Source organism: Streptomyces sp. NPDC002868, from assembly GCF_055563295.1.
Window position 1 is genome coordinate 168818 of record NZ_JBVHDR010000006.1, and the last position, 55398, is coordinate 224215.

The 55398-nt window shown below is 66.0% G+C and carries 55 protein-coding genes, 1 tRNA gene and 5 pseudogenes (2 of these 61 only partly in view); 30 read left to right on the forward strand and 31 right to left on the reverse strand.

All coding sequences use genetic code 11. The features are described 5' to 3' along the window. The 4 genes in view from ACZ3H8_RS19965 to ACZ3H8_RS19980 are tightly spaced (at most 31 nt apart) and all read right to left on the reverse strand, a layout consistent with a single transcriptional unit that may run on beyond the window. A protein-coding gene (locus ACZ3H8_RS19965) for a 4'-phosphopantetheinyl transferase family protein (protein WP_467403582.1) crosses the window boundary here: on the reverse strand, positions 1–12 show its 5' end (the start). It extends 819 nt beyond the left edge of the window; only the first 12 of its 831 coding nucleotides appear in the window; it begins with the start codon at positions 10–12; the stop codon falls past the left edge of the window. Continuing rightward, positions 6–857: an NAD(P)-dependent oxidoreductase gene (locus ACZ3H8_RS19970; RefSeq protein ID WP_467403584.1), complete on the reverse strand. Its 852-nt coding sequence runs from the start codon at positions 855–857 to the stop codon at positions 6–8. Before ACZ3H8_RS19970 ends, ACZ3H8_RS19965 begins: the two co-directional genes overlap by 7 nt. Positions 858–888: 31 nt before the next feature. Further along, positions 889–1131 (reverse strand): phosphopantetheine-binding protein, encoded by a 243-nt coding sequence (locus ACZ3H8_RS19975; RefSeq protein ID WP_467403585.1) that lies wholly within the window; start codon positions 1129–1131, stop codon positions 889–891. After that, the gene (locus tag ACZ3H8_RS19980; RefSeq protein WP_467403587.1) at positions 1121–2167 is read right to left on the reverse strand and encodes an alpha/beta hydrolase; all 1047 of its coding nucleotides are present in this window, start codon (positions 2165–2167) and stop codon (positions 1121–1123) included. The genes ACZ3H8_RS19975 and ACZ3H8_RS19980 overlap by 11 nt, the downstream gene beginning before the upstream one ends. Before the next feature lie 51 nt (positions 2168–2218). On the opposite strand from ACZ3H8_RS19980, the gene ACZ3H8_RS19985 reads away from it, so the two are divergent. Then, on the forward strand, positions 2219–2380 hold the full coding sequence (locus ACZ3H8_RS19985; protein WP_467403589.1) for a hypothetical protein: 162 nt from the start codon (positions 2219–2221) through the stop codon (positions 2378–2380). A 157-nt stretch (positions 2381–2537) separates the two neighbouring features. Here the strand turns inward: ACZ3H8_RS19985 and ACZ3H8_RS19990 are convergent, their stop codons facing one another. From ACZ3H8_RS19990 to ACZ3H8_RS20000, 3 genes are read right to left on the reverse strand one after another with little or no spacing between them, the layout of a single operon-like run. Then, on the reverse strand, positions 2538–3620 hold the full coding sequence (locus ACZ3H8_RS19990) for a glycine cleavage T C-terminal barrel domain-containing protein (RefSeq protein ID WP_467403591.1): 1083 nt from the start codon (positions 3618–3620) through the stop codon (positions 2538–2540). Beyond that, positions 3617–4699, reverse strand: coding sequence for a thioester reductase domain-containing protein (locus ACZ3H8_RS19995; RefSeq protein WP_467403593.1), 1083 nt, complete (start codon positions 4697–4699; stop codon positions 3617–3619). Before ACZ3H8_RS19995 ends, ACZ3H8_RS19990 begins: the two co-directional genes overlap by 4 nt. A 14-nt stretch (positions 4700–4713) precedes the next feature. Beyond that, a complete protein-coding gene (locus tag ACZ3H8_RS20000) occupies positions 4714–6747 on the reverse strand; it encodes an amino acid adenylation domain-containing protein (RefSeq protein WP_467404081.1) in 2034 nt (677 codons plus the stop codon). 542 nt (positions 6748–7289) lie between these two features. On the opposite strand from ACZ3H8_RS20000, the gene ACZ3H8_RS20005 reads away from it, so the two are divergent. The 7 genes and pseudogenes from ACZ3H8_RS20005 to ACZ3H8_RS20035 all read left to right on the forward strand — a co-directional run bounded on the left by ACZ3H8_RS20005 (position 7290) and on the right by ACZ3H8_RS20035 (position 13803). Further along, complete coding sequence (locus ACZ3H8_RS20005; protein ID WP_467404084.1) at positions 7290–7403, forward strand: DUF3050 domain-containing protein; 114 nt, start codon at positions 7290–7292, stop codon at positions 7401–7403. After that, positions 7379–7917 (forward strand): annotated as a pseudogene (locus ACZ3H8_RS20010) (DUF3050 domain-containing protein). The gene ACZ3H8_RS20005 and the pseudogene ACZ3H8_RS20010 overlap by 25 nt, the downstream one beginning before the upstream one ends. Then, positions 7859–8329 carry a GNAT family N-acetyltransferase gene (locus tag ACZ3H8_RS20015; RefSeq protein WP_467403594.1) on the forward strand — a complete coding sequence of 157 codons (471 nt, stop codon included), beginning with the start codon at positions 7859–7861 and terminating at the stop codon, positions 8327–8329. Before ACZ3H8_RS20010 ends, ACZ3H8_RS20015 begins: the two are co-directional and overlap by 59 nt. Continuing rightward, positions 8326–9852: a class I adenylate-forming enzyme family protein gene (locus tag ACZ3H8_RS20020; RefSeq protein ID WP_467403597.1), complete on the forward strand. Its 1527-nt coding sequence runs from the start codon at positions 8326–8328 to the stop codon at positions 9850–9852. Before ACZ3H8_RS20015 ends, ACZ3H8_RS20020 begins: the two co-directional genes overlap by 4 nt. Then, entirely contained in the window at positions 9849–10745 is an 897-nt protein-coding gene (locus ACZ3H8_RS20025) for a hypothetical protein (protein WP_467403598.1), read from the forward strand. The genes ACZ3H8_RS20020 and ACZ3H8_RS20025 overlap by 4 nt, the downstream gene beginning before the upstream one ends. Before the next feature lie 171 nt (positions 10746–10916). Then, the gene (locus ACZ3H8_RS20030) at positions 10917–12116 is read left to right on the forward strand and encodes an MFS transporter (RefSeq protein ID WP_467403600.1); all 1200 of its coding nucleotides are present in this window, start codon (positions 10917–10919) and stop codon (positions 12114–12116) included. A gap of 136 nt (positions 12117–12252) precedes the next feature. Next, positions 12253–13803, forward strand: a complete 1551-nt coding sequence (locus ACZ3H8_RS20035; RefSeq protein ID WP_467403602.1) for a condensation domain-containing protein — start codon at positions 12253–12255, stop codon at positions 13801–13803. A 51-nt stretch (positions 13804–13854) separates the two neighbouring features. On the opposite strand, the gene ACZ3H8_RS20040 is transcribed toward ACZ3H8_RS20035, so the two are convergent. Further along, positions 13855–14061: a hypothetical protein gene (locus ACZ3H8_RS20040; RefSeq protein WP_467403605.1), complete on the reverse strand. Its 207-nt coding sequence runs from the start codon at positions 14059–14061 to the stop codon at positions 13855–13857. 78 nt (positions 14062–14139) lie between these two features. Between ACZ3H8_RS20040 and ACZ3H8_RS20045 the strand changes: the two genes are divergently transcribed. Then, the gene (locus ACZ3H8_RS20045) at positions 14140–14988 is read left to right on the forward strand and encodes a hypothetical protein (protein ID WP_467403607.1); all 849 of its coding nucleotides are present in this window, start codon (positions 14140–14142) and stop codon (positions 14986–14988) included. A gap of 665 nt (positions 14989–15653) precedes the next feature. Here the strand turns inward: ACZ3H8_RS20045 and ACZ3H8_RS20050 are convergent. From ACZ3H8_RS20050 to ACZ3H8_RS20060, 3 genes are read right to left on the reverse strand one after another with little or no spacing between them, the layout of a single operon-like run. Next, positions 15654–16421: a tetratricopeptide repeat protein gene (locus tag ACZ3H8_RS20050; protein ID WP_467403610.1), complete on the reverse strand. Its 768-nt coding sequence runs from the start codon at positions 16419–16421 to the stop codon at positions 15654–15656. Further along, entirely contained in the window at positions 16360–18261 is a 1902-nt protein-coding gene (locus ACZ3H8_RS20055; RefSeq protein WP_467403611.1) for a S1 family peptidase, read from the reverse strand. The genes ACZ3H8_RS20050 and ACZ3H8_RS20055 overlap by 62 nt, the downstream gene beginning before the upstream one ends. A gap of 57 nt (positions 18262–18318) precedes the next feature. Then, entirely contained in the window at positions 18319–18546 is a 228-nt protein-coding gene (locus ACZ3H8_RS20060; RefSeq protein ID WP_467403614.1) for a trypco2 family protein, read from the reverse strand. 334 nt (positions 18547–18880) lie between these two features. Here ACZ3H8_RS20060 and ACZ3H8_RS20065 point away from each other — a divergent pair, with 334 nt between their 5' ends. Next, a complete protein-coding gene (locus tag ACZ3H8_RS20065) occupies positions 18881–19057 on the forward strand; it encodes a transposase (RefSeq protein WP_467403616.1) in 177 nt (58 codons plus the stop codon). 122 nt (positions 19058–19179) lie between these two features. On the opposite strand, the gene ACZ3H8_RS20070 is transcribed toward ACZ3H8_RS20065, so the two are convergent. Both ACZ3H8_RS20070 and ACZ3H8_RS20075 read right to left on the reverse strand, forming a co-directional pair. Further along, positions 19180–19761 carry a hypothetical protein gene (locus ACZ3H8_RS20070; protein WP_467403618.1) on the reverse strand — a complete coding sequence of 194 codons (582 nt, stop codon included), beginning with the start codon at positions 19759–19761 and terminating at the stop codon, positions 19180–19182. 72 nt (positions 19762–19833) lie between these two features. Further along, a complete protein-coding gene (locus ACZ3H8_RS20075; RefSeq protein ID WP_467403620.1) occupies positions 19834–20292 on the reverse strand; it encodes a hypothetical protein in 459 nt (152 codons plus the stop codon). Between the two features lie 87 nt (positions 20293–20379). On the opposite strand from ACZ3H8_RS20075, the gene ACZ3H8_RS20080 reads away from it, so the two are divergent. Then, entirely contained in the window at positions 20380–21087 is a 708-nt protein-coding gene (locus ACZ3H8_RS20080; protein WP_467403621.1) for a hypothetical protein, read from the forward strand. A 5-nt stretch (positions 21088–21092) separates the two neighbouring features. On the opposite strand, the gene ACZ3H8_RS20085 is transcribed toward ACZ3H8_RS20080, so the two are convergent. The 5 genes from ACZ3H8_RS20085 to mptB all read right to left on the reverse strand — a co-directional run bounded on the left by ACZ3H8_RS20085 (position 21093) and on the right by mptB (position 25774). After that, positions 21093–21680 (reverse strand): hypothetical protein, encoded by a 588-nt coding sequence (locus ACZ3H8_RS20085; protein WP_467403624.1) that lies wholly within the window; start codon positions 21678–21680, stop codon positions 21093–21095. A gap of 206 nt (positions 21681–21886) precedes the next feature. Then, positions 21887–21960 (reverse strand) — tRNA-Pro (locus ACZ3H8_RS20090). 134 nt (positions 21961–22094) lie between these two features. After that, positions 22095–23021, reverse strand: a complete 927-nt coding sequence (locus ACZ3H8_RS20095) for a metallophosphoesterase (RefSeq protein ID WP_467403625.1) — start codon at positions 23019–23021, stop codon at positions 22095–22097. Next, a complete protein-coding gene (locus ACZ3H8_RS20100) occupies positions 22916–24238 on the reverse strand; it encodes a glycosyltransferase 87 family protein (RefSeq protein WP_467403627.1) in 1323 nt (440 codons plus the stop codon). The genes ACZ3H8_RS20095 and ACZ3H8_RS20100 overlap by 106 nt, the downstream gene beginning before the upstream one ends. An 87-nt stretch (positions 24239–24325) precedes the next feature. Beyond that, positions 24326–25774 (reverse strand): polyprenol phosphomannose-dependent alpha 1,6 mannosyltransferase MptB, encoded by a 1449-nt coding sequence (gene mptB / locus ACZ3H8_RS20105; protein ID WP_467403630.1) that lies wholly within the window; start codon positions 25772–25774, stop codon positions 24326–24328. Positions 25775–26074: 300 nt separating this feature from the next. On the opposite strand from mptB, the gene cutA reads away from it, so the two are divergent. Continuing rightward, on the forward strand, positions 26075–26395 hold the full coding sequence (cutA, locus tag ACZ3H8_RS20110) for a divalent-cation tolerance protein CutA (RefSeq protein ID WP_389187564.1): 321 nt from the start codon (positions 26075–26077) through the stop codon (positions 26393–26395). Here the strand turns inward: cutA and ACZ3H8_RS20115 are convergent, their stop codons facing one another. After that, positions 26396–27778 carry an XRE family transcriptional regulator gene (locus ACZ3H8_RS20115; RefSeq protein WP_467403632.1) on the reverse strand — a complete coding sequence of 461 codons (1383 nt, stop codon included), beginning with the start codon at positions 27776–27778 and terminating at the stop codon, positions 26396–26398. A gap of 122 nt (positions 27779–27900) precedes the next feature. On the opposite strand from ACZ3H8_RS20115, the gene ACZ3H8_RS20120 reads away from it, so the two are divergent. The 4 genes and pseudogenes from ACZ3H8_RS20120 to ACZ3H8_RS20135 form a co-directional block, all read left to right on the forward strand. Beyond that, a complete protein-coding gene (locus ACZ3H8_RS20120; protein WP_467403634.1) occupies positions 27901–28332 on the forward strand; it encodes an ATP-binding protein in 432 nt (143 codons plus the stop codon). Then, complete coding sequence (locus ACZ3H8_RS20125; protein WP_467403636.1) at positions 28332–28634, forward strand: DUF7848 domain-containing protein; 303 nt, start codon at positions 28332–28334, stop codon at positions 28632–28634. The genes ACZ3H8_RS20120 and ACZ3H8_RS20125 overlap by 1 nt, the downstream gene beginning before the upstream one ends. 283 nt (positions 28635–28917) lie before the next feature. Next, positions 28918–29205 (forward strand): hypothetical protein, encoded by a 288-nt coding sequence (locus tag ACZ3H8_RS20130; RefSeq protein ID WP_467403638.1) that lies wholly within the window; start codon positions 28918–28920, stop codon positions 29203–29205. A 287-nt stretch (positions 29206–29492) separates the two neighbouring features. Further along, positions 29493–29681, forward strand: a pseudogene (locus tag ACZ3H8_RS20135) (TerD family protein); the annotation flags it as partial. Between the two features lie 188 nt (positions 29682–29869). Here the strand turns inward: ACZ3H8_RS20135 and ACZ3H8_RS20140 are convergent. Together ACZ3H8_RS20140 and ACZ3H8_RS20145 are read right to left on the reverse strand one after the other, a co-directional pair. Then, positions 29870–30196: a DUF7701 domain-containing protein gene (locus ACZ3H8_RS20140; RefSeq protein WP_467403640.1), complete on the reverse strand. Its 327-nt coding sequence runs from the start codon at positions 30194–30196 to the stop codon at positions 29870–29872. Then, positions 30193–30660 carry a RipA family octameric membrane protein gene (locus tag ACZ3H8_RS20145; protein WP_467403642.1) on the reverse strand — a complete coding sequence of 156 codons (468 nt, stop codon included), beginning with the start codon at positions 30658–30660 and terminating at the stop codon, positions 30193–30195. Before ACZ3H8_RS20145 ends, ACZ3H8_RS20140 begins: the two co-directional genes overlap by 4 nt. A 156-nt stretch (positions 30661–30816) precedes the next feature. Between ACZ3H8_RS20145 and ACZ3H8_RS20150 the strand changes: the two are divergent. Next, a pseudogene (locus ACZ3H8_RS20150) lies at positions 30817–31213 on the forward strand (transposase); the annotation flags it as partial. Here the strand turns inward: ACZ3H8_RS20150 and ACZ3H8_RS20155 are convergent. Then, positions 31210–31746, reverse strand: a complete 537-nt coding sequence (locus ACZ3H8_RS20155; RefSeq protein WP_467403644.1) for an AAA family ATPase — start codon at positions 31744–31746, stop codon at positions 31210–31212. The pseudogene ACZ3H8_RS20150 and the gene ACZ3H8_RS20155 sit on opposite strands and share 4 nt — an antisense overlap. Positions 31747–32126: 380 nt before the next feature. Here ACZ3H8_RS20155 and ACZ3H8_RS20160 point away from each other — a divergent pair, with 380 nt between their 5' ends. Further along, positions 32127–34559, forward strand: coding sequence for an NB-ARC domain-containing protein (locus ACZ3H8_RS20160; RefSeq protein WP_467403647.1), 2433 nt, complete (start codon positions 32127–32129; stop codon positions 34557–34559). A 236-nt stretch (positions 34560–34795) separates the two neighbouring features. Here ACZ3H8_RS20160 and ACZ3H8_RS20165 read toward each other — a convergent pair. Beyond that, positions 34796–35064: pseudogene (locus tag ACZ3H8_RS20165) on the reverse strand (transposase); the annotation flags it as partial. A gap of 77 nt (positions 35065–35141) precedes the next feature. Between ACZ3H8_RS20165 and ACZ3H8_RS20170 the strand changes: the two are divergent. From ACZ3H8_RS20170 to ACZ3H8_RS20195, 6 genes and pseudogenes are all read left to right on the forward strand, one after another. Beyond that, positions 35142–35432 (forward strand): annotated as a pseudogene (locus tag ACZ3H8_RS20170) (tyrosine-type recombinase/integrase); the annotation flags it as partial. 321 nt (positions 35433–35753) lie between these two features. Continuing rightward, positions 35754–36107 carry a hypothetical protein gene (locus ACZ3H8_RS20175; protein ID WP_467403649.1) on the forward strand — a complete coding sequence of 118 codons (354 nt, stop codon included), beginning with the start codon at positions 35754–35756 and terminating at the stop codon, positions 36105–36107. Between the two features lie 537 nt (positions 36108–36644). Beyond that, positions 36645–37067, forward strand: coding sequence for a hypothetical protein (locus tag ACZ3H8_RS20180; RefSeq protein WP_467403651.1), 423 nt, complete (start codon positions 36645–36647; stop codon positions 37065–37067). 27 nt (positions 37068–37094) lie between these two features. Further along, positions 37095–37901, forward strand: a complete 807-nt coding sequence (locus ACZ3H8_RS20185; RefSeq protein WP_467403653.1) for an ATP-binding cassette domain-containing protein — start codon at positions 37095–37097, stop codon at positions 37899–37901. A 69-nt stretch (positions 37902–37970) separates the two neighbouring features. Next, complete coding sequence (locus ACZ3H8_RS20190) at positions 37971–39161, forward strand: DUF7224 domain-containing protein (RefSeq protein WP_467403654.1); 1191 nt, start codon at positions 37971–37973, stop codon at positions 39159–39161. Then, on the forward strand, positions 39158–39748 hold the full coding sequence (locus ACZ3H8_RS20195; RefSeq protein ID WP_467403656.1) for a hypothetical protein: 591 nt from the start codon (positions 39158–39160) through the stop codon (positions 39746–39748). The genes ACZ3H8_RS20190 and ACZ3H8_RS20195 overlap by 4 nt, the downstream gene beginning before the upstream one ends. A gap of 551 nt (positions 39749–40299) precedes the next feature. Here the strand turns inward: ACZ3H8_RS20195 and ACZ3H8_RS20200 are convergent. From ACZ3H8_RS20200 to ACZ3H8_RS20220, 5 genes are all read right to left on the reverse strand, one after another. Next, positions 40300–40593: a hypothetical protein gene (locus ACZ3H8_RS20200; protein WP_467403658.1), complete on the reverse strand. Its 294-nt coding sequence runs from the start codon at positions 40591–40593 to the stop codon at positions 40300–40302. 383 nt (positions 40594–40976) lie between these two features. Next, a complete protein-coding gene (locus ACZ3H8_RS20205; RefSeq protein WP_389230011.1) occupies positions 40977–41222 on the reverse strand; it encodes a hypothetical protein in 246 nt (81 codons plus the stop codon). A 1953-nt stretch (positions 41223–43175) separates the two neighbouring features. Next, on the reverse strand, positions 43176–43799 hold the full coding sequence (locus ACZ3H8_RS20210) for a hypothetical protein (RefSeq protein WP_467403660.1): 624 nt from the start codon (positions 43797–43799) through the stop codon (positions 43176–43178). 365 nt (positions 43800–44164) lie between these two features. Further along, positions 44165–44302, reverse strand: a complete 138-nt coding sequence (locus ACZ3H8_RS20215; protein ID WP_467403662.1) for a hypothetical protein — start codon at positions 44300–44302, stop codon at positions 44165–44167. Between the two features lie 598 nt (positions 44303–44900). Then, positions 44901–45677, reverse strand: a complete 777-nt coding sequence (locus tag ACZ3H8_RS20220) for a GntR family transcriptional regulator (protein ID WP_467403664.1) — start codon at positions 45675–45677, stop codon at positions 44901–44903. Positions 45678–45861: 184 nt separating this feature from the next. Here ACZ3H8_RS20220 and ACZ3H8_RS20225 point away from each other — a divergent pair, with 184 nt between their 5' ends. From ACZ3H8_RS20225 to ACZ3H8_RS20240, 4 genes are all read left to right on the forward strand, one after another. Continuing rightward, positions 45862–46224: an SCO3933 family regulatory protein gene (locus tag ACZ3H8_RS20225; RefSeq protein WP_467403666.1), complete on the forward strand. Its 363-nt coding sequence runs from the start codon at positions 45862–45864 to the stop codon at positions 46222–46224. Then, on the forward strand, positions 46224–47525 hold the full coding sequence (locus ACZ3H8_RS20230; RefSeq protein WP_467404085.1) for an FtsK/SpoIIIE domain-containing protein: 1302 nt from the start codon (positions 46224–46226) through the stop codon (positions 47523–47525). The genes ACZ3H8_RS20225 and ACZ3H8_RS20230 overlap by 1 nt, the downstream gene beginning before the upstream one ends. Further along, positions 47525–47719 (forward strand): hypothetical protein, encoded by a 195-nt coding sequence (locus tag ACZ3H8_RS20235; protein ID WP_467403668.1) that lies wholly within the window; start codon positions 47525–47527, stop codon positions 47717–47719. The genes ACZ3H8_RS20230 and ACZ3H8_RS20235 overlap by 1 nt, the downstream gene beginning before the upstream one ends. A gap of 270 nt (positions 47720–47989) precedes the next feature. Beyond that, complete coding sequence (locus ACZ3H8_RS20240) at positions 47990–49555, forward strand: replication initiator (protein WP_467403670.1); 1566 nt, start codon at positions 47990–47992, stop codon at positions 49553–49555. Positions 49556–49606: 51 nt separating this feature from the next. Here the strand turns inward: ACZ3H8_RS20240 and ACZ3H8_RS20245 are convergent, their stop codons facing one another. Then, on the reverse strand, positions 49607–51109 hold the full coding sequence (locus ACZ3H8_RS20245; protein ID WP_467403672.1) for a recombinase family protein: 1503 nt from the start codon (positions 51107–51109) through the stop codon (positions 49607–49609). A 22-nt stretch (positions 51110–51131) separates the two neighbouring features. Between ACZ3H8_RS20245 and ACZ3H8_RS20250 the strand changes: the two genes are divergently transcribed. Continuing rightward, positions 51132–51596, forward strand: a complete 465-nt coding sequence (locus ACZ3H8_RS20250; protein ID WP_356227441.1) for a GatB/YqeY domain-containing protein — start codon at positions 51132–51134, stop codon at positions 51594–51596. 84 nt (positions 51597–51680) lie between these two features. Here the strand turns inward: ACZ3H8_RS20250 and ACZ3H8_RS20255 are convergent, their stop codons facing one another. Further along, positions 51681–53915 (reverse strand): transglycosylase domain-containing protein, encoded by a 2235-nt coding sequence (locus ACZ3H8_RS20255; protein WP_467403674.1) that lies wholly within the window; start codon positions 53913–53915, stop codon positions 51681–51683. Between the two features lie 395 nt (positions 53916–54310). On the opposite strand from ACZ3H8_RS20255, the gene ACZ3H8_RS20260 reads away from it, so the two are divergent. After that, entirely contained in the window at positions 54311–54655 is a 345-nt protein-coding gene (locus tag ACZ3H8_RS20260; RefSeq protein WP_177149633.1) for a WhiB family transcriptional regulator, read from the forward strand. Between the two features lie 14 nt (positions 54656–54669). On the opposite strand, the gene bagB is transcribed toward ACZ3H8_RS20260, so the two are convergent. Beyond that, positions 54670–55398 carry the 3' portion of an ATPase BagB gene (bagB, locus tag ACZ3H8_RS20265; RefSeq protein ID WP_467403678.1) on the reverse strand. Its footprint extends 573 nt past the window's final position, so 729 of the gene's 1302 nt are visible here — the last part of the coding sequence; the start codon falls outside the window, past its right edge; it ends in the stop codon at positions 54670–54672.

Genomic DNA, 55398 nt, shown 5'->3' on the forward strand with positions numbered 1-55398 from the left:
GGCGATCACCATTCGTTGAGGTGGGACACCGAGCCGAAATCGACCTCGCCACCGTACTGATCGAGTGCCTCGGACATTCGGTCCCCGGCGGCGCGCCCGACCGGGGAGGCGACGCCCAGTTCCGCCGCCAGATCGAAGGCGTGCCCCAGGTCCTTGACCATGTAGTCCAGCTTGAAGCCCGCAGTGAAGTCGCCCACCATGACCCGCTTCGGATACAGGTTCGCCAGCTGGGCGTTGGCGCCCCCACCGCCGGATGTGATGGCGTCGATGGCCACGGACACATCGAGACCGGCTTCGCGCACCATCGCCAGGGCCTCACCGGATGCCACTGCGTTCACCGCCACCAGGTAGTTGTTGATCAGCTTGACGGTGAGGCCGGAGCCGACGGGTCCGCAGTGCCGCAGACGTTCCCTGTCGCCCATCGCGGTGAGGACGGGACGGGCCCGCTCCAGCGCCTCCTGCGGTCCGCCGACCCAGAACGCCAACGTCCCGTCGCGTACCGCGGCGATACCGCCTCCGGCCGGGCTGTCCAGGTAGCTCACGCCGTGCCGCTCGGCCCGGGCGGCGAGTTGGCGGGCCACCCTGGGCGAATGCGTCGTCATCTCCAGGAGGACCGCACCCGGGTCGGCCACGGTCAGCACTGCGTCCACCACCGACTCGACCTCGCCGGAGTCCGGCAGAATCGAGCAGATCACCTCCGCGCCTTCAGCCGCCGCTTCGGGCTTGTCGACGACGTTCCAGGCGTCCGGCAGTCGGCCAGGGTCCCGCGAAGAGACCACGACGTCGTGCTCCGCGGCGAGGAGCCGCTCCACCATGGGTGCCCCCATCAGGCCGGGGCCGATGAATCCAACCTTCATGAAGAAATCCCTTCCGTCGGACCGAGTGGCGTCAACGAGTGAAGACGAACGTGTAGGTGCTGCGTAGCGTCGCGATCGCGTTGAAGTCGAGTGAGTCGATCTCGACCTCCCCACCGCGCTGCTGCTCGAGGAAGTCGAGGAAGGCGAGCGTCCCCAGGGAGTCCAGCAGCCCTGACTGGAAGAGATGGGTGTCGGGAGTCACCAGCGATGTGTCGGCGCCGATCTCTTGCAGGAACTCAAGGGCGTTCTGGACGAATTCGTCCTCAGACGACATGGACATCCTCCTCAGGTGGTGGCTGGTGCCTGTCGCTCTCACTTCGGCGAGCCCGGATGGGGTTTTGGCCCAGCCTGGTACGCAACACTTCGTGGTGCTCACGGCGGGCCCGGAGCGAGAGCGGCGCCGAGGACAGCGTGTCGAAGGCGTGGAACGCCCCGGCGAGGCAGTGCAGTTCGGTGGAGGCACCGGCGTCTGCGAGCGCCCGCGCGTAGTGCGCGCCCTCGTCCCTCAACGGGTCGAGCTCCGCGGTCATCACGTAGGCGTCCGGCAGTCCCGACAGGTCGGTGGCGCGACCAGGGGCGGCATACGGGGACACGTTGCCCCGCCGCTCCACCGGCCCCAGGTAGTGGTTCCACATGTGCACGCAGTTGGGGGCATCCCATGCGGGCGTGTCGGTGAACGCCCGCATGGAAGCCGTCCGGAGGCGGTCGTCCGTCACGGGATACAACAGCATCTGCAGCGCGGGTGCCGGGAGTCCGCCGTCCCGGGCGCGCATGCACAATGCCGCCGTGAGAGCCCCGCCTGCGCTGGCCCCGGCGATCGCGATCCGCGCTGTCTCCACGCCGATCGATGCACCCTTGGCGCACAGCCACCGGTAGGCGGCAACGCAGTCGTCGAGGCCGGCAGGGTAAGGGTGCTCGGGGGCCAGCCGGTAGTCCACGGCCACCACGGTGCACCCCGTCTCCCGGCAGGTTTCCAGGCAGCGGGGATGTTCGAAGTCGAGGTCGCCTGAGATGAAAGCACCACCATGCAGGTACACCACGGCGGGTCGAGGACCTGACTCGGCCTTGGAGCGGTAGATCCGCACTGCCACCTCGTGCCCCGTACCGTCGTGCACGACGCGGTCCTCGACGTGTACGGCGGGATCGGCGGCCACCCACAGGCCCGCGAACTGCGACACTTTGATGCGGCGGGCGGCTTCGCGACGTACGGCCTCCGCATCGGCATGGTCGACGCGCCGGTAGAGCCGGGCGACCCGGTACAGGTCGGGGTCGATGCGATACGCCGTCGTGCTGTGTGAAGCAGTGCTCATGAACTCTTCCCCGATGCCGAGTCCGTTCGAGATTCGTGTCGCCGGTACGCCGTGGAGGGCGTCTTGGCCAACAGCGGCTTCGCGCGCAAAGGGCTGCACCTGCGCTCGGTGCCGGCCTGTGAGGTCGCCGCCGGCCTTGAGGACGACGGGCTCGGCGAGGTGCCCCACTGCGTCGAACTCGTCGTGGTGGTTCTCAGGCGAGCCCCCACGTAGTGCGGGTAGGTAGGCACCGCCCGGCATCGCACCGGCGACAGATACGCGATCGGGACGGGGTCCCGCAGCCGGCGGTAGGCCGCGTGTGGGTTCTTCAGGACCCAGGCGTCCGCCGGTTCGAAGAATCCCATGGCGTCGATGCCTTGCTCCCGCGTACTCACAGCGCCGCCTTCAGATCGACGGGGACCGCCCTGACCTTGCCCTCGAGTTCTCCGTGCGGGCCGCGCACGGTCACCGGGGTCCCCACGTCGATGTGTGAGCGTACGAACGCGAATCCGAGGCCGCGGTGTAACCGAGGCGCATAGTTCCCACTGGTGATACGGCCCACCACGTTGCCGCGATGGAGCAGTACGCCGCCTGCGGGCGGGGCCTGGCGGGTGCCCATCACCACGGCGCGCAAGACACGGTCGAGCCCGCGGCGGGTTCGCGCGATCAGAGCCGCGCGGCCCACGAACTCGGTGTCGAGCGCGACCGACCGTGAACTGCCCGCCTCCATGGGGGAAATGGAGATGCCGAGTTCGAATCCGTATCTGGGGATGCCGGCTTCCAGACGGTGCGTCTCGCGCATCGCCAGGCCCGCCGGCGCGACCCCCGCGTCGACCAGTCGTCGGTACACGGAGCGTGCGATGGCCACCGGCAGGTCCAGCTCGAAGCCGATCTGCCGCCCGAATCCGGTAGTGGCGACGCGCACGGGATGCCCGTCCAGCACCGCCTCGCGCACCGTGAAAAGGGGCAGCTCGGCTGGGTCCACCTCCAGTGCGGCCAACTCGTTAGCCGCGCGTGCCCCTTGCAGTGCGAGCAGTACGCGACCGGCAGCGACGTCCTCGATGCTGCATGGTCCTGTGGTCCCCTCGGCGTGCGTGCCGCGCAGCGCGCCGAGCACGGCCTCGGGGCGGCTCGGTGTGAGGATGAACTCCTCGTCGCTCACCCACCACACCATCAGGTCGTCGACCACGTCGGCGGTGTCCGGTGACAGCAGGAACGTGTACTGGCTATGGCCCGGGCGCGAGCGCCGTAGGTCATTGGTGAAGGTGCGCTGGACGACCTCGAAGGCACCGGGGCCCGCTACCCGAACGCGCCCCAGGTTGGACGAGTCCCATACCACGCAGCGTCTGCGGTGGGCCTGGTACTCCCTGAAGGCGCCGCCGAATTCGAGCGGGAGCAGCCAGCCCTCGGACTCGACCATGCGTGCACCGAGTCGCGTGTGCTCGTCGTGCAGCTGCAGCCGGCGCGGGCTCATCGCGCTCCCTGCGGGTCAGGGCCGCGGACAGCGGCTCGGGAGGGGAGTTCGCCGTGCTCACGCCATGTCTCGACGGTCTTGGCCAGCAAGGCTGCCGCAGGCGGCAGCATGGGGTACTCCTGGTCGAGTTGTGTCCGTGCACGGGTGGCCCGCAGCGCAGGACGGTTGTCGAAGACGAGCGGTTCCTCGGGCAGGGACGTGGCAAGTCGAGCGATCGACGTGTCCTCGCGCCCCGCGCGGTACACCAATGAACGCCACTTCACGTAAGGGATCTCGGCGAGTTCGTACCCGGCCGCGCGCAGCACGTCGACCGCGCCACGCCAGGGCAGTGTCTCTTCGGACACCAAGTGGTACGCGCGGCCGTGGGAGTCCGTGCGGCCGGACAGCGTCACGATGAGCGAGGCGACCCAGTCGACAGGACTGAGCCGGATGGAACCAGTCAGATCAGGCACCACGCCGAGGTGCACACAGCAGCGGAGGATCTGCTCCAGCAGATCGCTGGGGTTGGAACGGCCCGTGCGGGAGTCCGCCGTGACCCGGCCCGGCCGGAAGATGGTTGCGCTGAGGCGCATTTCCTGATGGGCGGTGCTGACGAGGCGGTCGGCCGCCCATTTCGACTGTGCGTACCCGCCCACGACCGGATCGATGAGTTCAAAGGGCTCACCGGTCACGGTGTGCGCCACTGACGCGAGACTGCCGATGTGGCAGAAGAAGGCGCCACGGGATTCGGCAAGAGCCAGCAGGCTTTCCGTGGAGGCGACGTTGGACGGATGGAGCGAGGCGTAAGGGAGAGACATGTTGACCCGGGCACCGCAGTGCACGACACGTGTCACGTCCTGCCCGAGGCGTTCGAACTCTCCTTTCGACAGCCCCAGCTCCGGCTGTTCGAGATCACCGGAAGCAACTTCCAGTCTCTCGCGGGCGCCGGGTGGCGGGTAGTCGCAAGCGGAGCGCAGCCTCCCGGTTCGCTCGGTGTGCGTCGCGCCCCGCACGACGCAGCGCACTCTGTCGCCGAGTGCCATGAAGCGTCCCGCCAGTGCCGCGCCGAGAAACCCGGTCGCCCCGGTGAGTAGCGTCACAGATGGAGTGCCTGTCATATGGAGCGCCTCGGGGCCGTGGTCGAGCCGAGCTTCTCGGCGTACGCCCGTACGGTCGCGGCGTCCGAGGTCGGGACCGGAACCTCGTAGCCCAATTCCTTACCTATGCGCACGGCGACATTGACGGCGGCCAAGGAGTCACCGCCCAGCTCGTAGAAGCTGTCGTGCAGGCCGATCTCGTCGATGTCCAGGACGTCGCCGTACGCACCGGCGACGATACGGTCCGTCCGGCTCCAGCGGTCCGGCTCGCCCAGTGCACGGGGCGAGCCGGCGCTCAGTGGCAACGGCTCGGGAAGGGCGTGAGTGTCCACCTTGCCGTTGGCGTTCACAGGGAAGTCGGACAGGACCGCCCAGTGCGTGGGCACCCACTGCGGCGGATACAGGGCCTCCAGCGCGGACTTCGCCGCATGTGGCTCGAGAGCGGCTTGCGGCCCGTGGAGCAAGAACGCCTCCAACGTCACCTGGCCGTCCCGCGTCCGCGGCAGCACCAGTGCCTCCCTGACCCCTGGCACGCCCCGCAAGGCCTGCTCCACGGCGCTGGGCTCGACGCGGTGGCCGCGGATCTTGACCTGCCGGTCGGCCCGCCCGAGGACCGTGATCACTCCATCGGCGTCCATGCGTGCGAGATCACCAGTCCGCAGGAGGCGGGAGCCGTCCGTGCCCCACGGGTCGGGTATCCACCGCTGAGCCGTCATCCCGGGCCGGTTACGGTAGCCACGCCCCAACGACGGGCCACCAACGAGAAGTTCACCTGTCTCGTCGATGCCGACCGGCTCGCCGTTGCTGTCGACGATGTAAGCGTCCACGTTGTCGATCGGCCGCCCGATGGGCACCCTGCTGCCGACCCTCTCGCTGCCGCTGAGCCAGTGACAGAAGCAACCGTGTGTCTCGGTGAGCCCGTAGTGGTTGACGACCACTCGCTCCGGCGATCCGGCCATCCATTCCTTGAGCTCGCGGGTGCAGGTCAATGCCTCGCTGCCCACCATGAGTTGGCGTGCCAGCCCGGAGCTGGGGACCGCGCGCGCCGTCATCATGCGGATGTGCGTCGGAGTGAGCTTGAGCAGCCCGCCCTGCGTCGTCGTCGAGAGTTCCAGCAGGGCGTCGGTAGTTGCACCGTCGGGGACGACTGTGATGGGCCAGCCCTTCAGGAGGGGCGTGAAGATCGTGGTCAGGGAGCCCAGGAAGAAGAGGGACGCGCTCAGGAACGTCGTTTCGTGAGATCGGTGGTCGAATGCGTCTCCGCACCACAGCGCGTAGTTGACCAGCTGCCGATGGGTGCCTTCGACGCCCTTGGGCTCGCCGGTCGTGCCTGAGGTGTAGAAGACAAAGGCCAGATCGTCCGCGCCGGCCGCGGTTAACGGGGATACGGAGGACGGCGGCGCGGCGCGCAGTTGTCGGATCGTCAGCGTCGTGCGGCCCGGAGCTGCGAGCCGATCCGCAAGCTCCTCCGTGGCGATGACGATACGGGTGCCGGAGTCCCGCAGAATCGACTCGATTCGTTCCAGGGGCAGTTCGCACGACAGGGGCAGGTAGGCACCCCCGGAATCCAGGACGGCGAGGATGGCGGTCAGCGTGTCCAGGCCGCGGGGCAGCAGAACCGCGACTGGTACCTCACGGCTGCACCCCACTTCAGCCAGCGCGTGAGCCCATGCGGCGGCGGTGTTCAGGAGCTCCCCGCGGGTGACGCGGTCCGGGCCGTGCGTCGCGGCTAGCCGGCCGGCGGAAATGTCCTGCGCCCTTACCAGTGAGGTGATGGAGGTCTCGGGCACCGAGCGGCGTGTCCCGAACGCGACCGCCGTGCTGTCGGGCGGCTCGGTGCGGGGTGAGCCGGCAGGGGCGGGGAGGGCGGGCGGTGGGGTCGCGGTGCTCGTCCTGTCGATGTGCTCGAGGCACGCCTCGCGGGGCCCTGAGAAGCCCGCCGGCCGCCAGCCGCCGGGGAGTTGGCGCTCGGTCGGCCAAAGTGATCGCTGTCCCGCAGAGTTGACCACGACATTGAAAACGGCGTCGTTGAGATTGTCCCAAAGGACCATGCTCACCTCGACTCACGATGGTGCCACCACGGTGACGAGCACGCGCCCAGCCACGTGGATGGCTTCGGAGGGCCTGCAACGGCGATCACGGTACACGTGCAACCGGACGGTCGGTATGTCGGGCAGGCAGCACAGAGTTAGAACGCATTTTTCTTCGAATCCAGTCGAGTTGATGGGCAACAAGATGTTGCGGCTGGTGGCTCCGAAGACAGAAAGATGCGTTCACGCAGCCTACCCGAGGGGTCACTGACCGTGTATTCCATATTTCGAGATGCGGATTGACGGAGGTTGGGATGTTCTGCATGATCTACCGGGCCTCCACTGTGAGTGAATCTATGGCGCCAAGGCCGCTGAGTCGTGTACGGCCTGTTTTGGAAAACCTTCGGTCAAGGTCACCAGGAGTTCGGCATGTCAATTTCGCGATATCGCGGGGATCGTACGCATGTAGGTCTCAAGACTGTGCAGTATGCAATCGACCGTCGGCGCGCCGAAGTTCTGGAGCACCCATCTATATTTCCCTGTCCAGCTTGGCGGACGTCAGGATGTTCCTGCGCAGCCATGTCTTCGGGGTGTGGGACTTCATGTCTCTTCTGAAAACCCTTCAGCAGAAGCTGACGTGCGTCACGGTGCCATGGACGCCGCAGGTCCCACCGTGAGCCGGCGGCTCATCAACGAGATCGTGCTTGTCGAGGGGAGCGACGCGTACGGCGACGGCTTCATCAGCCACTTCGAGCTCTGCCTTGACGGCATGGAGCAGGCCGGATCGGACCGTACGGGCATCGACGGGTTCCTGGCGCAGCTGCGCGCGGGCGCCGATGTGCCGACGGCGCTGAAGGGGCGTCGATCCCGTATCCGGCAGCCGAGTTCGTCGCGAGGACCTGGGACATTCTGTCCACGGCGCCAGTGCACTGCCAGGCGGCCGCTTTCGCCTTCGGCCGGGAGGACCTCATCCCGGAGATGTTCGAGCAGGTCGTCCGGATCGACGATCACGGTGGTCGGCCGGCGTTGTTCAAGGACTATCTGGCGCGGCACATCGAGGTGGACGCGGAAGCTCTGGGACGGGATCCACGCCGAACTTGCATGACTCATCACGCAGGAGGGTCGAAACCTGATGACCGGGACGGGAGAGGCCGCGGAACGCGGAAGAGAGTGCCGTATCGCCGAGGCTGAAACGGAGCAGGACATCCGCAGATGTTGGCCTGTATTCCGTGAACTGCGCCGGAATATTCCGGATGAAGAGATGTACGTGGGCCGGTGGAGACGGCAGCGAGCCGAGGGGTACAGAATCTCCTTCTTGGAGAGGGACGGCGAGATTCTGGGAATCGCTGGGTACCGTTTGGTGAACTCCATGGCGTGGGGTCGCATCATATATCTGGACGACCTTGGAGTCTTGGAGGAGGAACACGGGGAAGGGCTGGGAGCTGCACTTCTGGGGCATGTACAGAAAGCGGCCGCCGAGCTGGGGTGTGAAGCAGTTCACTTGGATACCGGGTATCACAGGAAACGGGCGCATAAAACCTATCTCCGCAATGGGTTCGAACTGGAGAGTCACCACCTCAAATGGGAGGTCGTCGGAACGTGAGGGAATTGCTCAAGCGTCACGAGTACCTTGCCGAGACCCGCCCTGACGACCCGGCCATCAGCTACCGGAACGAGTCGCATGCCGGGACAACCCTCACCTGGGCCGACTTGTGTGTGCGGGCCGAGAAGCTGCGGCAACTCCTGCTCGAGAACGGTATGCGCCGGCACCAGGTATGTGCCCTCGTCCTGCACGACCATCCGGATCTCGTCCCCGTCCTGCTGGCTCTGTGGCAGCTCGACTCCCCTCCGGTGCTGCTCGACCCCAAGTGGGGCTTCCGGCTCACCGAAGCCGTCCTTGCCCATAGCACGCCGAGCTTCCTCATCGAGACCGATCCCGAGCCGCGCATACGCCGCATCGGCCCGGACTCCGATGAACATCCCCCGGTCGACGCGATGTTCATCGGCTACACGTCAGGCAGCACAGGCGATCCGAAGGCCATCGTGTTCACGCACGAACGCCTTCACGAAGGCACGCTCGGCAACGCCTCGGCGTCGGAGCGTCTGCACGGCTCCCGTCCACGACGCATCGCCCGGTCGATGCGGATGTCCGGCTCCGGAGTCATCAACCTGCACCACACGTGGAGCGCCGTGCTGGGGGCGTGCGTGGTGGTGCTGCCGGAACTCACCGTGACGAACGCGAGCGACTACTGGGCCCGGATCGCGGCTCACGGCATCGATCAGACCTTCCTCGTCCCGCAGTTGATCGACGTGGTCAACCGATTCGCCGCCGACCGGGACACATCCGGTGCCGGTCCGCTCTGTTTCACGGGCAGCGCACCGCTGTCCGCGCGGATCCAGGACCGCTTCCAGCAACGGTTCGCCCTCCCCCTGTTTAACGCGTACGGGCTCTCCGAGACTTCGTCGGCCGCCTTCTTCGGCCAGCGGGGACGGGACGGACTCGCGACCAACAGCATCGGGATTCCCGAGCGGGCCGAAGCGCGGCTGCGTGACGTGACGGGACGGGTCGTCGAGAGAGCGGGAGAAGGTGAGATCGAACTGCGCGGTGCTCAGATCTTCGACGGCTACTACCGCAACGAGTCGGCTACGCGGGAGACGCTTGTCGACGGTTGGTTGCGCACCGGTGACATCGCACGTCGTGACACGGACGGCTTCTACCACCTGGTGGGGCGGAGCAAGGACGTGGTGATGAAGGGCAGTTACGCCATCTACCTGAACGAGGTGGAGGAGGTGGCGCTGGCTCACCCTGACGTCCTGGAGGCTGCGGGAGTGCCCCTGCGCCTTGCTGACAGCAGTGAGGACATCGGAGTCCTGGTCCGGCTCGTGGATGGCAGCGAGGCGAGTGCTGCTTCCTTGCTGACCTGGCTCCGAGAGGCCCTGGGGGTGCAACGGGCGCCCTGCCGCGTGGTGCTGACCGCCGAGCCGCTGCCCCGGGGCGGTCAGGACAAACTGGAGCGCCCGCAAGTCGTCGCGCGCTGGGACGCCCTGCCCAACGTGCCGCACAGTTGGCGGAGTTCATGGCAGGGGCCGAGCGACGCCGGTGCATCCGGCGAAGGGCAGCGGTGATCGCCGGGATCACGCACCTGACGATGGAGGCGAACCTGGAGCGGGGTGTCGATGCCGGTACGACATGGGGGTTGGGACTCCAGTTCCGTGACGAAGTCGCGCTTCCGGCTTCCTTCGAGCGGGTCGAAGACGACGACCACATGCTGCCGCTCGCCCTGCTGACCGGCGCCGGCATCAAGCTGGAGGTCGTCCAACACCGGCGGACGTCCGGTGTTCCGGGCGCGTACACCGGCGTCTTCGCGTGCCGCCCCTCGGATGGCCTGTCCGTACGGGACCGGACTCCTACCCGTGAACTGCTTCGCCGAGCAGGCGTGGTGGAGGACCCGGTGTGCGTGGCTCTACCCGTGCCGGGCAGCGAGGCATGGTTCGACGCTTCGGCGGCATCCGACGGGCTCGCGGGCATCGTGTGTTCGGTGCGGGACGTGCCGCGCGAGGCGGAGTTCTGGACTGACTTCGCGAAGGCCAAGTGGGGTCGTGTCGCGGCCGATGGAGCGTGGGGGCACCTTCCTTCGCCGCTTCCCGAGGCCTTCGGCGCGCTCGTTCTCGATCCGCAGACCGTCGGTGTGCCCACCCGAGCAGGTGTGGGTCACGCGATGAACGATCAAGGTTTCCCCTCGATGGGTGTGCTGAGCACCGCCGTCGATGTCGACTGCGCCAGAGCGGTCGACGCAGGCGCCGTGCTGCGCGCTGCGCCGATCACCACCACCGTTGACGGTCGACCGTTGCGCATGGCGCTGATCGAAACACCGGGAGGTGCACCAGTCGAACTCCTCTCCGTGGCAGCCGGTACCCGTCGGCTGAGGAGCCCTGGCCGCACTGCGCCGCGCGTGGAGCGGAAGCCTGCTCCCGTGCTGCCGGAATCCTTGGGGGCTCCGACGAGGAGGCAACACTGAACTGCGCGTCCGGCCGCGGCGGGAGTCCACCTCTCCTGCTCCGGCTATGAACTCGGCGATGCCGCTGCCCATCGGCAAAGGGCCGTCCCTGACGTGTAGCGCCGTCCTGTTGAGCCACCATTGACTGGATCGTCCATGGTTCATGCTTTGCGCACCAGAGATCCTCAGGCTGTGACGGGCTTGTGGACTCGAGATTTCCTGCTGTTCTTCATTGCCCGCATCACATCGCTGCTCGGCGACGTGATGCTGCCCGTCGCCATCACGGCCGCCGTGATCGAGTCGGGGTACGGCGCAGAAGGCGTCGGCTATGCACTCGCCGCACACGTAGCACCGTTTGCTGCCCTCCTGATCTTCGGCGGGGTGCTTTCGGACAGGTTCGGCGCCCGCAGGCTGATGGTGGCCGCGGACGCCGGCCGACTGGTGCTCCAGGTGGCACTTGCTCTGCTGTTCCTCCGGGGTCGACCGGAACTCTGGCAGATCCTCACGCTGTTGGCCCTCACCGGAGCCGGCGGAGCGGTCTTCCAGCCCGGTGTCGCAAGCGTCACGCCGCGGATCGCCCGGGATGTGCAGAGGGCGAACGCCACCCTCGGCGTCGCGCAGTCGGTTGCTACGGTGGGCGGCCCTTCGCTTGCCGGGTTGCTGCTTGCGTTCGCATCGCCTGGGTGGGTGGTCGCCTGCGACGGAGTGACCTTTGCGGTGAGTGGGATATGCCTGCTCTTGGTCCGCTCGGTGTCGATGACCGGTGCGGGCAGCGGGGCGAGGAAGTCGTTGCGTCAGGACTTGAGCGAGGGGTGGCACGAGTTCCGTGCCAGGACGTGGCTATGGAGCGTCATCGCGCTCTGGATGGCCTTGCAAGTGAGCTCCTGGGGGCCCACGCTTACCCTCGGGTACAGCACGCTGGTGACCGACCACGGGGCTTCGGTCTTCGGTTTGATCATGTCGGCGTTCGGGGTCGGCAATGTGCTCGGTGGCCTAGTGGCGTTGAGGCTTCGCCCCAAGTACCCGCTCAGGGCGGGCACGCTTGCTGTGAGTGTGTACATCCTCATGCCGCTGGGAGTCGCCCTCGGCCTCTCCGAATCGCTCGTCGCGGTCTGCTTCGCCATCGGCGGCGCCGGCCTGGCGTTCTGGGGCGTGATGTTCCACACGAGCGTGCAGACCCTTATCCCTCAGCATGTCCTGGGACGGGTCCACGCCTACGACGCCGCGGGGTCACTGGTCATGTTGCCGGTCGGGCAGGCGATAGCAGCCCCGGTCGCGGTGGCCCTGGGCACGGTCCCTGTGCTGTTCACGGCCGCGTGCATGGGGCTGTTCGTCTGCGCGCTCCTGCTGGCTGTCCCGGCTGTGCGCAACCTCCGAAGAGCCGATGGCTGAGGCCGGCGTATGAGTATCGATGGGGCGCGCGGGCTCGCTCCTGGGGCCCGACGGCGCAACGGCTGTCCGCCTCGCACTCTCCGACGACAGCGATTCCTGGAAGGAGATGAGGAGGATCGTGGGTGACGATCGGACCTTGCTGGAGCTCAATCCGTCGCAGCTGCGCAACCTGCGGAACTGGTCCAGCAGTGAACTGCCGGACCAGACTCTGAACTTGGTGCTGCCGGTGCGTCACAGCGTGACTGCGGCTGAAGCCCGGGAGGTGCTCGGGGAACTGATACGAGCCCACGAGGGGCTCCGTAGCCGGCTCGCCCGGGATGAGGCAGGCAGGCTACTCCAAGAGGTCCTGCCGCCTGAGGTGGCCGCGGCAGCGGTGCGTTTCCCAGACCTGGTGGAGACGGTTGAGCACCGGGACGACGGCGCAGACACCTGGGATGCCATCCCGGTGCCGCCCGAGCAAGGCGCTCTGAAAGCCGTGCTCTTCACCCGGGCCGCCCACGTCGTCGCGATCAAGGTCAGCCTCTCGCATGTGTTCGTGGATGCACTGGGGGCGCAGGTTGCCGCACGCCATTTGCGGCAGCTCCTCGCCGGAGACATCGACCGCGGGTTCCGGGCTCCGCGGCAGGCCAGTGCATTCGCCAGATCGCCCGAAGACCCAGTGATCAAGAGCAATACGGAGCATTGGCGGGAAACTCTCGCAAATGCGCCGAGATCATGTACGTACAGCGCAGTGAAACGGGAGAAGGAAGAGCTCTGCCAGGTGGCGCAGGAGCCTCTCGACCCCGAAGAGGCGGACGGAATGGAACGTTCTTGCAGGGAGCTGGGTATCAGCCCGCACACTGCATGGGTAACTGCCATGAGCGCCGTGGCGAGCCGACTCTCCGGAAGCCATCGCCAGGTATTCAAAGCCACCTATGCAAACCGCCTCTGGCCCGCCGACTTCCGCGCCGTCGCGCAGCTCGCCCAGCCGGTCTTCGCCGTCATCGACGGGAACGAGGACGACTCCGTGCGGGCGAGGGCCGAGAAGACTGCTCGCAGCTTGGCGTCGGCGTTTCGGCACGGCATGTACGATGCGAATTCACTCTTGGACTGGCTGAACTCAGAAGCGATGTTCAACGGCGCTGTTTTCCAGCCGGCCTTCGAGGTCAACTACCTTCCTGCCCTGGGTCGCGAGGAAGCCGAATCCCTCCGTCTGCCAGAGACCGATGAGGTCCAACTGGCCACCATTGGTATCGACCCCTATTCGGCAAAGCCGGAACTCGGCCTGGTGGTGCGTCATCTGCCGGATCCGCACCTGTGGCTCACCGCACGCCGGCCGGTAATCGCGGAGCGAGATGCCCCCATCGTCCTGCAGCACTGCTTGGCGGTCATCCGTGCACTCCGCGATCGCCCGGACGCTGCAATCTCCGAACTCCCCATCCCTGCCTTTCCTGAGTCCGGAGACCTGTTGCGAGGCCACCGCAGTCAGGTGGCGGTCGATCTGCGGATGACCCGGTCACTGGTGGAATCTGCTCCGGGGGTCGATGCCTGCGAGCTGGACCCCGTGCGTGATGCCGATGGGACAGTGCGGATTCGGGCGCGGCTCCGCATGGCGGGACGGCAGGAGCCAGCCCGGCTTCTGCCATGGCTGCGCCGCGAACAACCTTGGTTCGCAGGCTCCGTGATACCGGACGACCTGGTGATCTGAGTACGTCTCGTTGCTGTTGACAGGGAGGGCGAATGCGGGCACGCATAATGATCACTGGTGGTAGCGGATACGCCGGATCAACCCTGGTGAAGAGGCTTGCCGAGGACGGTGGATCCAGGCGCCCTTGCTCTCGATGCCGCAGAGGTCAACGAGGCGGCCCTCTTCGCCGTCGACGCCCTGCCGAAGGACATGTTCATCCAGGAACGCCGCATCCTTGCTCGCCTCCTCCCCTCCTCGGCAGCTGAAGTTGTCGATCATTGATACGTCCTCGCTGGTTTTTGACGCGGGGACTCTGCGCCCGACAGGCGCCCATCGCCGCCAGGAAGGAGTGGAGCCATGCGCATCGAACTGGCCTGTGTGCCCGGGGAGTCGGATGTCCCCAACGAAGACTTGGCCGCCGTCTCTCTCCCCTCCTCCGGTGGCGGCGGCTCACTCGTCGTGTTGGACGGCGTGACCCCGCCGGCCGACGGTGACACAGGGTGCGTGCACGCGGTGCCCTGGTTCACCGCCCGCTTCGGCGCCGCGCTGCACGGGCTGGTGGGGGTGCGGCGTGAGCTCACCCTGGCCGAGTGCCTGGCCGAGGCGATCGAGCGGACCGCGGACGCGCACCGTACGAGCTGCGACCTCAGGCACGTACACACCCCGCAGACCACCGTTGTCGCCGTGCGCTGGGACCAGGATCGAGTGGAGCACCTGGTCCTCTCCGACTCGACGCTGCTGCTCAAGGCGCCCGGCGGGCCGCTGCGCGTGGTGTTCGACCGGCCCGTGCTCGAACTGCCGGCGCCGCTGCGGGCGCTGCGCGATCGGGAACAGGAGCTGCCGCCCGGTTCGCCGGAGCAGGAGACGGCGAGGCGGGAGTACGGGCGGGCGGTGGAGGAGCTGCGCAACGTCGAGGGCGGGTTCTTCACCGCCGCGGCCGACCCGGACGTCGCCCGGCGCGCAGTGACCGGGAGCACGTCGCGTGCCGAGGTTGCGACGCTGGCGGCACTCACCGACGGCGCGACTCGCTGGACGGAGGTCTTCGGGATCGGCGACTGGGAGGCCTTACTCAGCCTGCTGCGCAAAGAGGGCCCGCAGGCGCTTGTCGACCAGGTGAGGGCGGCGGAGTCGGCCGACCCGCTGGGGCGTGAACATCGGCGCGGCAAGACGCATGACGACGCTTCGGCGATCTATGTGGAGCTGTAGCGACGAGCCCACTGCCGGTGTGGGTGCCGGTGTCGGCAGGTGCTGTTTTGGGGGGTCTTCGAACTTGATGGGGGTGCGGCGGTGACGGGCGGGCTCGGCTGTCACGCTGTGTGAGGAAGTTGGTGTGTGGGCGCCGCAGACGTAAGAAGCCCGGCCGAGGTTGACGGGTCTGTGCCCCACCCACCAGCCCGGTCGTGGGTGCCCGTAGGGGTCGGGGAGCGGCTCGGTCAGGCGTACCAGGTACTCGAGGACGCCCTTGATCTCTGTTCCGTTGGGGGCTCGGCGCAGGAGGAAGGCGCCGAGGCCGGTGAGGCCGCGCAGTACGTCGTATTCGGCGAAGCTGGTGGGGCGGCCCTGGTCGATACGGGCTTGGGCGGCCTCCAGTCGGCGGCGGGTGTGCGTGGCCACGATCTGGTCGAGGGTGTCGCTGAGGTCTGCTGGGCTGGTCAGTCGGCCGCTGGGGGTTGGTGTGGGTCGGCTGCGGTCGCGGTGGTTGCAGTACTTCGCTGCTGTACTGCAACGGCTCCAGAGGGCCCATGCCATCCTTCGGGCAACGTGCAGGTGTACGGCGTGGTTGCGAGGACGCCTGCGCCGCCTTGTCGGTGATCTCGTACCGTCCGAGCCCATGGCGATCGCGAGCGGAGGGACGATGTCCGGCTTCAGCCTCATCGACGCAGGGCCTTTTGGATTTGAAGAGAGTGCGCCAGCTCTTCTCCGAATATCCCGGGGTGCCGTGAGTTCAGGGCCTGGTAGGTCTGAACGGCGCGGGTGATGGCTGTCAGGGCGTCCTCCCGCCGCCCCAGATCCGCCAGACGGTTGGACTGGTTGTTCAGGGCCGTGGCGAGGTCGGGGAGGAACGCGTCGGGACGGGCCTCGGCCAGGGTCTGGTAGGTCTGAACGGCGCGGGTGATGGCCGTCAGGGCGTCCTCCCGCCGCCCCAGATCCGCCAGAAAGGCGGACTGGTTGTTCAGGGCCGTGGCGAGGTCGGGGAGGAACGCGTCGGGACGGGCCTCGGCCAGGGCTTCGTGAATTTCGACGGCGCGGGTGATGGCCGTCAGGGCGTCCTCCCGCCGCCCCAGATGCGCCAGACGGTTGGACTGGTTGTTCAGGGCCGTGGCGAGGTCGGCTTGCGTGCTGTCGTCGCCTTGACGGTGCAATTGCTCCACGATGGTAGTGATCAGTGCGGCGGCCCACTCGGCCAGTTCCAGAGTGGATTCTGGGAGACGGTCGTGGAGGGCTGTGAGAAGCCTGGTGTCGTTGGCGGTGGCGGTGAGTTGGGTGAGGGCGGCGGTCAGCGGCGCTGGGTAGCGGCTTTGGGTGGCGGTGTCGATGGCGGCGGGGCCGAGGGTGGCGGGAGCCGCCGCAATGCCATCAGTCAGGACAGCGGCGATGGCGGTGTGGTGGTGGGGGTGCTCGGCGGTGCGGGTCAGCATGGAAAGGGCGTAAGCAGCCTGTCTGTCCTGCAAGGTCGCCAGGATGCGGGTGAACAGACCCCTTTCTAGCGCCGAGGTGGTGTTCGCCGATGCGGTCGGGTTGCAGGCTGCCCCAGTAGGTGCCGCTGGCAGCCGGATACAAGTCCTCCAGCCAGGTCGCCAGGGATCCGCGGATGCCCGCGGCATCGTCTCCGCCAAGTCCGGGGAGGTGCATCAGAAGAGTGCGGGCGTGATCGCGGTCGGTGGCGGGGACCATGCAGGCCAGGGCGACGGCGAGGGCTCTGGTCTCGGTGCCCGTACGCTCGCCGGTCAGCCCACGAGCTGTGGCCGTCTCATCCCAGTAGTTCCGTTCGTGCCCCAACAGCCGTGCCTCTAGCGAAGCGGCTGCCCCAACAGCCGGGTGTGTGCCGTCGGCAGCAGCAGTGTCGAGCAATGTGTTCAGAGCGTACATCTGCACTGACAGCGGCAGGTCGTATGTCGAGCCGGTCAATGCGGGGCCGGCTGCTTGAGCGGTGAGGCCGGGGACACGGGCGGCCCAGTCGATGCGGGGGTAGATCTGCCGCAGGCCCCTGCTGAGGTGCTGTAGAGCCTGTTGGTAGGCGTCGGCGCGGTCCTCGCTGCTGTGGTGCAGGGGTGGAACACTCCTGACGGGAGCGGTGGACAGCAAGGTCCCGTTGTGGTTGCCGGCGGCGCGGGTCCACCAGTCCCCGGCCGCGCGAGCCAATGCCAGGATTCGCACCGGCCTGGTGACCTCCGGCCGGTCCACCGCCCGCAGCAAGGCATGCAGCTGCCCGACGCGGGTCTCGGCATAGTCAACTACCACGAGCAGCGGACGCCGCACCAAAGAGAATCCGGTCAGGGATGCGCTTGCATCGGTCGTGAGGCGGACGGTGGTCCATCCCTCGACGGCCAGGCGCGCCGCTAACTCCGTCGACAGTCGGGTTTTGCCTGCCCCGCCCGGACCGGTCAGCAACCGTACCCGCACCGCACCCAGATCCTCACCCCAGCCCTCGTGCGACTCCTCCCCGGGGACCGTCGAGGATTGGCACCAGTCGATCAGCTCCTCCAAGAGCTCCGCCCGCCCCTGGAACGCCACCACCGCGTGTTCCGGGCGCAGGAGGTCTGCAGGTGAGCGCGGCGGGCGGGGAGCAGAAGTGGAGTCGGTGATGTGCTGCAGGTCCGCCGGTTCCAGCAGCATCGGCCGCCCGGTATGCCGCGTGATCAAGTCACGGAAAGCGGGGTCGCTGGCCAGGACGTAGACGGGGACAGCCTCGAGGTGGGTGTGGGACCAGCCGGGTGGATCACCGACCACGATTCCGGTCAGCAGCGGGGGCAGCTCGGGGTCACTGCCGCAAAACAGTGCGGCCCCCGACATCCCACGCCACGGGGATTCAGATCCCCGCTTCTGTGCCCCGCCGGGACCGTCCAGGACGTAGCGGTCCCGCTCGGCCAGGCTGCCCGGATTCACCATCCCGGTGCGCTGCACCGCCGCTAGAGCTTCGTCCCTGGTGCGGCCGACCAGGGGGTAGCCCATCGCCTGCGCCTCACACGGGCGCGGCGTCACCAGGCGCCCCCAGCGCACCGGAGCGACCGGTCCCGGCATCAGGTCTTCGTCGGCCTCCAGCAGCGCGGCGTCCCACACCCCACGCGGGCTGTCCTCAAACCGCCCCCACACCCGCCGGCATCGCACCCGCCCCGCACGGCCCACCAGCTGAACCGACACATCGCCTGGGTCCTTCACCACATGCTCAGCCGTCAGTACCAACCGCGACCCCAACACATAGCCCGACCCCTGCGACGCCTCACCCAAACGCACCACGGCTACACGCCGGCTATCCACCCTGCCCCCTCCCAGCCTTGCGGCCCGCTCAGCCCGGCTGCCGCAGCCAGGGAACGCTCAATTGTCGAACTGCGACTCCATCAGCTTCTCGGTGGTATCCGCCCGGTCAGTGTTCACGTGATACGGATCCCCCGTCGTGGTGTCCTTCGGGGTGAGGACCAGTTTCACGCGGTGCACGGACGCTTTCGACATCGAAGCCTCAGCTCCCGCCGACACCACCCACGCCTTCAACCCGGCCTTGCCTTTGCCCTCCTTGCGCATCTCCACAGAGAACTCCAGCTCCACCGGCCCTACTTCAAGCGTGGCCCTACGCCCGCCCCGGCAGCCGCAGCCACCAACTCCGCCCGCAGATGCTCCACGGCCTCCGCGATCCCGATCTCTTCACCCATACCCGACTCAACCCCCTTCGCCCCCGAACACCACGATGCGGATCGTCAACGTACCGTCACAGACACCCCTCACCACCGACCAGTTCCGCGCCGACTTCCGATGACAGCAATTGACCATTTACGGGCAATCGGGTACCTAGATGTTTCAAACACGCTCCAAGCTGCCCACTACTGCCCCTCCCCAGCCAGGTTGGCCGGGCGCATCTACCTGATGGGTACATGTGTCGTGATTGAGTGGTGCGCAATGGACACGGATTGAGTTGTTGCCGGATCGGACGCCGAGGAGGCGTGGGCAGTGGCGTGATCACCGGCTGATCATTGACGCGATCGTGTGGCGGTTTCGGACCGGTGCGCAGTGGTCAAGGGACAGAACCGCGACCGGCCCCGGCACCTCAGCCGGTCGGTGATCCTCAGCCGGGCGTGATCACTTCCTGACGCGTGAGGTCCTGTAGAGATCGGCGGTCAGCTCCGCCAGCTCCGGCAGGGAGATGCGGGAGTGCTCCGTGGCGGCCACGGTGCTGTGGTCGGCTCAGACGCAGAAAGCGCGGGGAGTCTCGTCCTCACCGTTGCCGTACACGGCATTCCGGCACGTCATCACGGCGCCGTCGTAGCCGTCCAGGTCGAACTCCTCCTCCTGTCCGACCCACTTGATGCCGTGGAAGGGGTACTGCTCGCCTTTACCGGCCGACCGCAGGAAGCGGGCGACCGCCTCCTCCGGGTCGGGGATCTCACCCCACAGTCCTCTGAAGGTCAGCCACTTGCCTCCCGTCGTCCCGTTGGGCCGCCATCCGCCCACCGCGTAGTCCGCACCCGTACCGGACGCGTTGCGGACGATCCTGTCGGCGTCCCGCGGTGTGATGCCGGTGCCCTTCACCTCCGTCTCGCCCTGGAAGCAGTCCGCGTCGGAGGGTTCGCCCGCACAGTCCACGATCCCCACGTAACTCAGGTCGTTGCCCAGGACTACGTACTCACCGACCGACCGTGGCGGATCCAGTTTGTACCCCCGGGTGTCGGCCTCGGGGGACGTCATGGTGTACACCCCGCCCGCAAGCACAGCGAGCGCCGCCGCGCCCACCACGATCAGACCCGTCTTCCGCCGTGCGGCATGCATGAACCGTCTTCCCCCTCCGTCGGTACACGTGCTCCGACCAACGGAAGCGGAGAAGGGTTGCCAGGAACCCACTCAACCAGCACGGGTGAGCGTGTTCAGGTGGTCCAAGTACTCGCGGCCCACTGCTTCGTTGGCGTAGTCGCGGTTGACGATCGCGGCCAGTTCTCGGCTGACATCCACGACGAAGTGGTGATCAAGGTTCTCGGGGTACGGCATTCCTTCGAGCAGCTTTCGGCCACGATCGAGCGCCACCTCAGTCTGCCGACGGTCACCGAGTCGGGCCCAACCCTTGGCTTCCTGTGCTGCGAGCTGAACGGCTACGCCCTGGCTTGGTGCGACACCAGTCCCTGCCTGGGATGCGGCCAGGATGCCGCGGTAGTCGCCCGTAGTGAGAGCGAACCATGCGCGCATCTCGTGGGCCCAACCGGTGATCTCCGGGTTGTCTGCCTCCCGAGCCAGGGACAGTGCGGCTCGCCGCGTGCTCTCTGCGGCAGCTCGGTCGCCCATGTCGTACTCGACACAGCCGATCAACAGGGGCTCTGCCGCGGCCTCATCAATCGATCTGGGTCTGTGCAATGAGACCCGCGGGTTGTCAGTGGCCGCCAATATCCTGCCCCGATGACAACTGAGCATTGGTCGCTGATCGTGGCGCTCCTGGCATTCCTCTCTGCTGCCTGGGCCATCAAGTACAGCCGAGCTCAAGCAGCGTCAGCTGAAGGGCAACTTGCTGTTGCTCGCCAGGTGCACCGCGAGCAGAACGAGCCGTACGTCATCGTGGACATCCAGCCTCAAGAGCCCGGATCTCTCCTGCTTGTTCTTGTCATCCAGAACGTGGGCCCGACCATGGCCCGCAATGTCAAGATCAAGGTGTCTCCCAGCCTGACATCTACGCAAGGTGACGACGTCAACCAGGCTCTGGAACAGGTGCTGGCACGCACTATCGCCATGATTCCTCCGGGGCGGAGGGTGGAGTACCACTTCGACAGCGCTGGCAACCGGTTCGGCTCCGACCTGCCCATGGTGTTTGAGTTCAGTGTCAACAGCGAGGGTCCGATGGGCCGCCGTGTTGAAGAACTCCGATACACCGTGGACCTGGGCCTTCTCGGCGAGGCGTTGGTCGGTCAGCGCCCGATGAAGCCCATTGAGGAACGTTTGGACAAGGTCATCAAGAGCGTCAAGGAACTCACGGATTACTACAGGGAGGCGAATCAGCAGGCCATTGCGGAAACGCGAGCTCGAAGGATGGAAGAAGTCCGTCGACGTCGCGAGACCCAACAGCAGCAGATGTCGGACGGTGCGACGACAATCGGCACCACCGATCAGTGAGAACCTCAGTCCCGACGACGCGACCAGCGCGATGGCGGGGGCGTAAGGGTGTTGCTGACGGCTTGGGTGAAGGCAGACAGCACCTGCTCCAGGCGCTGTGTGTCTTCGATGTCTTCGATGTCTTGGATGGCGGACAGCAGGCGTTCGGTGGCGGCTCCAAAGTCCGGGTCGGGGTGCCGCAGCAGGGGCGCTGCCGCGGCTGCGATCTGGTGAAAGTGGGCGGTCAGCGTGGCGGCAGCTTGCTTGGGGCCATGTCGTTCACGGCTGAGCATCCATGCGGCATCGCTTAGGCCGGCCAGGGTCCACAACTTTTCGGGGCCACCGGAGAGGCGCGCGCGGGCGTAGCCGCCGAGAGACGCCAGCGCGGTCAACAGGAAGACACGGCTGCGCTCGGCACTTCCCTCCCAAAGGAGACGGTTAGTGGTGACCGCACTCTTCAGGTCAACGACAGCCAAGACCAGAGCATCGGCTTGCATCTGGACGGCGACCTGTTCCGCCTTGGCGTCTGCCCGATCCCGGGATCTGTTCGTCAGCCACCATGCGAGGACGACGCCCAGTAGGGCTCCAGGGAGGGCCCATAGTGCTTCGATCATCCCCGCAGGATCCCGCCTGGGCTGAGGTGACAGCGTCGATCTCCCGGAATCCGTACCGTTCCGGGACAGAGTGAAGACCGGAGATCAGTACAGAGCCCAGCCGGATCGCCCGGCGGCTCGAATCCATAGTCACGCAGTTAGTCACGCAGCAAACAGCAGAGGCCCACTCCGACTATGGAGAGGGCCTCTGACCTGGTACTTCTCTGTCGGGGTGGCGGGATTTGAACCCACGACCTCTTCGTCCCGAACGAAGCGCGCTGCCAAGCTGCGCTACACCCCGATGTCACCGGTGTCGCGGCGACATCGATTACTTTAGCCCACCCGCGCCCGCAGGCGAAATCCGGTTTTCGCGCCCCCGCCGGGGCCTCATCCGGCACCCACACCGGCGCCCCATCCCCAGTCCCCGCACCGCCCTCAGTCCCGCGCCGTCAGCGTCAGCAGCGTCGCCTCCGGCGGGCACGCGAACCGCACCGGGGTGTAGCGGTTCGTGCCGCAGCCCGCCGAGACGTGCAGGTACGAGACGTTTGAGTCGGACCGGTGGGTGGACAGGCCCTTCACGCGGGCCGTGTCCAGGTCGCAGTTGGTGACCAGCGCCCCGTAGAAGGGGATGCACAGCTGGCCGCCGTGGGTGTGGCCCGCCAGGATCAAGGGGTAGCCGTCCGCCGTGAAGGCGTCGAGCGTGCGCAGATACGGGGCGTGGACGACGGCCAGTGACAGGTCGGCGCCCGGTTCCGGGCCGCCCGCGACGCGGTCGTAGCGGTCGCGCTTGATGTGGGGGTCGTCGAGGCCGGTGAAGGCGAGTTCGTAATCGTCCAGCTTCAGGTGCCCGCGGGCGTTGTTCAGGCCCACCCAGCCCGCCGCGTCGAAGGCGTCGCGCAGGCCCTGCCACGGGTTGTGGACCACGCCGACGGCCGGGGTGTTGCCGTTCAGGCCGTGCCGGCCCTGCGCCTTCTCGAAGAGATAGCGGGCGGGGTTACGGAGCTTGGGGCCGTAGTAGTCGTTGGAGCCGAAGACGTACACGCCGGGGTATTCGAGCAGTGGGCCGAGCGCGTCCAGGACCTCCGGCACGGCCTCCGGGTCGGACAGGTTGTCGCCGGTGTTGACCACGAAGTCCGGGCGCAGGCCCGCGAGCGACTGGAGCCAGGCGCGTTTCTTGCGCTGGCCGCTCACCATGTGGATGTCGGAGACCTGGAGTACGCGCAGCGGCCGTATCCCCTGCGGCAGCAGCGGAACCGTCAGCCGTCGGAGGCGGAAGGAGCGGGCCTCGAAGCCGGCGGCGTAGGCGAGGCCGGCCGCGCCGGCTGCCGTGATTCCCAGGGGTACTCCGTAGCGTGCGCGCATGCGCCCATCGTTGCAGACCCCGCAGGCTGGGGGAGGGGGTGGGCGGCCGCCGCGGGCGCGCCTTCCCGCAGCGGGAGTGCGAGCAGCAGGCCGAGCGAGATCCAGACGTACGTATTGCTGCCGAGGAAGCCATCGACACCCGTGGCGTCCCAGCTCCACAGCCATACGACGCTGCTGCACAGCACCACATAGATCGCCACGGACCACCTCAGCAGCCGCCGTCGCCTCGGGTCGTCCTTCCCGTGGCGCAGACCCGCGTCGATGAGTACGGCGAGTGCCGGGAACAGCCAGACCAGATGGTGCACCCAGGTGACCGGGCTGATGAGACAGGCCGTGAGGCCGGTCAGCGCGAAGCCCGCCATCTCGTCCCCCGCGGCGACCGCGCGGCGTGCGCGCCAGGCCCAGACGCACAGGAGCACGATCACGCCGACCGCCCATACCAGGCGGCTGGGGGCGCCCGGTTCCGAGAGCCGGGCCAGGACTCCCTGCCAGGACTGGTTGGAGACGTACGCGAGCGAACCGACGCGGTCCGTGTCCCACATCGCCTCGGTCCAGTAGACGCGGGACGCGTCGGGGGCCGCCCACAGAGCCAGCAGTGTCGCGGTGATCGCGACGCCCGAGGCCGTGGCGGCGGCACGCCAGCGCCGGGTCACCAGCAGGTAGCAGATGAAGATGGCGGGGGTGAGCTTGATCGCGGCGGCGAGGCCGATGCCGAGGCCCGCGAACCGCTCGCGGCCCGTGGACAGCAGCCAGGCGTCGGCGAGTACGAGCGCCAGTAGCAGCAGATTGACCTGGCCGAAGCTGAAGGTGTCGCGGACCGGCTCCAGCAGGACGAACAGACAGCCCGCAACGGCGAAGGCGAACCACCGGGACCAGCCCTGCCGGCGGACGGCGGCGCCGGCCGTCCAGTACAGGATCGCGCCCGCTGCCGCGAGATTGAGCAGCGTGCTGATCGCGACGGCGCTCGGCCAGTCGAGCAGGGTCATCGGCAGCATGCACAGGGCGGCGAACGGCGGATATGTGAAGCCGTAGTGCGTCCCGGGCACCAGATACTCGTAGATGCTCCCGCCGTGCTTCCAGCTGTCGACGGTTCCGTAGTAGACGCCGAGGTCGAACCAGTCCCGGTGGAGCGGGACCGTCGCGAGGAAGAGCCCGACGGCCGCCGCGAGACCCACCACCAGGAGCAGCCGTCCGCGCGTGCCCGTCGGCAAGGTCATGCTCGCCCTCATGCGGCGCACCCCTTCATGCGGGACTCTCCTTCATGCGGCGCTCCCCGTTCATGCGGCGCTCCCCAGCGGTGAGTTTCATACGGAGCTCCCCAGCGGTCCGGTCCCGGCGCGGGACGAGGCCCGTCCCGCGATGCGGTGCGTGCACCACAGCGCGAGCACCGCGAGGATTCCGCCGAAGGTCGCCAGCGCCACCTGCGGCCCCTCCGGTGCGAAGCCACTGGGCAGTACGGCCAGGGCCAGTACGGCGCTCGCCGCGGCGACCGCCCGGCGCACCGGTCTGTCGGGCCCGGCTGCGGCAATCAGGAACAGGCCCCACAGCACGTACCAGGGCCGTATCGCGGGTCCGAGGACGGCCACCGCGGTCAGGCTCAGCCCGAGTGCGTACACCGGGCGCGGCAGATGGCGCCGCCAGGCGATCAGTATGGCCAGCGCGGTGGCGGCCAGCCCCGCCAAGTGCCAGGCAGGGGCGGCGAATTGGGCCAGGCCGCTGCCCGCGCTCTCCAGCAGCGCACCCGTCATCCGGCCGAGTGACGAGGTGATCGACCAGTTCTGCGGCGAGACCGGGGTGTCGAGGGCGGCTATCCACCCGTATCCCGTACCTGCCACGGCGGTTGTCGCCGCCGTCGTCGCTGCGCAGACTCCGAGCACGGCCAGCGCGGCCTTCACGCGTGGGACCTTCAACTGAGGGGTACGGCCCGCGAGCTGCCGGCCCCAGAGCAGGGCGATGGCCAGTAGCCCCAACGCGGCCGGGGCCTTCACCAGGGCGGCGAGGGTGACCAGTACGACGGCCAGGATCGGCCACCGGCCCAGCGCCGCCACCAGCCCCGCGCCCAGCAGCCCGAGCATGATCGCGTCATTGTGCGCCCCGCCGACGAGATGCAGCAGCACCAGCGGGTTGAGCGCACCGAGCCAGAGCGCGGTGGCCGGGTCGGCGCCGCAGTGCCGGGCCAGCGTGGGCAGGCAGAGGACCATCACGGCGACCCCGAGCAGCGCGACCAGCCGCATGCCGAGCACTCCGGTGAACACCTCGGTACGGGAGAAGTCGGTTATCGCGGTCGCGAAGGCGAGGAAGAGCGGTCCATACGGAGTCGGGGTGTGCTGCCACAGCGGCGCCACCTCGGCGTTCAGCGGCCCGCCGAGCCGGGATGGCCCGTTCGCGTACACATCGATCTGCGCGTCGACCATCGCCCCCTGCGCGAGATAGCTGTACACGTCCCGACTGAACAGCGGCGGCGCCAGCAGCAGCGGCGCGGCCCACAGCCCGAGCGTGAGCAGCAGGGTGCGTCGGCCCGGCGGCTCGGGACCGCGTACCGCGCGCCCGAGCAGCGCCCAGGCGGCGACCAGCAGTACGAGTCCGAAGTACGCGGCGACCAGGCCGAGCGCGGCCCCGCCGGACTCGGGGGCGAGCGCATCCCGTACGGGCAGCGCACCCGCGGTCACGCCGCCCGCGGCGAGCGCTGCCGAGCCCAGCAGCCCCAGCAGTTGGCAGCGGCGGGTGTCGAGGGGGACGGGGACGGCCAGCATCTGGGCAGACTGTCAACGGGCGGTGTCCTAAAGGCGACGCAGGCATCGCCATCGAGCGGCCGCCGTATGTCGGCCGTATTACGAACGTACGGACAGCCGTACACGAGGCACGTCCTTCCATGGCAACCCCAGGGAAATGGGCGGGCAAGGACATCACCGCACCTGACACACTTGGCTCCATGACCACAGTCAAGCCTTCTTCATAGCCTTTTGGGTCGGGCTGCTGTCACGCGGTTGCCCTGAGCCGCACGTGTTGCGGCCCCTGGTTGGCGGGTCGTGGTCCGGCCTAGGCTCTCGCCCATGACTGAGTGCGTGCAGGTGTACACAGCGACGGAGAGCCGTGAGGCAGCGGTGGCACTGGCCAAGGGTGCGACAGAGACACGTCTGGCTGCGGGTGCGCAGGTGGTCGGCCCTGTCACCTCGGTGTTCTGGCACCTGGGCGAATTCGGGGAGGGCGAGGAGTGGCAGGTGATCTTCAAGACGACGGCGGCTCGGTACCCCGAACTTGAAGCGCATCTGCTGGAGCACCACCCGTGGAAGAACCCCGAGATCAACGCGGTGCCCATCGTGGCGGGCTCTGCGGCCGGCCTGGACTGGATCGCCCGCAGCGTTGCCGAGTGATCACATGGCCGCGCGGTCCAGCAGCTCGGCAACGGGCGCGATCGTCCGGTGCGGCTGAAGCCTGAGCAGGAACTCGTTCGCGCGCTGCTGGGGCCGGACGGAGCCGACTCCGGTCGAGAGGTCCATGGCCTTGGCGATCACTGTTGCTGACTGCTCGACTTCACCGGCGTCCAGGTACGCGTGTGCCAGCCAGGTGAGGTAGAGAGACTTGTCGCGGGCGTGGGCATCGGTGAAATCGGCCAAGGCCGATTCGAGAGCGGGAACAGCTCGCAGCGGCCGGTGCAGCTCGGTCCAGCAGCGGCCCTTCATGATCTGGAGTTCGCGGGTGTCGACCCACGACGACCAGTCGGGCCCGGGGCGGTCACTGCCGTTCCCTGTCAACGCCTCCTCGGCCTGGCCGAGTGCCTGCTCGGTCTCCTTGGCCTGGCCCGCTTTGGCATGGGCCCAAGCGCGACGCTCAAGGAGAAGAGCCCGGACGGTCGGAGGTGCGTCCGCGCTGGCTGTCTCGCAGGATGCGGCGGCGGTTGCCACCCCAGACGTTCCGGTGCTGACCTGCTGGTAGGCGAGGAACGCGAGGGAGTTGCCTGCCAGCGCAGCATCTCGGGCTTCTGTCGATGCCTGAAAGGCCTTCTCGTAGAGGGCTGATGCCTCGGTCTGACGGCCCGCGTCGAATGCTGCCCAACCTGCCTGCTGCGCCTGCTCGGCCACCAGACTGAGGAGCTGCCGACCGGTGGTCTCCGTGTACGAGGCGTTGCGAAACAGATTCATCGTGGTGCCGAGCTCGGCGCGGTAGATGTGCCGGGTGTCGGCTCCGCCGAGTACGTCATCGAGGCTGCGGAGACGGACGGTGCGCCGCTGTAGGTGCTGTACCTGCCGCTGCCCGATGCGGCGGCCGGCTGTGGCTCCTGGCGTCATGGCCGCACTGGTGGCGATGCCCACGGACGCTGCGAGGAACCTCCTGCGCTGCACTTCGTCTCCTTCGAGATCGACGGTTCCCAGATCACCGGTCTCGGGAACATTCGCAATTCCTAGGGCGACAGTCGCAAGGGGAGAGGTCAGCTCCGGGCGGCTTGCAGACGTGGGCGTTGATGCCTGCTCCCAGGGGCGCGGTGCCAGCCCGATCATGCGGCCGGGGATGCCCAGGGCGTCCGCGATGTACGCGATCTTCTCGTAGGTGGTGATCGCGCCGTCGCCTCGCGCCAGCTTCCCCACTCGTTCCGGCTTGATGTCGCACGCGTCGGCGATTTTCAGGAAGCTGATCCCGCCCCATTGCCGGGCCAGCCTGAAGACCTGCCCGAAGTCGTGCCGCGTCAGCGCGGCCTGCACATCGGCTCGGCCAAGGACATGGGCCGGTAACGCCGTTGGTGAGAGGTCTCCTGACACGCGCTTCCCCGAATCTGCCTGGGCACAAGGAATATCAGTGATTCTCCGCGCGGAGTTTACCCATCATGGGTACCCCTATCGCCGGGAATCGAAGAGGCGTTGAGACGCCCATCCTCTGAGGCATGCAGGAGCGACAGGATGCGCTGAACGGCCCGGAGATGGTGTGCCGATGGGCTCGCCATCCGCGGTGTGTCGGCCTGGCCCGCATCGAGCTGAGCAAGGCGCTCGCAGCCTGGGGCCTGGCAGAGATTGAGGATACGGCTCTGGTCGTGCTCTCGGAACTGGTGACGAACGCGGTCCGGCATGCGCACGTTTCGCCGGGGCGTGAGATCGAGACCCGCTTTCAACTGGCTGGCGATGACCTCCGTATCGAGGTGCACGACGCCGCTGATGAGTGGCCTCACAAGCATGTCGCAGCCAGTGACTCGGAGTGCGGCCGAGGGCTCGTTCTGGTCAGCGTGCTAGCGGACCGGTGGGGCGTAGGCGAACGCGGCGGAGTCGGCAAGGCCGTATGGGCTCTGATGACCGTGCCGCCTCAGGAGGGAGACAGCTGATGGACGGCACTCAGAAGCCTTTGGACGTGGGCGCGTTGGAGAGTCAGTCGGCGAGACCTCAGGCAGTGATGCGGTTCGCCGACTGGACGTTGACCACGGACAAGCAAGGCAGCGGCCCGGTCTACGAGGCGGAATGCACGACGTGCGGCGAGTCCTCCGACGCGGCGGAAAACAAGGACGAGCCCGAGCTTTGGTGCTTGCGGCACGCGGGCGCTCTCGGGCACACCGGCTTCCGCGGAATCACGACCGCTTTCTTCCGTGCCGTTCTGGTCAACGCGCGAAGTGGTGGTGCGGACTCATGAGGCAGCGATTATGCGCCTTCGGAATCGTCGTCTTCTGGATCGCGGTCTATGTGCCGTTGGCGGTGATCAGTGATCCCTACTCGTCCGCCTTTTAGCGTCTGGCCTACGTAGGCCAGACGCAGGCCGGACCGCCCCCTTGGCCTGGAAGCATTCGAGGGCGGTCCGGTTTGGGGCGCAGATGCAACCCCGGTGCCGATGGTACCGGGGGCATCGTCGTGTCCATGATCGATGAGCCCTCTCATGGTCGGAGTTGAGCCAGCGACGGGGAAGGGACTGCAAGCGGATGCACGACCCAGAGGACGCGGGTTTCGAGGGCGAGCTGTTCGACCCTGACGACGTGATGTGGGTGCGTGGGGTCGACTACGTGGCGGGCTGGCGTGATGCGACGGAAGCCGGCGGGGAGTTGGCGGAGGCGTTGGAGAGCGCGGGGTTCGACACGGCGGGACTCGAATGGCGGGCCGGGACGAATGCGGAGGGCGCCGGGAGGGTGCGCCTGGTGCTGTCGGCGGCAGCGGCCGGCGACTTGGCGGCACTGGTGCGGGCGGTCGCTTATTTGGGCAAGGCGAGTTGAGCATCTCCCAAAGGCCGTGGACTCTCAACGGCTGTGTCAACAGGCCGCGTCATGCCGTCCAACACGCTTTCCAACTGTGTTGGTGGGGTGGTGGGCTGTGTGCTGGGGCATTCACCTGGTTTCATGGACGGCTGGCCGTCGGTGCTGGAACGGCTTCGGGTCTCGTCTGAACGGCCGTGAACGCAGGCGAATGAGACGGAAAGCGAGACGGCGGCACTGTGTCGGCAGGTTCGTGAGCGATGCTCCTTGACCCATGCCCGAGGCGTGTTCCCTCGGTCGGAATGTGCGGCGACGAGGACCGGATCAGCTTCGACCTGACCGCGGTCCCGTCCGGCGTCGACCGGATCGTCGTGGCGGCGAGCCGCTACGAGGGAGCCGGCTTCGGGGAGCTGGAGGACCTGAAGGGGACACTGGCCGATGGCGGCGGTGAGAGCCTCCTCAGGTTCGCCATCGATGACGCCGACACGGTGAGCGCGATGAAATCATAGATCCCGGGCGGCGATCGGCCTCCCGGGATGCTTCCGGTTCTACGACCTTCGTCACATGGCCCACACCCTGACCCTCTCGGGACACATTCAAGGACAGGATGGTGCGCCAGCACTCCTCCTTTGTCTGGGGAGCGGCCCGGGCAGCGACCTTGGCCTTGGGACACGATTCCGCGGTACTACGGCTGAGGAGGATTCGTGGATGCTGGCGACCTCGCACGTTCGAGTCGGCGAGCGGCTGCGTGGATGGCCTCGGTGTATGGGGCGTCTGCGGCACGCGTCTTCGGGTCAAGATCTTGGAAGGGGATGAGTGCACCGTGAGTGCTGTCCACCGACTGCATCCACGCGGACCACGCATTGTGAACGTCTTCGTCGGTGACCTGCTCCCCCTTCGCTTGCAGCAGCACAGCATAGATGCGGAACAGATCGTCAGAGTCCGCAGGGGGCTGCGCATCCGGGGGAAGACAGGATCGGATCAGGTCGGCTAGGTGATCAAGGTAGGTCACAAAGACAGTGTGCCCACAAACAAGATGAGGTGCGCTAGGGCGAACACCAAGGGCACAATGCGTTCGGAGGCGCCTAGCTCTGCGTAGCGCTTTCGCCAGCTAGGAACCGGGTCGCTCTTCAGAGCCTCCCATTCGTCAGCGAAGATCCTGGCCGAGAGGCGACCCTCCAGCTTGTGGATGACCGTAAATTTCGCGGTGTTGAGGTCCCGATAGCTGCGAAGTTGCAACCACCACGTGGCAGACAGGGTGACGCCGGCCAGGGCCACGGCCAGTGACACCCACCATGGGGACTCTGAGAGCTTAGGGACCCCAAAGCCGACCAAGGTAACGAGAGCGGACTGCACTGACAGGAAGAAGGCGTTGGCTGTCCCTCTGCGCGCCGAGACCCGATCGGCCATTTCCACAGCGAGCTTGTAGAGCTCGAGTACCTCCGGCCGGTCGTTTGGTACTTCCGATGTGGTCACCGAGCCCCTCCGACAAGCATTTTGAGGTTCTCCCAGGTCCACTTGTAGATTTTGTCAGAACTGACGAACGCACGCTTGGGCATTGGGGTCCTTACTCCACGTGAAGGTCTTTCGCGCATAGTAGAGGAAGGCACAGACAACGGTCAGCGCATCTTCAACCGCGGCCCGGCCCAGGGCCGGCGCAAGGGCTTCAACGAGACCGACTACGCACGCCTGCTGGACCCGCCCACCAGCAGCTCGGCGGCCCGATCGTGCTGGTCTGGGACAACTTGAACACGCACGTCAGCCGCTCCATGCGGCAGCTGATCGCGACCCGCTCATGGCTGACCTCTATCAACTGCCGCCCTACGCACCCGAACTCAACCCGGTCGAAGGCGTGTGGTCACTCCTGAAACGGCGCTGGCCAACGTCACCAAACACAGCCGCGACCAGCTCACCGCCCTGGTGAAGACCCGACTCAAACGGATGGAATACCGCGCGCCTCATCGACAGCCTCATCGCCAAGACCGGACTCGACCTCCAACCGCCGAACCTCAGCTTTAAAGATCTCTAGTCGAGGACCACTGTCACGGCAGCAGCTTCCTCCGAACTCTTCACGACATAAACACGGCTGAAGCTCTCACGCGAGAGCGCTTTCCTTGATGACTGCAGATCTTGATTTTGCCGGTGGATTACTCCGGGGTTTACTTGACGGTTGCGGCGTCTGGAATTCTGTCTGAGAGCAGTTTCCTCTCCCACATCAAACACAATGGCAACGGGCACGAAATTGTGATCCCGCGCCAATGCCAGGAGGCTTCTCCGTGCCTGCACCTCGACGTTGGTGGCATCTATTACAGTTAGCTTGCCAAATTCGAGGCGCTTATCAGCAAGAAAGTACAGGAGGTCGAATGCGGCACGAGTAGCACTTTGATCTGTCTCGTCGTCGCAGACAAGAGCCCTGCAGTGGTCGCTTTCTATAATCTGTAGTGGAGAAAAGTGCTTCCGAGCAAAAGTGGACTTACCCGACCCCGAGGGGCCGATAAGAAGTACAAGCGATCTGCCCGGAATCGTTAGGGTTCTTCCTGGGGTGGTGGGTGAGACGCTCATCCACGACTACCTTGGTATTTTGGGATCGCTACATTCCGTTTCTTTCCCTGCCGCCGCCCCACGGCTGAGGCGCCGTATGCCCCTACGGGATAGCCGAAGTTCCACGTGCTACAACGAGCTTCTTACATCTGGGCATAGAGTGCGTTACTCTATCGCCATGGCGAGCCTTGCAGCTCTGATGGTACCCGGCCAGGCCCAGCGGGGCATCGGTTCAGCCCGTTTCGTGCCTCCGCAGCCGGAGGAACGTGGCTCATGGCCCGCTGGACCTTGACCTTGCACCCGAGGTCCCGGCAGTCACCTCCGAAGCGCGGTCATCCATGCCTGGGCGAACTAAGCACAAACGAGCTCTTAGCCGCGGCTAACCCAGGGGAGGGGGAGTCATGGCATCTCTATCGGAGAAGAGGGTCATTCTCATTGCGCCGGATGACGTTGAGAATGAGCTCGAAGCCATACGAACAGTGGTCGAACAGGCCAACCAGCTCCGGCTCAGGGAGCGGCTGACCCTATGGAATTGGCGCACAGATGCCACACCCGGGATGCATCTGGATGGCCCCCAGGGGCTTACGGATAAACAAATGCGGATTTCTGAAGCCGACCTGGTCATCGCCGTTTTCTGGTCGCGCCTTGGAACCCCAGTAAAAGACGATCATTCCGGTACTGCTCATGAACTCCGCCTCGCCTGGAGATCCTGGAAGGCTACCGAAAAGCCAACCGTGTGGATTTATTTCTGTACGCGCGCAATACCTCAGTCCGCATATGAAGACTCTGACCAGTTCCCGAGACTCAGGTCTTTCAAGAAGTCGCTCCCAAAAGAGCAGGTCTTTTCTGAATTCGAATCTGTAGAAGAACTCCAGAGCGATTTCACGAAGCATCTTGGCATCTGGTTGGATGAGAACGATCCAGGGTCGACAGAGGAACCAGCCATCTTGAAAGGCGTTCTCGCTCCCCCCGATGCGGCAAGAATGGTGCAGCGGCCGAGGGAGATTGAGCGTCTGGCCACGTCTCTCCGTGAAGCCCCGATTGTATGCCTACATGGAATTTCAGGCAGCGGCAAGACCAGGCTCGCAGCCCAGTATGGGGTATCACCGCTGCGCTTGGCTGAGCATTCGCGGGACCTACTGTGGTACGAAGTCTCCCACGGTGGCACGCTTGAGGAAATGCTCGCAATGCTGCCTCAAGAGCTTGTAGGGCCGGCCGATCTGAGCCCCCTAACCCGCTCGAAGAACCTTCTGACAACTCTCCGACTTCGCAGTCAGCTGCTGGTATTGGATGATTTCCACGAGGCAGACAGAACCAGCTACTCACCGCTGCTGAGAGTCGCCGGAATACAGTCGTGCCCCGCTGTCATATTGTTGCTCAGCCGTGTAGCCCTATACGTGCAGGACGCGGCGGAGATCGCTGTACGAGCATGGACGACAGCTGAGGTGAGGAGGCTTTTGGAGCAGCTTGGTCTGCCAACGCTCAACGACGAACTGCTGCTAAAGCTCACAAGGAAGACGGGCGGCTTGCCTCTGGCGGTGAGGTTCTTCTGGGTCCTCGTAAAAGAATTCGGCCGCGACCCGAAAGCCCTTCTAGAGGGTGAACTCAGCCAGACTCCTCTGACCGAGAGCTGGTACGGCGAGATCACGGCAAAACTTTCCCAAGCAGAAATAGCCTTGCTGAGGTATTTTTCGCTGGCGGAACCGTACATTACGGAGCCGGTTCTGAAGCGCGCCCAGGCGCGCCTGGCTCCGTCGCAGCGGGTGCGGGCATTCATGCGCCTACAGACGCTGCTGCTGGTTGAGTCGCGTGGGCCCGCCAGGTGGGCTGTGCATCCATTCGTTGCCGAACATACGCTCAACGACACAGACGATATGACTAAGAGTAATATGCTGCGCGATCTTTGCAAGTTTAGTCGTGATGGCATCCGGAACTTGCGACCGAATCAGATGACGCATCAGTCGCTGGTCGCGGGAATACGGGCAGTGCGATACGCCCAGCGAGCAAAGGATGTGGATGAGTCACATAAGATAATAACGGGCATCGCAAGCGCGGCCAAACGCCTTGGTTACTACCGTTCACTGCGGGAGTTGTGTCAGTGGCAGATGGCACAGGACGGCTGCGACCCTTGGGTGGAATATCACTATGCGCACTGTGAGCTGATACTTGGGAAGCCCCGCCATACGGCGGCGGTTCTGTCAGGGCATGAATGGTCCGATGAAGACGCGGCGCTGGGTTTTGCGTCAGCGAGGATCCTCTCCGACGCTCAGTCTCAGCTCGGAGACCTGAGTTCTGCGATCTCGGGGTTGCGGGATGCCCTCAGGCATGACCCTGGATCGCGTAGAGGCGCTTTGACAAGTTACCGGCAGGCCAAGGCAATGCTGGCAAGGTTGCTGATGGAGAACGGTTCTTTTACCCAGGCGAGAACGCTTGCCGGGGATCTGGCTCGTAGTACGAGAGACGAGCGTAGCCTTGCAGTGATAGTGATGCTGCTGGGACGGCTCGATTCCGTCCATAACCCCCGCGACGCCGAGAGAAGGTTTCGGCTGGCGATGGAAAAATTCCGCTCGGTCGGAGACCGTCGCGGTTGTGCGTGGGCCTCGCGAAGTCTTGCCGAGGTGCTAATCCGGCAGGGTAGAACTGGGCATGAGGTAAGGCGACTGGTCCGTGAATCGGTGTCAATCTGCTCGCGGACTGGTGAATCTACCCTGGAATACTCGGAGTGGCTGCAGAGAATGCGAAAGGCATACATCAAGGATGCTGCAATGCTTAATCTCATTGATCACGAGGCAATAAGGGTGAGCAGCGATCTGGGTTTTTCTACGCACAACTGAGGTCGCCATCTGGATCCTGACAGATCGAGTGATCCAGCATGAGCTCGGTGAGTCGCGACTGGGCCCAGTCTCTTTCGTTAGTCAACGAATTGTCATGCCGAGAATGAACCCGCACAGATAGAGAGCAGTAAAAGGCAGGATCGATGCATGGGTTGTCACTATGCAGCGAGGCTTTCCGGTGATTCAAGACCGTGGCTTCGAGGTCACCTCAGACAGCGACGGCTAACGCAACAACCCAAGGGCACCTCATGCGGCCGCTGCCATACGCCCGCCTCGTGCCAGTCCCGCAACTGCCGCCAGCAGGTCATACCCGAGCCGAAGCCCAGCTGTTTGGGTAGGTACTCCCACTGGATGCCAGCGTGCAGCATAGACAGGATGCCGCACAGCACCCTCGGTCAGGCGAGGGCTTGCAGCCCGGGTACCGGAAGCGCCGCTCGCGCTGCGGCAGCAGCGGCTCCAAGCGGTCCCACAGATCATCCGACACAGTCCACGGCGATGTCCTCACACCGAACCGAACGCTCAACTCCTATGTGGGCAATGGCGGTTTCGTCTTCACGTCTCCTGTGGGTGAGCCCGCTGGTGCCCAGCACGGACTACGACGCGTGGAAGCAGTTACTGGCTGACGCCAAGGTGCGGGACGGCCGCCTGCACGATGCCTGGCACACCGCTGCCACGGTCCTGCTCATCCTCGGCGTCCCGGAACGGGTCGTGATGCAGATCATGGGGTGGTCGTCCACGGCGATGGCGGCCCGCTACCAGCACGTGACGGGCGGCATCCTGGCCGACGTGGCGCAGCAGGTCGGCGGTCTCATCTGGGAGGTGGCCAAGACCACCGATGAGGACAGCCCGGAGGGCTCCGAGGAAGCGCGTTGAGACTGTAGATGAGACTACGGACGTCGAAGGGCCCCACCGCGAACGGTGGGGCCCTTCGACGTCGTGCCCGGTGAGGCACTGGCGGAGGATACGAGATTCGAACTCGTGAGGGGTTGCCCCCAACACGCTTTCCAAGTCTGTTGGTGATCGAGCGGGCCCCATGCGGGGGCGTTCACCTGCGTTCACGGGCGGTTGGCCCGTGGGGCGAGCCTGACTTGCGGTCCCGTCTGAACGGCCATGAACGGGGCTGAATGAGACGGAAACTGAGACGGAGCCCAACGGACGGGAGGCGTGTCAGACCTGTGGTGCATGGTCCCGAGCATGGGATACGAGCTTCACATGACGCGAGCACCGCACTGGTTGGACAGCGAGGAATGCCCCATCACGCTTCACGAGTGGATCGAGTTCGCACACGCCAGTGCGGCACTCCGCGAAGAGGGCTACCTCGATCTGCACAGCGTGGGCCGACAGTCGATGTTCACCTGGGGCAGCTCGGGCGGCGCCGCGGTTGGGCTCCACTGGTTCGAGGGACGAGTGACCTTGTCTGGGGCCCACGCACCTGGTGTGGACCTGGTCGGTCTAGCTGACCTTGCTGCGGAACTGTCGGCGAATCTGATCGGTGACGATGGGGAGCAGTATCAGGGCTCCGGTCGCCGTAGCGGCGGTGAGCGCTGAGCTTGGGAATCACCGATCTTCCGCGACTTTGTGCCTGTCCGACCAGGGCGAACGGGTGCCAGGGTGAAGGGTGGGGCTCTCCATGGCACCCGCCATTGACCGTTGTTCACCGCCCCATCTGGCACGCGTTCTGGCACGGTCGAGACTGATCATCCGAAGCCCGTTGTCAGCGCTGAGGGCTAGCGCTCGGTGCGTTGGGCCGGCCTGGCGCTTGAGCGGCTTTGATCGGTGTCCTGTTCGGGTTGGGGTCAAGAATGGTTACAGACCCTGTGGCTCCGCATGGGGCTGTTCTATGCCCCGTTCCGCCTGGTACGCCTGCCCGCGAGGTCGGTGGGAGCCCGCGCAGTCCGAGGCCAACTGAGCATCTCCAACGGCAGGTTGACCTCCGCTGCCCGGAATCTCAGATACTCCTCAAATCGAACGAATTTACTATACAGACGCTTGGAGTAGTCATACGATCACTGCGTATTACCTCGTCTGTCACGTCCGGACCATGCGGCATGACCAGCCGCGTGTCTAAAAATCCAGGAGGGGAACGTGAACACGAAGCGCAAGATCGCTACGGTCGCTGTGGGGGTTGTGGCCATCGCGGGGCTCGGGATCGGGCCGGCCTTTGCTGAGGGGGGCTGGAGCAGCAGCATCGGGGGGTGGCTTCCGGGCAAGGAGTCGCGTCACTGGCAGGATGGCAACCGCGACAATGTCGCGACGACTGTCAGGTTCTCCGGTTGCTCGGCGAAGGACAGTAATGGCCGCAACAGGTTCGAGTACGCGGGGCTTCAGCTGAAGAAGGAGCGCTCGGGTCTTCCGGACCCGGTGGTTGCTCGGGACAACAACTCCTGCGACACGTCCAACTTCGGCGACAGGGCTGCGGGCGGCTACTACTTCAACTACGCCAATCTGAACGGATTTGACCAGACTGGCTACCACCTGTCGGTCAGCAGCGTGGCTGTCAAGTACTGATCCCTCTGTCAGGGTGCCCGGTCCAGAATGAAGCGGACCGGGCACCCTGCCTCCGTTCGCCGCGTTCCGCGCTCACCCTCTGGACATGCCGTGCCACTTTGCTTCACTGAATGTTCCTTCGCCTACCGTGCGGGCGTCCCTGTCCTTGATGGCCTGACATTGGAGTTCCCCACGGGGTGCACCGTGCTGTTGGGACCCAACGGGGCCGGAAAGTCAACTCTGTTGTCTTTGGGGGCTTCTGTCCTCACCCCGGCCTCCGGGCGGGTGCAGCTGGGGAGGCTGACCAGCACGGAAAGGCGTCACCGTAGTGACTACCGGCGCAGAGTCGGATGGTTGCCTCAGAATGTAAAACCCGTACCGTCGCTGACGGTACGGGAGCAGGCGGCCTATGCCGGTTGGCTGAAGGGCCTGTCGAAGTCTGAGGCGTGGGAACGTTCTGCAAGGGCCCTGGATCAGGTTCGGCTCGCCGAGTTGGCGAAGCGCCGCAGTCATGAGCTGTCCGGTGGTCAGATGCGGCGGCTTGGAATCGCACAGTCGCTGATTCATGACGCACAGGTCGTGTTGCTCGATGAGCCAACGGCCGGCCTCGACCCCGTGCAGCGTGGCGTCTTCCGCGAACTGGTGGCCGAACTGTCGGAATCCGTCAATTTCGTGGTCTCTACCCACCAGACGGAGGACCTAGCCGATATCTACGAAAGCGTCATCGTCTTCGATCAAGGACAGGTGGCATTCCAAGGGACGGTGAGGGACTTCTTCGCGCGGGCCCCCGAAGGTATGCCGGTCGAGCGCCGCGCGGAGAGCGCCTATCGCGGCCTGGTGCGCGGGGAGGTCTGAAGTATGCGTCTGGGGACTCTTCTCCGGTCAGGCCCGGCTGCCTGGGTTGCTCTTGTCATGGTCCCGGTCTTGTTCTGGTTCGGCGTACAGAACACCGAATCAGTGATTCAGTACTGGGAGTCTGCGACTGCACAGTCGCTGATCGTGCTCGGTTTCGTGAGTGCAGGGTGCGGCGCCTGTGCCGCTTGGGAGTCTGCGAGGATTCACCGCGCGGAGGTCGACGGTTGGGCTCCCGTCCGCAGTCGTCTTCACATCGCCTGGTTGCATCTCGGCCCTGTAGCGGTTCTGGGGCTGCTAGGCGTGCTTGCGAGTCTCGTAGCCTTCTCCTCCACTGCTCTGGGGGCGCCTGGCTTCCCTAACCTGGGAATACTGTTCACCGCTTACGCGGTTGTGGTCTCCCATATCGCTCTCGGCTGGCTCGTGGGGCCGTTGATGCCGCGCGTCCTGGGAGCAGCGGTCATGCTCATCTTCGGCTATCTGTGGGGTTTTTGGCCCGCCGCGATTGGTGAGCTGCCCTGGCTTCGACACCTCAACGGCCAGGGGCTGAGCGAGTGCTGCGGCCTTGATCAGACCGTCTCGCTCCGCAGCATGGCCGCCACCTTCGTCTTCTCCGCCGGGCTTGTTGCTGCGGCCTTGATTTCCACTGTCCTCGGTACCAAACACCGACGCCACGTGGGCTATGTCGTGTCGGCGACTGCGCTTGGCACTGTCGGTGCCCTCATCTTGGCTGTGCCGCTCGAGTTCCAGGGAGTGCAGGCTCGGGACCCCGAACTTCGGAGGTGCGCGGGTAAACGTGTCCAGGTATGCGTATGGCCGGAGCAGTACGACAGGGAGGACGACATAGTCCGCTGGGCACAGGACACTGCGAACCGCCTGAGCAGAGTGGGCGTTACCCCGGCGTCGCAAGTCGAGTTCGGGGAACCCCGCCCCAGTGAGAGCGTTGTCCGAGCAACTACGGCGACCAGCGTCCTACCGACCGCACCACCGGACTGTGCTACGAGGCCCGGCGCCGAGTATCCGGGAGATGCTGCGCACAGCGCGATCTATGCCTGGCTGTCGCTGACTTCGGGGGAGCCTAAGGACGAGTTGGTGCGGCACTGGCAGCCCGAGGCCGTGGCCCTCGCCGAACAGGTGCGCCAGCTGTCTGCCGATCAGCAACACGCATGGTATGAGCGCAATATGCGATCCGTTCTGGACTGCTCGGTGAAGCCGGATCTCCGCCCGGCTTCCTTCCAGCAGGCGGGAGAGAAGCAGTCGTGACCTGGTGGCTCCGCGTTCACATGGTGCACGTGTCCTCGGCCTGTGTGCTGGCCTGTTTCATCCTTGCCCCCCTGCTCGCCGGCTCTGCGCTTCCCATTCCCTCGCTGCTGGGCGGCTTCGGGGCCGGAATCCCGCTGCCCCTGGTCCTCCCGGTGGCTCCCGTTTGCGTCCTCCTGCATGCGATGAGCAGAGCCCCTCTGGAGACCAATATCACCGCTGTCCGTCCGGTCTGGTCGTACCGGACGTTCCTGTTCGGATGCGTCGCCTTCACCGCGGTGATACTGGGACTGTGTGAGGCGCAGTGGCTCGACTTCGGCCTTGGCCTTGGCATGGCAAGGAACCTCGTCGGGTACCTCGGCGTGGGCCTGATTGTTCAGCACTTCGTCGGCTCGCTGTATGGCCCGCTAGCCGTCGCTGCTGTCCCTGTACTCTGCGCGCTCATCGGCCTAGGGCCGGGCAGAAGGCCGTATCCGTGGGCATGGCCCCTGCATGAGAGTGCCTCCGTCCTGGCCGCAGCCGCGGCACTCGGCCTCTTTGCTGTTGGAGCAGCCTTGGGACTGAGACGAACTGCGGAGTCACGCCCGTAGCGTCATTTGGAAGTTAGGGCGGTCTTGGTGGTTGACGTGGGAACGGAGCCCGGCGCGAACTGTGAGTGTTGAGGTCACGGTTCGAGGGGGCTCCGTTGTCTGTTCAGTGTGCCACTGCCGGCGTGGTTGCGGTCGGGTCGCGGGTGTGGGAGCCGGGTCTGGACCAGCTGGTGCGGGCCGCCCGGCAGAAGGACAAGGAGAAGCCTTCTGGTGCGGATCTGGTGCAAGGCGCTTAGTGCGGTCTAGACAACAAAGAAGCCCCGGGCTCCTGGCCTGGGGCTTTCTGCTGGAGCGGGTGACGGGAATCGAACCCGCGCTCTGAGCTTGGGAATCACCGCGCTTCTGACGCTCATTGACCGCCTGAACAGCAGTAACGGGTGCCAAGAGACGTCCTGGGGCCCGCCCTGGCACCCGCTGTTGACCGCGGTTTACCGGCTTGACGGGCACGGATCGGGCACGCGGGTCAGCACCGCCTTAGGAGCGTGGTGCCCAGCGCGTGGCGCCAAGCCGAGGAGTGACCGCAATGTGGCCGGGACCCTCCCTTGCGGCAGTCAGCGGGTCTCGTCCTCGCGGTGCGGTCTCGCGCTCTCGGTTGCCACAGTGTGGTCCAGCGATCGCATAATTCTCCTGATCACCATGACCAGGACCACGCCGCCAACGAAAATGGCTGCGATACCTACGTTGGCGGACTCGAAGCGTTGACCGAACAGCTTGAGCAGGGTGTCACCCGTTGCGCCGTACGATACGAAGTAGACAGCTGCGGCCGTGATCCCTAGTACCACAGCGACACATGCGACGATCACAACAAGATAGATACTGCGAGATGCCTCGACGAGCCTGGCCATGAGCCCCCCTTGCTGATGCTGTCGAGAGTCTGACCCAAAACGCACCGAGAGATGCCGGATTAGTCGATTCTGTTACGCGGGCGAACTGCGAAGCTCTCAGCGGCCCGTTCGCGGGCTGCACCAGATCGGCCACCGCGTGCCGAGCCAGGTGGGGCGAGTAGTCCTCGACCGGCAGCTGACCGACTGCGACAGGCGTGGGCTCCAGGCGCTGTGTACAACCACAGTTCACGTGGCTCCCCGCCCGACCTGGCACGGATCTGGCACGCGCCCCCGTTGACACTTGCCTTGTAAGTTCGATCGGACGGGCGTCACGCCACTAGGAGACGCAGGACGCGTGGTCGTCGCGGGCCAGTTGTGGCTGCTGCTGTCTGGCGTCGTTGATGTCAGGCGTGGATGTCAGGGCGGGGGCAGGGATCCTCAGAGATCTGCCGCGCCAGCTCGTCGACGACCTGCGGTACGACTCGTTGAGCGTCTTCGTCTCGCAGGGCCTCGATAAAGGCCTGACGGACTACCGCGTACGGCTGCCCGGAGTGACCGGCACGGGTTCGGTTGACTGCCCGCTCGATCTTCGCCATGTGGGCCGCCACTATCGGCATTGCCTTCTCGTACTCGATCGGGTCCGTGGCCATGGACCCAGCCGATCAGTGTGCGCTGACGGCGTCAAGGCCGGCGGTGTGCCCTGACCTTAGGAATCACTCGCCCAGCGAGGGTAGAACCGGCGCTGACGTGGCAGAACGGTCCGCCTGTGTTTCCCTGATGGGGTTCCGCAGCAGACCCCAACTGACTTTAGTTTGCCGCCTGATCGGGCGCGCATCGGGCACGGGCAAGGCTCTGTCGCAGCGTCGCCAGTCGCTGGTCCTCCGAGCATGTGGCAGCCTCAGGCCCCGGGGTGACCGGAGGCCACAAGGAGGGTCTACCGCTCCAGGTTTCAGGGGTACTTGCGGCGTGGCAGGAGATACCTTCTGGGTTGCATGCTTGACAGGCTTAACTGCGATCGCTGCCAGCTGGGTAACCAGCAAAGGCAACAGGCAAGCTGCTCGAGAACAAGCGCAGCTCTCTGCAGCTGCTCAACGCCGCGATCACCTTCGGGATCTTCGGCGCACAGCTTACCTAAACCTGATTCAACATGCTCAGTCACTCGCCCCGACGGAAAGGACTGTTTCACATCTCTCTCGGACCCCCGTGAGTGAGGAGCGGAACGAAGACCTTAGAAGACATCTCGATACAGCCCGAAAAGGTCACTACGAATTCCTCGGATTTATGCGTGTGATATCACTTGAAGGACCAGCTCAGGTCAACGAGTGCGCCGAGGATCTAGGAAATTTCATAAATCAGTACTGTGTGACCCTCGAAAGTCTAATCAATGGGGACCAGGACGCTCCAGTGCGCTTGGCCGCTGTTTTCGAGGAGGCTGCGCATGCACTGCAACGCTTCATAGAGGAAGCCGGTGTCGCGCTCCAGGAGACTTAGCACGCTCCAACTGGCAGAGTACTCAGCCTGCCGCCTGCCGCGCCCTGTCGTCTAAGGAAGAGGGCTGCGTTAGGCCCGCATACTTCGTGATGACGAACTCAGCCTGCGCATCCTGCGCTGGCCCACCGATTAGCTGCTTAGGAAGCTCTCATAGCCAGAGAACTCACCGCTGGCCGCACCCAATGACACCTGCTTTAGGAGTTCGATCGGGCGGCCTACACAAAGCCCCGGCACTTGTATCAGTACACCGTTCGCGACCGTCTCAGGCTGCCCGTGTCCGCTGCCGTTGATGTCAAGTGGTGATGTCAGGAATCGGAGTGCCCTTGAGAGGCACCCGCATCGCGGTTCGTAGGGCTTCGAGTTCGGTTCGGGGACGGCCACCCGCCATCCCCCCGCTCCCCACTGATCGCCTACCGATCGGGCAGAGGAAAGGCACGGTCTTGCTCATCACGCTCGGCCTTCTCTAGGGCCCGATGGCCCGGCCGCGCCGCCGATCTGCGCCAGCCTGTGACCGCTATGACGGTGACCACCACGAGCAGAGGGGTGAGCAGGGAAGCACCCAAAATGACAACAACGAACAACAACCCAAGCGTTTCCATGGAACCCCCTCTCCGGGGAGCGTACTCGGCCTGGGCCGTCGGAGTGAGGTCGGCGGTGTCTCAATGGGCGAGTCAGGCCCCGTAGGCGGTGCCCAGTCGGCTGACCACCGCCTTACAAGAAGGGGCGTTGAGGCTCTGCGTCGAGCTGCGAGAACCCTACGAGGGCATGCTCCGACCTTCGGGGCCGTCAGGAACCCTGACTTCCATCTGGCACGGCTGTGGCACGGAGTACTTCTGATCCGTAGCTCTAGCCAGATCGGTCAGCGACGGTCATACCGGCCGCTTGGAGGCCCCGAAGGATCGCTACCGGACGGGTTCGGTTGCTGTGGTTGCTGTACTTCGCTGCTGTACCGAGCGGCCGGGGTAGCCGTAGTGCCATCCACTGCGCCCCCGCCGTGACGTTCCAATGGACCGACGGTACATAAGTCGGGAGAGGCGCCCGAGGAGAACAAGGAAGCGCTCTGAGGTTGGAGCACTCCCTCACATGTCAGGTGCGCGGGTGCGCACCTGTGATCACCGGTGGTTGGAGTCGAATTTGTCGTCGATGTCTGGGATCCAGAAACAGATCTCCAACGTCTTCAGGCGGTCCCAGTGCCGCGCACGGCGCCCTTGTCTGATTGCGGCAGTCAGGCTCACAAGTAGCAGTGCCGCACAGCCTCCTGCCAGCACACGGTGGGGTCCCACGACGAGCTCGATCACCGCGACGACGAGCGCGAACACCAGGGCGAGGGCCGAGTTCCGCAGCATCAACGCGAGGCCTTGCAGCCGAGTGATCTCGCCCGCTGCCTCCTTGTTGTGGAGTTCCACCGCAGCCAACAGCAGAGATGCATCAGTGCGCACGAAGGCTCGGTCCCGGGCCTCGGGCACTCTGGCCTCGAATTCAAGACGAGCGTTCTCGACACTCCAGTTCCAACGCGGTGCCACCTTGTCCAGGAGGGCACTCAGAGGATAGGCGAGATGCCCCAACAGGTAACTGGCAACAGCGACTCCGAGCACCTGTAGCACTGACGGTGCCGAGGCCAGAGTTGTGAGATCGATGATGTTCAAGCGGGCGAGCACGTAAACGATCAGGGACAGATGCAGTGCTCCGGGTATCCCATAGGTGAACAGATCGAAGATGCCTACAGCTAAGGTCACGATGCTCCCCCTGACTCGCCAAGGCCCCTGACTCTAGTGAGTAGAGGCCAGGCATGGTTCTGATGAGTCGCGAGCTTCCCTGCCCCAGGACGCCCAGCTTGCCTGCACCGCCGCACACCCCAATTGACCGTGGGTGACCCCTCGATCTGGCACGCGGCCCCCGCAGACAGCTGCCTTGTACGTTCGATTGGGTGAGCGTCGCGGGCCTGGATGGCCGCATGTGCGGGGCTGCGCCTGCTGCACCGAGAACCGTCGGCATTCGCTCGAATCTGATGTCGTTGATGTCAGCCGTAGATGTCACAGGCCGCCCGCGCCTGCGGCCGGTGAGAGGTTCGGGCCCCGACCTAAGCCGGGGCCCGTGGTGCTCAGCTCTCGCAGTAGTCGAGGAACTCGGCGGGGTCGTAGCCGGAGTTCTCATCCGGGCAGAGCGTGACGTCCTCGGGGTCGACGGAGTGCGGGTTGGGAACCAGGCCGTTGTTGCACTCGGGGTTGGGGCAGGTCATGGTGTGCTCCTTCGAGGTCGGGGCCGTTGTCCTGATGGGCTCCGCCCAGCACGGTTCTTGTCGGGCGTCAAGATGGAGCACTCCACGACTGAACGATCTTGACGCCCGACAAGGTTCGTGCTGCCCTTGGGCATCAGGACAGCGGAACCGACCGGCAGCCACCCCCACCGTGCCGACCTGCGACCACAGCCGGACGCCCGCCGACCACAGTCACCACAGCACCCCCGACGCGGCACCCCGAACGGTCCGCAGGTGTGCACGCGGTCGGCGGAACGACTTTGGCCGGGAGCTGCTTTGGCGCGAGTGATCATGGCTCCGTAAGCTTCCGGCGCGTCGGGCAGTCTGTGGACCTGCCCGGTAAAGCACGACGTTGGGGCCATGATCTTCGAGGCTCGCGCCAAAGTGGCTGGCTAAAGTCGTGGAGCCGACCGCCCCAGCCGCAGCGGGTTTCCCCTCGTCCGCCCGCAGCACGTAGCGCGCCGCCGGGCGCGGCCAGCCGGGGCGGAGACAGGAGGCAGGCCGCGCCGCAGAGGCGGCGCGCGCCCGCGCCGTGCGCGGGCCTTGAGTAAGTGAAGAAGGTTTGGACCGAACCGCGCTGTCAGCTGCGGACGGCGCGGAGCGCGCGAGGACTGTCGGCGGTGATGCGGTAGGAGAGTTGGGCCTGGCTGCCGCTGGTGCGCAACTCTTCGAGGAGCAGGGGCTGGTACTCGGTGCCGTGGGTGACGCGCATGGTGTGCATGACCGGTGTGGCGTCGGGGAGCTCCAGGGCGCTGCGCTCGTCGGCCTGGGGCATGCGCGCGCGTACGGTCTCGGACCAGGTGAGCTTCTGGCCGGCGGTCGCGAGGGCGGCGTAGATCTCCTCCAGCGCGGTGTCTGGGGCCTCGGCGAGGGCTGGCACATTCTCCGCGGTAGCGAATGGGATCAGTACGCGGTGGAGTGCTCGGGTCTGGGTGACTTGGTGGACCAGCACACGGTCGACGCCGAAGAGCGCTTCGCCCTCGCTGAGTTCGAGCAGTGGGCCAGTTGTGTCGGTGGTCGTGGTCCGGTAGACGGTCGGTTCCTGTACCTGTTCCCACGGGGTGGCATCGGGAGCGTAGGTCTTGCCAGTGCGAGTGATCGACCGGTCGATCGTGAGCGGCGGCGTCGGCGCGCCCTTCACGAAGCTTCCCTTCCCGTGCCTCACTTCGATGAGCCCTTCGGCCCGCAGCGCCGCGATGGCATTGCGCACGGTTGGGCGGCTGACCTCGTAGCGCTCGATGAGCTGAGACTCCGAGGGGAGCGGAGCGCCCGGCGGGAAGTCCCCGTCCGCGATGCCTTGCCTGATGGCGGCGGCGACCTGCTGGTACAGCGGTCCGGGGCGCTCGATGCCTGCCATGTCTGTGGGCCTTCCGCTCGTGGACGCGGGGTCGCTGCGGGCGGATGACGCCCGTCGTGTTACGTCACTCGTCAGCATAAGTGCTCGTGTTCGGCCGTCAAGTCATGCATGGGTTGTCACTCGTCAGTACGAGTGACGTCAGTCGAACCTCTGGCGTCTGAGTGGCCAAGGAGGCCAACCACCCATGCAGTCCATACCTGTGGACACGTCCCGGCTCGGCGTACTGCGGTGCGCTGTCGGCCCGGAGGCGAAGGTCAGCAACTTCGAGACCAAGGAGGTGAAGAAGGACCGTGACGGCAACACGATCTACACCGTGGCTGTCATGGTCCGGCAGGAAGGTCGCCGGGTATCGGTGATCGAAATCTCGGTGTCCGGCGAACCGAAGGGCGTCACCGAGGGGACGGAAGTACGAGTAACCGGCCTTGATGCGTTCGCCTGGGCGATGGGAGATAGGCACGGAATCAGCTTCCGCGCTGCTGCCATCACGCCAGCGCCCGCGGCAGGAGCGGCGGGAACTGCCGCTGCCGGTAAGGCGGGTGGCGTGTGATGGGACCCATCCTGCTCGCGTTCGCACTCGCCGCACTGGCGTGGCTGCTGGTCGCCGGGTCGGCGCTCAAACAACGGCACTCGGTGTGGTTCTGGTACCTCACCGGCTACCCGGTCACTGCGGTGCGGGTGCTCTTCACCTGGCGCAGGGTAGCTGAGATCAATGGCCTCACGGTCGCACGCAAGCCCGCACGTCGGGTCTTCGGGGACCTGGAGGTGCGCGGTGAGCCGCTGCGACCGATCACCCCTCGCATCTCCTTTCCCCGCGCCACACCCACCGGCTTGAGTCTGGTGGTGCGGTTACGTCCGGGGCAGACGCCGGGGCCGTTCATCGCTGCGGCCGACGCGCTGATGCACGCCTGGCGTGTGCACGGGGTGCGCGTGACCTCGCCCGAGCGAGGAACCGTGCTGATCACCGCCACCGCCCGTGACCCGCTGGAGCGGCCTGGCCTTGTCTCCGCGCCGGCTGAACTGCTCTGCGCGCTTCTGGGAGCGCTGGAGTCCGGCGGGGCCTGGGTGATGAACCTGCGAGAGGTTCCGCACTGGCTGATCACTGGTGCGACTCGCTCGGGCAAGTCCACTCTCCTCGCCCGGCTGGTGACCCAGCTCGCCCCGCAGCGTGTGGCGTTGGTGGTCATCGACTGCAAGGGGGGCATGGAACTGGGGCTGTTCGGCAGTCGGCTTTCCGCGCTGGCGACCAGTCGGCATGAAGCGGTGGCCATCCTGGGTGCGCTGGTGGTCGAGATACAGGCGCGGATGGAGGTCTGCCGTGCGGCTGGTGCCCGTTCCATTTGGGAGCTGCCCGAGTGCGAGCGACCGGTGCCCGTGGTCGTGATCGTCGACGAGATCGCGGAGCTGTATCTGGCCGACGGCTCTCGCCAGAGCAAGGCAGAAGCGGAACAATGCTCCACCTACCTGCTGCGACTGGCCCAACTCGGCGCGGCACTCGGCTTCCATCTCGTGGTGGCCGGTCAGCGGGTGGGCTCTGACCTCGGTCCCGGGGTCACCGCGCTGCGGGCTCAATTGGCTGGACGGATCTGCCACCGGGTCAACGACGCGGGCACGGCAGAGATGACGCTGGGCGACCTCAACCCGGACGCCGTTGCCGTGGCGCAGTCGATCACGCCAGAGGAACGCGGCGTGGCGGTGTGCACTGGCATCGACGGTGGCTGGGGGCGGGCTCGCTCGCACCTCACGACCACAGCAGAGGCCAAGAAGACCGCCACTGCCTACAAGGACCGGACTCCCGAACTGTCGGGCCTGAGCCGCTCCCTGGAAGTGCTGGACGGAGGTGAGAGCTGATGACTGAGGAAGCGGCGATTCCCTTCGCGCTGGTCTTCGGGATCATCGCGGTCCTCCTGGTCCGCTCCCGTGACGTGAAGGCGTGGGAAGCGGTCATGATCGGCCTGTTTGGGCTCTACCTCGGCCAGACGCCGGTGATCTTCACCGTGGATGGGCTCGTGACCTGGCTCTTCTCCGGATTCACTCACACCTGACAGGGAGTCCTATGCCGATGCGCCGTGTGCGCTGCCCTGTCTGCAAGGGCGAGCGCTACCGCAGGACCCGGACCGGACACCGACGGCGCTGCCGCTGCTGCCGGGGCACCGGAACCATCCGCTGACCTGATCTGACCATTCAAGACACCGACCGACAGGAGAAATCGCCATGGACACAGCCCACCCATCATCCGTCCGTGCCGCCTCGGCGGCTCAACAAGGGATGTCCCCACCATCACCGCCGAGATCACCTCGGCTGACAGGCGCGCCGTGCTCGACCGCGCGGCGCGTCTGCGTCAGCTCACCGAAGTCGACCGAGACGTCATCCGCCTTGCGCAAGACTCCCAGTTCGCCCGCTGGTTGGAGCAGGTCACCGCGACCGGCGGCTGTGCCCACCCCATCCACCTCACGGGCGCAACGACCGTTCGGGACACGTACAGCGGCGAGATCCTGCACCACTACGGCACGGGTGCAGAGCCTGGCGAACGACTGCTCGTCCGCTGCCGCAATCGGCGCGCCACCGTGTGTGCTCCTTGCTCCCGCCTCCATGCGGGGGACACCTTCCACTTGGTGCGGGCCGGCCTCGTAGGTGGCAAGGCTGTCCCCGCCGATGTACGGCAGCATCCCCGGCTCTTCGTCACGCTTACTGCCCCCGGCTTCGGGCCGGTGCACCGCGTCACCGCCGAGACAGAACGCTGCCGTCCGCGTCGGGACGCTGCGCGCTGCGAGCACGGGCGCGCTTCTCGCTGTCCTTGCCGTCACACGGCCGCAGATCCCCTCGTCGGCCAGCCGCTCTGCTGCGACTGCTACGACTACGCGGGCCGCGTCGTGTGGCATGCCCATACCGGGGAGCTATGGGCGCGGTTCGCCCGTGGTGTCCGCCGCGTCCTGGCCTCGTCTGCCGGGCTGGTGCAGACGCGATTCCCTGAGCACGCCCGACTGTCCTTCGCCAAGGTCGCCGAGTACCAACGGCGGGCGGCCATCCACGTCCACGCGGTCGTGCGCCTGGATGGCCCGAGCGGTCCCCACGACCCGCCTCCGCCGTGGGCAACCGCCGGCGCCCCCACCGATGCCGTGCGCGCTGCCGCGAAGGCTGTCACCGTTCACAGCTCCCACAGTCCGGCGATCGGGGAACGCGCCCTGCGGTGGGGCGTTCAACTCGACGCCCGGCCGCTGCGTGCCTCCGGCGACGTGGAAGGACCCGAAGATGCCGCGGTCGCCGCCTATGTGGCCAAATACGTCACCAAGGGCGCGGCCGACACAGCCGCCGGCACCGACTACCGACTGACCTCCGCGGGCGACATAGAGACCGTGGTCGTCTCCCCGCATGTGCGATGTCTCATGCGCGCGTGCTGGCGTCTCGGCGGCCTCCGGGAGTTCGAGCCGCTGCGGCTTCGAGCCTGGGCTCACACTCTCGGCTACCGGGGCCACATCCTCACCAAATCCCGTGCCTACTCGACCACGTACGCCAGCCTGCGCGCCGAACGCGCCGAGCACGAGCGGACTGCTGTCGGCATCGATGTGCCCCAGGACCCCGGCACGGCCACCGACGCACACTGGCGCTACATCGGCTCCGGCCACACGCCCGGCGCGGCACTTTATCGCCGCCGGAATCGCCGAAGACCTCGCCCGAAACCGGGAGATCGCATCCGCAGAGCACAAGGCGGAGCGGCGCAGGAGGCGGGGAAACTGAGCGCACAGCGACGTGACAGAGCGGCGGAGCGAGCACGACATCTGGAACGCGTCTGCTCCCGCTTCCCGAGAACGATCAGCCCGGAAAACGCCCGCCGGCTGGCTCACCTGCTCAGACCTCCCGGCGACAACCAGACCAGATAGCAAGATGGGCTCGCCTGACCGCGGGCCCATCGTCCATCCCCTCACCGACCGTCAGAGCGGGTTCGGATCTATCTCCACCCGTCCGAAGTCGAAGTACCGCCCCTTTGTGCTCGGCTCGGCGATGATCACCGCGTTGAACAGGAAGCGCAGCACCGCGTTCATGCGGTCGTACTCCTTGGCCTTCACCAGCTCCGCCCACCCCTTCTCGGCGTTCGGCCCGACCAACCCTCGAAGAACCTCGACTGCCGGGCGGACGACCAGCTTGCGCTCGATCTTCGCGATGCGCTCCTCGACCGTCTTCTTCATGGCGCGGTATTCCTGGGTCTTCAGTTCGCGGCTGTTCCACATGTCCTTGAGCTCGGCCAGCTCTTCCCGGTCGGCGACGATCGCTGCCTGATCCTCGCGTGAAAGTACGGCGGCCTCTTCCTGGCCGGTCACGTCAAGGCGTTCCAGTAGATTGATCGCGGCGTCGGTCACGAACTGCTCCAGTGGTGCGCCGCTGGCAGTTCGGTAGCAGCGCAGGGAGTCGGACCGGGCCGCGCGATTGCACATGTACTTGCCGCCGCTTCCGCCCATCCGGTTGCCGCAGCCCTTGCAGACGACCAGACCGCGAAGAATGTACGGGTGCTTGGGCGCCGACTGGCCCCAGCTCGCTGCAGTGCGGTAGCTGCGGCGCTCCTGTACCTCGTCCCATGTGCCCCGAGGGATGATCGCCGACCACTCGCCGTGGCCCAGCTCCTGACCGCGGAAGACGCGGATTCCGGCTACGTGGCGGCTGTCCAGGATCGCCCGCACGTTCCAGGTGTTCCACTCCCCGCCAAGGGCAGTCGACTCGCCTCGCTGGTTGAGGTCCACAGCGATGCATGTGGTCGTCTCCCCGTCGAGGTACCGCGAGAAAATCTCGCGCACGATCTCCGCTTCTGCGGGAATGATGGCCGTGCCGCTCTTGTCGTAGCCGTACCGCCGTTTTCCGGTGTGCGGCTTGCCGTCCTGAGCGCGGTCGATCAGTGCGTCTTTGAGTCGTCGGGAGGTGTCGTCGCTGGACCTGCAAGCGTGCGCTACCTCGATGCGCAGAAAGAACCGGTCGTCTGGGTCGGCAAGATCCCGTTGGTTTGCCTGACCGTGCAGGTTGATGCTGTTGTCGTCCGCGATCTGGAGAAGTTCCTCAAGGTCGCGCGGCTGCCTCATCAGCCGGTCCGGGTGGTAGGTGAGGATGTGCCGGATGCCTCCGGACCGTGCGGCATCGAGTAGGGCATCCCACCCCTTCCGCTTCCGGTTGCGCTGCCACGCCGATCGGTTGTTGTCCACGAAGACCATGTGCTGATCGACCGTCACACCGAGACGCTGCGCGATGTCACGGCAGATACGCTCTTGTCGGTCGACACCGGTTTGATCGTCGTCGTTGACGTGCGAAATCCGGCAGTAGATCGCCGCCGGTTCCCCTGTCCAGTCGGTACGACTGCGCTTGTCCCGCTGCGACCCGGCTATTCGGGCCAGCCTGCGGAGCCGTTCCGAGTCATTGTTGACCTGCGAATCCTCGTTGACCGGGTCCATGAGAAAAGGCTATGAAGAAGTCATGACAACGCTCAAGTCCAAGCTGCACGAAGACCTCACCGAGGCGATCAGGGCGCGCGACGAACTGCGCTCCTCCACGCTCCGGCTGACCCTCGCCGCGATCACCAAGGAGGAGGTCTCGGGCAAGACGGCCCGCGAGCTCTCCGACGACGAGGTGCAGAAGGTGATCGCCAAGGAGGCGAAGAAGCGCCGCGAGGCCGCGGAGGCCTTCGCCCAGGGCGGCCGCCCCGAGCAGGCCGAGCGGGAGCAGGCTGAGGGCGTGCTGCTCGATGCGTACCTGCCGCAGCAGCTGACCGACGACGAGCTCGGCGCCATCGTCGCGCAGGCCGTCGAGGAGGCGAAGGCCGCGGGCGCCGAGGGCCCGCGCGCCATGGGCGCCGTCATGAAGATCGTGAACCCGAAGGTGGCGGGACGCGCCGAGGGCGGCCGGGTGGCCGCCGCGGTGAAGCAGCTCCTCGCAGGCTGACGGAGGTTACGGGATGTACGAGATGAGGGGGACCCGGCCACCGGCCGGGTCCCCCTCATCGTGATCCTCTGCGCGCGAACCGCCCTACGGCCAGTTGCCGCCGCCGCCGTTGCTCTGGCCGCGGTTGTTCCCGCCGCCGATCAGGTCCGGCGGGATCGAGATCCCGGGCCACGGCTGCTGCCCGCCGTTGCCCTGGCCGCGGTTGTCACCGGGCTTGCCGTCACCCGGCTTCTTCTTGTCGTCCTTCTTCGGCGGGTCCGGGATCACGACGCTGTTGAACGCAGGAGCGGGCTGCCCGTCCAGGGCACCGGTCATCGCGTCCTTCCAGATCGGTCCGGGGACCTGACCGCCGAACACCTTGGCGTGGTACTGACCGCCGATGGTGATGTTCTCCATCTCCACCTGCTGGCTGGGGCTGCCGACCCACACGGCTCCGGACAGGTTCGGGGTGTAGCCGACGAACCAGGCGTTCCTCCGGCCGTCCGTCGTACCGGTCTTGCCCGCGTTGTCACGGCTCTGGAGACCGGCCTGCTGACCCGTACCGGAGTCGACCACTCCGCGCAGCAGCGTGTTGATGGTGTCGGCCGTCCGCTCGCTCATGGCCTTGCCGCAGGTGGAACTCGGCACCTCGAGGCTCTTGCCGTCGGCCGTCCTGATGGACTCGATGGCGGTCGGGGTGCAGTACGTGCCGCGGTTGGCGAAGGTCGCGTACGCGTTGGCCATGGTCAGCGGTGAGATGCCGGTGGAGCCCAGAGTGAGCGGGGAGGGCTCCTCGGGGAGCTTCTTGCCGTTGCCCTGCACCACACCGAGCTTCTGGGTCATCTCCATGACCGGGCACAGACCTATGTCGGCGATCATCTGCACGAAGTAGGTGTTGACCGACTTCGCCATCGCCTCCTTGAGGGCGTACGGGCCCACCTCGGCCTTGTTCTCGTTCTCCAGACGCTGCTTGTTGTCGATGTTGACCCAGGGCTTTCCGCTGCAGGTCGGGATCGACGACGGGTACGGCATCTGGTACGGCGCCGGATACATCTGCGTCGGCGGCTTGCCCTGCTCTATGGCCGCCGAGGCGACGAACGGCTTGAAGGTCGAGCCGACCGGGAAGCCGTAGTTCGAGCCGCCCATGCCCTGGTTGACCGAGTAGTTTATCTGGGTCTCGGTCTTGCCGAAGCCGTACGGCCGGGACTGGCCCATCGCCATGATCTTGCCGGTGCCGGGCTGGACCATCGTCACCGCGGTGGCGACATTGTCCGTCTGGTAGACGTGTTTCTTGATCGATTTCTGCGCCGACCGCTGTGCCTGCGGGTCCAGAGTCGTCTTGATCGTCAGACCGCCCTGGTTCCAGACCTTGGCCCGGGCCTCCTTGGTCTTTCCGAAGACCGGGTCGGAGAGGAACACCTCGCGTACGTAGTCGCAGAAGAAGCCCGCGCCGTTGGCGGCCGTGATGCAGCCGTTCTTCGGCTTGCTGACCTTCAGCTCGACCGGGGTCGCCATCGCCCGCTCGGCTTCCTCCTGCGAGATGTCGCGGACTTGGGCCATGCGCTGCAACACGATGTTGCGACGCTTGGTCGCCTCCTGTGTGTCATTGACCGGGTCGTAGCGGCTGGGGGACTGGACGATGCCCGCGAGCATCGCCGCCTCCTCCAGCTTCAGGTCCTTGGCCGACTTTGAGAAGTAGCGCTGGGACGCCGCCTCGATGCCGTACGCCTGCTGCCCGAAGAAGGTGATGTTGAGGTAGTTCTCGAGGATCTTCTTCTTGCCCAGCTCTTCCTCGACCTGGATCGCGAACTTCAGTTCCTGGATCTTGCGGCCGAGCGTCTGCTGGGTGGCCTGGGCGACCTTGTCGGGGTTGTCGCCGGCCTCCTCGACGAAGACGTTCTTCACATACTGCTGGGTGAGGGTGGAGGCGCCCTGGGAGACGCCGCCCGACTGGGCGTTGCGGTTCAGCGCGCGCAGGACGCCCTTGAGGTCGATCGCGCCGTGCTCGTAGAAGCGCGAGTCCTCGATCGCGACGATCGCCTTCTGCATGTACGGGGAGACGTCCTTGAGCGGCACCACCGTGCGGTCGCGGGAGTAGACCGTGGCGATCTGCCCGCCCTTCGAGTCCAGGATGGAGGTGCGCTGGCTCAGCGGGGGCGTCTTGAGGTTGGCGGGGATCTCGTCGAATCCCTGGACCGTTCCCTTGGCCGCGAGCCCCAGCGCACCGGCGGCGGGCAGGGCGATGCCTGCCAGCACCGCTCCGGAGAGCACGCTGACACCGAGGAACTTGGCGGCCTGCTGGGTCCCGGTCAGACCTCCGCCCGAGCGCTTCTTTGGCATGGGGGCAGCCTACGTTCTCATTCGCCGGACACGCGTATAGGCCTTGGCCTAAGCTGCTCTCAACTGTCACAGCTGTGCGGTTTCGCATCAAGGCCTCCCCACAACTTCCGCCGTACCCGAACCTGGCGGACCCCTGTCCGAATCCGCCTCATGCGTCGTTCGACGTCCGTTGTGACCCAACTGAACTGTCCCGCTTTGTCGGGATAGTCGTGTATGCCCCCAGCTCACTCCCCTGGGTGATCTGCCGCGTACCCATAGTCCGTTCGGGCCATTCAAGATTGGGCCCGAAGGGGGTGTTGCGCTGTGCCCACCTTCCGTAACGTCCTCAACTGGCAGCGGTGAATATGCCGCTGCCGCCGTGGGGGAGCCTCGATTCGGGAGAGGACGGCGCCGGCATGGGCTGGGTAACCGACTGGAGTGCGCAGGCAGCCTGCCGCACTACCGATCCGGATGAACTGTTCGTACAAGGGGCAGCGCAGAACAGGGCCAAGGCGGTGTGCACCGGTTGCCCGGTGCGGACCGAGTGCCTTGCCGATGCACTCGACAACCGTGTCGAGTTCGGCGTATGGGGGGGTATGACCGAGCGGGAGCGGCGCGCACTGCTGCGCAGGCGTCCCACGGTCACCTCCTGGCGCAGACTGCTCGAAACAGCGCGTACGGAGTACGAGCGCAGCGCGGGCATCCTGCCCGTGGGCCTCGACGACGACGAGACATACGAGACGTACGCGGCGGTGGGATAGCCCCTGCTGTTGTTCTACGCAGCTCCGGCCGGGGTATGACCACCGGTCGCGAGCCGATCACCGATGGCCCGCAGGCCGGCGAGGTCATGTACATCGCCGGGCAGCGCGGGCACTTGGGCCACCGCCACTTCGGGGTGGAGCGCGGTGAAGCGGTCGCGCGTTCGCTGTTCACGCGCGAGCACCTGCATTCGTTCGGCGTGCAGGCGCAGCAGACCCGCCGTCAGCTGTTCTGTGGTGTGATCCACGGCGGTGTGATCCGCGGCCGGGTGATTCAAGGCGGTGTGATTCACGGCATCGGTATGAGCCACGGGCGGGGATTCGGGAGAGGCGGCCGTGGCGTCATGCACACCAGCATTCCCGGACCTCTGATCCACAATGCGGCCCTCGTCAAGATTTTCTGCGGCGGCAAGCGCCCGCTCGGCCGACAGCCGGGCGGCGCCGCTGCCATGGACCCTGTTGAGGACCAGACCGGCCAGCGGCATCTCCTCCGCCGCCAGCCGCTCCACGAAGTACGCCGCCTCCCGCAGCGCGTCCCGCTCCGGCGCCGCGACCACCAGGAACGCCGTGCCGGGTGCCTGCAGCAGCCGGTAGGTGGCGTCGGCCCGGGTGCGGAAGCCGCCGAACATGGTGTCCATCGCGGCCACGAAAGTCTGCACATCGCGTAGAAGTTGACCGCCGAGCAGTTTGCCGAGGGTGCCGGTCATCATCGACATGCCGACATTGAGGAACTTCATCCCCGCCCG

Coding starts and splice junctions, on each gene's coding strand:
- ACZ3H8_RS19970 (WP_467403584.1), bottom strand. CDS start 857: ATGAAGGTTGGATTCATCGGCCCCGGCCTGATGGGGGCACCCATGGTG.
- ACZ3H8_RS19975 (WP_467403585.1), bottom strand. CDS start 1,131: ATGTCGTCTGAGGACGAATTCGTCCAGAACGCCCTTGAGTTCCTGCAA.
- ACZ3H8_RS19980 (WP_467403587.1), bottom strand. CDS start 2,167: ATGAGCACTGCTTCACACAGCACGACGGCGTATCGCATCGACCCCGAC.
- ACZ3H8_RS19990 (WP_467403591.1), bottom strand. CDS start 3,620: ATGAGCCCGCGCCGGCTGCAGCTGCACGACGAGCACACGCGACTCGGT.
- ACZ3H8_RS20000 (WP_467404081.1), bottom strand. CDS start 6,747: ATGGTCCTTTGGGACAATCTCAACGACGCCGTTTTCAATGTCGTGGTC.
- ACZ3H8_RS20005 (WP_467404084.1), top strand. CDS start 7,290: ATGTTCCTGCGCAGCCATGTCTTCGGGGTGTGGGACTTCATGTCTCTT.
- ACZ3H8_RS20015 (WP_467403594.1), top strand. CDS start 7,859: ATGACCGGGACGGGAGAGGCCGCGGAACGCGGAAGAGAGTGCCGTATC.
- ACZ3H8_RS20040 (WP_467403605.1), bottom strand. CDS start 14,061: ATGATCGACAACTTCAGCTGCCGAGGAGGGGAGGAGGCGAGCAAGGAT.
- ACZ3H8_RS20045 (WP_467403607.1), top strand. CDS start 14,140: ATGCGCATCGAACTGGCCTGTGTGCCCGGGGAGTCGGATGTCCCCAAC.
- ACZ3H8_RS20050 (WP_467403610.1), bottom strand. CDS start 16,421: ATGCTGACCCGCACCGCCGAGCACCCCCACCACCACACCGCCATCGCC.
- ACZ3H8_RS20070 (WP_467403618.1), bottom strand. CDS start 19,761: ATGCATGCCGCACGGCGGAAGACGGGTCTGATCGTGGTGGGCGCGGCG.
- ACZ3H8_RS20080 (WP_467403621.1), top strand. CDS start 20,380: ATGACAACTGAGCATTGGTCGCTGATCGTGGCGCTCCTGGCATTCCTC.
- ACZ3H8_RS20085 (WP_467403624.1), bottom strand. CDS start 21,680: ATGATCGAAGCACTATGGGCCCTCCCTGGAGCCCTACTGGGCGTCGTC.
- ACZ3H8_RS20095 (WP_467403625.1), bottom strand. CDS start 23,021: ATGCGCGCACGCTACGGAGTACCCCTGGGAATCACGGCAGCCGGCGCG.
- ACZ3H8_RS20100 (WP_467403627.1), bottom strand. CDS start 24,238: ATGACCTTGCCGACGGGCACGCGCGGACGGCTGCTCCTGGTGGTGGGT.
- mptB (WP_467403630.1), bottom strand. CDS start 25,774: ATGCTGGCCGTCCCCGTCCCCCTCGACACCCGCCGCTGCCAACTGCTG.
- cutA (WP_389187564.1), top strand. CDS start 26,075: ATGACTGAGTGCGTGCAGGTGTACACAGCGACGGAGAGCCGTGAGGCA.
- ACZ3H8_RS20120 (WP_467403634.1), top strand. CDS start 27,901: ATGCAGGAGCGACAGGATGCGCTGAACGGCCCGGAGATGGTGTGCCGA.
- ACZ3H8_RS20125 (WP_467403636.1), top strand. CDS start 28,332: ATGGACGGCACTCAGAAGCCTTTGGACGTGGGCGCGTTGGAGAGTCAG.
- ACZ3H8_RS20130 (WP_467403638.1), top strand. CDS start 28,918: ATGCACGACCCAGAGGACGCGGGTTTCGAGGGCGAGCTGTTCGACCCT.
- ACZ3H8_RS20155 (WP_467403644.1), bottom strand. CDS start 31,746: ATGAGCGTCTCACCCACCACCCCAGGAAGAACCCTAACGATTCCGGGC.
- ACZ3H8_RS20160 (WP_467403647.1), top strand. CDS start 32,127: ATGGCATCTCTATCGGAGAAGAGGGTCATTCTCATTGCGCCGGATGAC.
- ACZ3H8_RS20175 (WP_467403649.1), top strand. CDS start 35,754: ATGGGATACGAGCTTCACATGACGCGAGCACCGCACTGGTTGGACAGC.
- ACZ3H8_RS20185 (WP_467403653.1), top strand. CDS start 37,095: ATGAAGCGGACCGGGCACCCTGCCTCCGTTCGCCGCGTTCCGCGCTCA.
- ACZ3H8_RS20200 (WP_467403658.1), bottom strand. CDS start 40,593: ATGGCCAGGCTCGTCGAGGCATCTCGCAGTATCTATCTTGTTGTGATC.
- ACZ3H8_RS20205 (WP_389230011.1), bottom strand. CDS start 41,222: ATGGCCACGGACCCGATCGAGTACGAGAAGGCAATGCCGATAGTGGCG.
- ACZ3H8_RS20215 (WP_467403662.1), bottom strand. CDS start 44,302: ATGACCTGCCCCAACCCCGAGTGCAACAACGGCCTGGTTCCCAACCCG.
- ACZ3H8_RS20220 (WP_467403664.1), bottom strand. CDS start 45,677: ATGGCAGGCATCGAGCGCCCCGGACCGCTGTACCAGCAGGTCGCCGCC.
- ACZ3H8_RS20225 (WP_467403666.1), top strand. CDS start 45,862: ATGCAGTCCATACCTGTGGACACGTCCCGGCTCGGCGTACTGCGGTGC.
- ACZ3H8_RS20230 (WP_467404085.1), top strand. CDS start 46,224: ATGGGACCCATCCTGCTCGCGTTCGCACTCGCCGCACTGGCGTGGCTG.
- ACZ3H8_RS20235 (WP_467403668.1), top strand. CDS start 47,525: ATGACTGAGGAAGCGGCGATTCCCTTCGCGCTGGTCTTCGGGATCATC.
- ACZ3H8_RS20245 (WP_467403672.1), bottom strand. CDS start 51,109: ATGGACCCGGTCAACGAGGATTCGCAGGTCAACAATGACTCGGAACGG.
- ACZ3H8_RS20250 (WP_356227441.1), top strand. CDS start 51,132: ATGACAACGCTCAAGTCCAAGCTGCACGAAGACCTCACCGAGGCGATC.
- ACZ3H8_RS20255 (WP_467403674.1), bottom strand. CDS start 53,915: ATGCCAAAGAAGCGCTCGGGCGGAGGTCTGACCGGGACCCAGCAGGCC.
- ACZ3H8_RS20260 (WP_177149633.1), top strand. CDS start 54,311: ATGGGCTGGGTAACCGACTGGAGTGCGCAGGCAGCCTGCCGCACTACC.